We start from the raw sequence: 57,671 nt of genomic DNA, 5'->3' as shown, positions 1-57,671 counted from the left end.
CGGGGAAACAAGAATTATTAGACATGCTTATGGTGAAGGAAGGGAGTATATTTCTTTGGCACTTAAATCCCAAGAGCTATGGGGTGAGTTGGAAAGAAATTCGGGGAAACAATTATTTCTTCCAACGGGGGTCCTGAATGCTGGTAGCGAAAATTCCACTTTCATTAAGCAAGTGATAGCGGGTTCAAACGAATATGGGTTACCTATGAAAATCTTGGATTCACATGAAATTCATGATAGATGGCCTGGAATAACTCTGCCGGAAGACTACATTGGATGCTATGAATCGACTTCGGGCGTATTGAAAAGTGAAGAGTGCTTAAGAGCGTATCAACAACTTGCGAAATATCATGGTGCCGACATCAGGGTAAACAGTGAAGTTAAGAAGATAGTTGTTCATGGGGATGGGGTCACGATTAAAACGGATGAACAGACATTCCACTCAGAATCTTTAGTGGTTGCAGTTGGGGCGTGGGCACCGAAAATCTTGGCGATGTTAGATTTGAATTTACCGCTGGAACCAATCAGAAAAACATTTGCATGGTTTCATGCAAATGAAAGATTATATAATCATAATGAGTTTCCGGCTTTTTCTTTTGATACTTCAGTTGGTACATACTATGGCTTTCCTAGTATAAATGGTTCTGGAATGAAAGTAGGGAGACATGATGGGGGAACCCGTATAAATCCTGATGGCTTTATTGAAGGTTTTGGTGAATTGAATGAAGATGAGGGAGATTTGGTGAAGTTTTTGCGGAAATATATGCCTGCTGATCAAAAATTGAAATATGGGAAAACTTGCATCTACACCATGACCCCTGATGAGCATTTTATAGTGGATAAACATCCTTATTATCCACACATTGCCATAGCAGCAGGTTTCTCAGGACATGGTTTTAAATTCAGCAGTGTCATGGGGGAAATTTTGAGCGACTTGATTATCTCCGGTACGAGCAAGGAAGATATTTCATTGTTTTCTATTAATCGATTTAAAAATTCATTGTCATAATATACTCCTAATTTTAGTGCTGTAATCATGGCCGTTGCTTCCTTTCAAAGGAAACAACGGCTTTTTATTATTATTAATTATATCCAACTATAATGTTAGGTTATCTAACAAGGTATTGTCGGAATAATTAAAATATGCTAGAATGAGAATATTCCGAAATACGAAACTGTAATTCCGAATTTCGGAACTGATGCATTTGAGTGATTGAAAGAGTAATTACATAATTTTTTTTACTGAAATTTCCGTTAGTAAAGGAGAGGGTAGTATGAACACGGTTGATTTGAATTGTGATTTAGGAGAAAGTTTTGGAGCCTACCGGATTGGTAATGATCAAGAAATTTTGGACTATGTAACATCTGTCAATATAGCTTGTGGATTCCACGCTGGTGATCCGACAGTCATGAGAAAAACGGTCCAGCTTGCTTTAGGGAAAGATGTCAAAATCGGAGCCCACCCAGGTTTACAGGATTTAATAGGATTTGGCAGACGCAATATAAATATTTCACCACAGGAGGCTTATGATATTGTCGTCTATCAAATTGGTGCATTGAATGGCTTTCTGCAATCCGAAGGCGGAAGTATGCAGCATGTGAAACCGCATGGGGCTTTATACAATATGGCCGCAAAGAACAAAGAGTTATCCGTGGCAATTGCCGAAGCGGTATATAAAGTGAATCCTGAGCTTATCCTATTTGGTTTGTCGGGCAGTGAATTGATACGTGCCGGACAGGCTATCGGATTGCAAACAGGGAGTGAAGTATTTGCCGACCGTACCTACCAACATGATGGTTCATTGACTTCCCGATTGGAAAAGGACGCATTGATCGAAAACGATGATGATGCCGTTGCCCAGGTCATTCGCATGGTGAAGGAAGGTAAGGTCCTGTCTCAGCAAGGCTCGGATGTGGCTTTAAAAGCAGATACCATTTGTATTCACGGGGACGGGGCACATGCTTTATCCTTTGCTCGGCATGTTAAGGAATCTTTGAAATTATCTGAAATAACAGTCAAGTCCTTTTCTTGAAGAAAATAAACAATCAGGAGGCAGATTCCATTGGAGCCAATCAAAAATACAACAGCACAGAAAATGAATCCGACTAAGCCAAAAACGAACCGCACTTTATTGTTAGGTGCGGCATTCCTAATGGCAACATCGGCAATAGGGCCTGGTTTTTTAATGCAAACAACCGTTTATACCCAAAGTCTTGCGGCAAGTTTCGGATTCGTTATTCTTATTTCGGTCATTCTTGATATATTTGCCCAAACAAATGTATGGCGCATTATTGCTGTATCCGAAAAACGCGGTCAGGAAATTGCAAACATGGTCCTTCCTGGGCTGGGTTATGTACTGGCAGCTCTGATCGTTATGGGGGGGCTGGCTTTTAATATTGGAAATATAGCAGGAGCTGGATTAGGTCTTAATGCAATGACGGGAATATCCCCAACAGCCGGTGCGGCAATAAGCGCAGTCATCGCCGTACTGATTTTTGTAGTGAAAGAAGCAGGGAAAGCCATGGACCGTTTTACGCAAATTGCCGGATTTTTCATGATTTGTTTGATGATTTATGTCGCTTGGACAACCTCTCCTCCAGTCGGGGAAGCAGTAGTGAGGACCTTTGCACCTGATAAAATCGATATTATCGCAATCGTTACATTAGTGGGTGGATCTGTAGGAGGCTACATTACTTTTGCGGGAGGCCATCGTCTATTGGATGCAGGCGTGAAGGGCGTTGACTCATTACCTCAGGTCACGAAGAGCTCTGTAATGGGGATATTGATCACGACAGTCATGCGTGTTGCGTTATTTTTAGCAGTACTTGGTGTTGTATCGAAAGGTTTACAAATTAATCCGGATAACCCTGCAGCATCCGTTTTTCAGCTCGCTGCCGGTGATATAGGATATAAAATCTTTGGTGTCGTCATGTGGGCTGCAGCGATCACGTCAGTTGTTGGAGCGGCATATACTTCGGTTTCATTTATCAGAACTTTCAGCGAAAAGATAAATAATAAGGCAAACTGGATAATCATTGGCTTTATAGCCGTATCGACCATTTGCTTTCTATTAATTGGTCAACCGGTTAAAGTACTGCTTGTAGTTGGGGCAATTAATGGACTCATCTTACCAATTGCTCTTGGAACATTGCTAATTGCCGCATATAAGAAAAACATCGTGGGTGATTATAAGCATCCTTTATGGTTAACGATTTCCGGTGTATTCGTGGTTGTCATCATGGCGTTAATGGGCGTATATACATTAATGAAACAACTGCCGGCACTTTTTTAATGATTAATGAATGAAAATCCAATAAATAAAGGTGGAAGTGGCGTGCCAGTTTGTCACTTTCTGCCACTTCGTAATAGGAGATGAATACTAATGATCGACCTTTCTCAAGCTACCCCGGCTGAGTTGCGTTCAATGATTCGAAACAACGAATTGATAAAACCGACAGCTGGCATGGCTAACGGTTATGCACAAGCGAACTTAGCCATCTTAAAAAAAGAGCATGCTTTTGATTTTTTATTATTCTGTCAGCGTAACCCTAAATCCTGTCCATTGCTGGACGTTACGGAAATTGGTTCACCCATTCCTGCATTTGCAGCAAATTCTGGGGATATACGCACCGATATTCCTAAATATAGGGTATATAAATATGGAGAATTAGTGGAAGAAGTAACGGATATATCAAACTACTGGGAAGACGATATGGTTGGATTTTTAATCGGGTGCAGCTTTACTTTCGAGCACGCCCTTTTGAATAATGATATATCGATTCGTCATATTGAAGAGGGATGTAATGTACCAATGTATAAAACCAATATCCCGTGTATCGAAGCAGGGATTTTTCATGGGAAAATGGTGGCTAGTATGAGGCCGATTCCACAAAAGGATGTGGTGAGGGCAGCTCAAGTGACATCGCGGTTTCCTGCAGTTCATGGGGCTCCAATCCATATTGGTGACCCTGAGGCGATCGGTGTTTCCAGCATTCAGCATCCGGATTTTGGTGATCCAGTAACGATTCGTGAAGGGGAAGTCCCGGTCTTTTGGGCATGTGGTGTAACTCCTCAATCCATTGCTATGGAGACTAAACCGGAGATCATGATCACGCATGCACCTGGACATATGTTCATAACGGACATTCGTGATGAAAAATTAGGAGTTTTATAACGAACAGAAAGAGATGATTCCTATGCCGGAAAAGCTTTTGAAAAAAACTGCATGTACACTTTCTCCATTGGGCGATTCCGCAATCGTGATAACATTCGGGAATGGAATGGAATACAGCGTTCACAAAAAAATAAAATTGTTTAAGGATTTGCTGGAGGATGAACCTTTTGCAGGGTTTATAGAATGTGTACCGGCCTATACTAATTTGACGGTTTTTTATGATCCATTGGTTATTTATAAGGAGCGAAAACAAAGCAATGATACTGAAACCATATCTCCCTATGAAGTGGTCCGTTCCATCTTGGAAATGAAATTACAGGATTTAAAAGAAGATAGGAAACTCTCACATCGAACAGTTTCCATTCCTGTGTGCTATGGGAAGGAATATGGACCGGATTTGGAATATGTTGCCCGTTATAATGATTTGACTACTGATGAAGTCATTCATATTCATTCAACTGGGGAGTATTTGGCCTATATGATTGGGTTCGCACCAGGTTTCCCGTTTCTTGGCGGACTGTCAGAGAAGATCGCGACACCTAGGCGTTCCTCTCCCCGTATGACCATTCCAGTAGGGGCAGTAGGAATCGCCGGTATGCAAACGGGTGTATATCCTATATCAACACCTGGTGGATGGCAATTGATCGGACAGACGCCAACCAAAATGTTTTTACCGAATGTAAATCCTCCAAGTCTATTACAAGCAGGAGACATCGTGAAGTTCCATCCGATTTCGGATCAAGAATATAAAGAAATGATCCTTAAGGAGGAGATACAGTGAGCCTGCGCGTAATCAAACCGGGATTATTGACTAGTATACAGGACCTTGGAAGAAAAGGATTCCAGCAACATGGGGTGATTGTAAGCGGGGCGATGGATGCACATTCGTTACGAATTGCAAATATGCTGGTTGGCAATGAAGAAGGAGAAGCGGCCTTGGAAATTACATTAATGGGGCCGACCATTAAATTCGAGAAAAATTGCCTGATTTCGATAACGGGTGGAAACTTATCACCAACAATCGATAATCATGCTGTACCGATGTGGAGGCCCATTCTTGTGAAAAGTGGATCGGTGCTTCGGTTTGAAGGGTGTAAATCAGGTTGCAGGGCTTACTTAACAGTAGCGGGTGGCTTCGCTATTCCCGAAGTTATGGCCAGTAAAAGCACATATCTAAGGGCTGAGATTGGCGGCTATATGGGGAGGGCATTAAAGGCTGACGATGTCTTGGAGTTTAATGAACCTTCGAAAAATCTTGGTGATAGGGCGTTCAAAGGTCCATTTTCCTTCCCAAAGTGGTTTGTCAATGAGCAGGAGTTCATGCCAGGAGGAAAACCTCTAATCCGTTTCATCGATGGAAGCCAATATGAGTATTTCACAGATTCAAGTAAAGATAGTTTTGTAGCGGGTTTATTTAAAGTTTCCAATCAATCCGACCGCATGGGATATAGATTTTCAGGCCCTACACTGAAATTAAAGGATAATGGGGAGTTATTATCTGAAGCGGTCACAAATGGGTCCGTTCAGGTTCCTCCTGATGGAAACCCGATCATTCTCCTTGCGGATAGCCAAACAACGGGGGGATATCCTAAGATAGCTCAGGTGATTACGGCGGATTTACCAAGTATCGCTCAGGTTAAACCAGGGGAATCCATTCAGTTCTCACGGGTGAACTTAAAGGAGGCTGAACGGCAATTCCTTCAAAAAGAATGGCAATTGAAGGAATTGCAAGTTTCGATATCCTTGGCCCTGAACAAATGGCTGGATATATAGTTTCTTCTGCAAAGAACGCAAACGATGAGAAAGTACTCTTAAGAGTGCTTTCTTTTTTTTATAGACCCCGTCTTACAATTCGGAAGTGGGGTGAAGTCATCTTTCACCAAGTCATAAATGAAAGTGAAGTCAAATAGAAGCCTCAATTTTACGAACCAACTGGTTCGCCGGAACCAGTTGATCTAAAGCAATCATTTCAAGTTCATCTCGCTGAATCGAATTATGTTTCGAAAACATCCTCATCATCTCAAGTTTTAATAGATCAATCTTAAAACAAAAAAGACTGTAGGCAAAAGGAGTCCTATATAAATTTTTAAACATTGTTGGAACGAAAGGTGCGGGACTCCTGCGGGAATAGCTCCCTGACCGCCCGCGGAAAGCGAGTGCCCTACGTTCCAATCAACGTCCAAATTTGTACAAGCCAAAAAAAAGCTGCAGACAAACTCGATTTTCATCGAGTTTGTCTGCAGTCTGGGCCGTTCTGACATCAGAAAGGCTTTTTTTTTTCAAAAGTTAAGGGGATTTTTCCAATAGGATGGGGAAGTTCCCCGATATCGAACGATCAGGCAAGATCTTACAATAAGGGTATGGTAATTGTTTGTAATGAGGAGGAATAATAATGCAGGCAAAAGTCGCCGTAAATCAAAAAACAGGCAAATCAATTAATGATGCTTTTGCATCACATTTTGCCAAGTCTATGTTTCTAGCAGTTTGCGGACTTGTATTCTTATCGTTTATAGGTACGAGAATGTTTACACACGTGGATTTAAACCTTTATGGCTATATGGTGGGGACGTTTATTTTTATTGGGGGTTTCTTTTACAGATTTATCGCATGGGGAGAAAGGCCGCCAACAAAGGTTTTTATAAAAAAAGGAATCAAAATTCTCTTAAGAAGATCAACGCCCAAAACAACAGTTGAACATTTAGCAACATACAATTTCATTTGGAACAGGGGAATTTACCGATGGACTCAGCACGTTTTAATGGGCTGGGGATGCATACTTTCCTGCTTCGTGACCTTTCCTCTAGTATTTGGATGGATGTACTTCACAATGGACGACAACGGTTACTACAACATCATCGCAATGGGGATCCAGGTAATGACAGTGCCAGCTGATGGGCTTATTGCGACGTTATCCTATAACGCACTGAACATTACGGCAGTGATGGTCATTTCCGGTGTATGCATGGCCCTTTATCGCCGTTTGAAAAATATGCAGGCAAGGGCAGAACAACAATTCATGTATGACTTCCTTCCATTATTCATGCTGTTATTGGTCAGTGTTACAGGACTGGGACTAACCTTCATGAACATTTTTATGCATGGTGCAGGACAGCCAGCCATGTCCCTTATACACCAATGGTCAGTCATCATTACATTGATTTATCTTCCGTTCGGAAAACTTGCGCACATACCTTTCCGCCCAATGAGTGTATTCGCAAGAAACTACAGAGAGCATTATGCGGAACAATCCATGAAAGGATGCAAAGTATGCGGTAATGAGTTTGTTTCAACAGAACAATCAAAAGATGTCATAGAGGTTCTCGGCAGGAATGATATAGAATTCCAAGCGAAAGAAGGCCACCATCTCGCTGAAATGTGCCTACCTTGTCGAAGAAAATACAGGATTGCCCAATTTTCCGGGTTCCCCATCCACGAAGTAAAAGTTAAGGAGGCAAACCAGGATGCAAAAGGATAAGTTTTTTAAAACAGAAAGTAATGTGATACACCCGAATGAAACATTGGTCAAAACCCATTGTGCTTATTGCGGAATGCAATGCGGAATGAATTTAAGGGTAAATGTAGCGACGAATAAAATCATTGGGGTTGAACCCCGTTATGATTGGCCCGTAACCGTTGGGAAAATGTGTCCAAAAGGGGTTACAGCTTACCAGCAGACGAATCATGATGATCGTATTTTAAAACCGCTTATTCGTGATGATGCTTCACTAAAGGGAACAAAGGAAGGCTTCCGTGAAGCAAGCTGGAATGAAGCGTATGATTTAATCGCAAATAAGTTCAGGGAACTTCAAGCTAAATATGGAAAAGATTCATTATCCGTTTTCAGCGGGGTTTCAATGACAAATGAAAAATGCTATTTAACAGGGAAATTTGCACGTGTGGCTCTTGGAACTCGCTACATTGATTATAATGGGCGATTTTGCATGTCAAGTGCAGCCGGGGGGTTCCTTCGTTCTTTTGGAGTTGATAGAGGTTCAACATTACCTTGGACTGATATTCATGAAACAGATTGCTTATTTATAGCAGGAAGCAATACAGCAGAATGCCATCCAACTTCTATGTTCCGTGTTTGGAACGTACAAGAAAGAGGAGGATACATTATCGTGGCAGATCCCCGTGAAACTCCTATTGCAAGAAGAGCAGATGTTCATCTTGACTTGAAACCGGGAACGGATCTTGCCCTTGCCAATGGAATCTTAAATCTATTAATTCAAAATGGTTATGCTGAAGAAGATTTCATTAATAATCATACGAACGGGTTTGAAGAAACAAAAGAGCTTGTAAAAGAATTTACACCGGAATATACGAGTGAGCTTACAGGTGTGGCACCGAAAAAAATCATTCGTGCAGCAGAAATTTATGGGAAATCACCAAATGCAGTTGTCATGTTTGCCCGTGGAATCGAACAGCAGCATAAGGGTGTTGACAATGTATCTGGATATACAAACTTGGCGCTTGTAACAGGTAAAATCGGACGGCCCAAGTCTGGTGTAGCAACATTCACTGGTCAAGGAAACGGACAAGGGGGACGGGAGCATGGCCAGAAAGCAGATTTATTGCCAGGATACCGTAAAATTACAAACCCTGAACATGTAGCAGAAGTTTGTAAAGTATGGAAAATCACTCCGGAAGAAATGCCCCTGCCAGGTGTTTCTGCATATGAAATGTTTGAATTGATGGAACAAAAAACGATTCGCGGATTGTATCTGCTATGTTCTAATCCTGCAGTATCTGCGCCGAATCTGAATTTCGTCAGAAGTGCGATGAAAAATCTTGATTTTATGTTGTGTTCGGATTTTTATCTTTCTGAATCAGCAGAGTTTGCGGATGTGATCCTGCCATCTGTAACGTGGTCAGAAGATGAAGGAACAGTAACAAACCTTGAAGGAAGAATTATTAAGATAAATAAGGCACAAGAACCAATCGGTGAATCTAAGCCCGATTGGCAAATACAAGTAGAACTTGCAGAACGTCTTGGAAGAGGAAAATACTTTTCCCATTTGAAAACAGCAAAAGATATAGCTGATGAATTCAGACTGGCTAGTAAAGGAGGATATGCCGATTATTATGGTGCTACATGGGATAAAATCGACAAACAGGACGGAGTATTTTGGCCTTGTAAGGATGAAAATGATATGGGAACGCCGCATATGTTCCTGGATAAGAAATTCTATCACGCAGACGGCAAAGCGAAAATTTGTGCGCTTCCTTACCGACCCCCTGCTGAGGAGCCAGATGAAAAATATCCACTTCGTTTAACAACCGGGCGTGTCGTTTACCACTACTTATCTGGAAACCAGACGAGAAGAATCCAGTTCCTGCGTGATATGTGCCCGGAGCCATACGTCGAAGTACATCCGGAAACAGCAAAAAAATACAATATGGACCATGAGGAAAAGGTCCGCCTGTACACCCGGAGAGGCGAGGCAATCTATAAAGTGAAAATTACAGAAGCAATTCGTGAGGACACTGTATTTGTTCCATACCACTTTGGGCACGAACAATCTATCAACCTATTAACTATTGCAGCGCTTGACCCAATGTCCCGTATGCCGGAGTTTAAGGTCTGTGCGGCTCAATTGGAAAAAGTCGAAATAAAGAAGGTGCAATAAATGAAAAAGAGGCTCTATTTAGAACTTGAAAACTGCATAGGATGCCGGTCATGCCTTGCTGCTTGTACACAATGCGGAGGGCATGAAGAGCGGAACAGGAACTACGTTTATGATGTAAACCCTCTGGTCAATCGGCAGACGATGCCTCTTATGTGCCTCCATTGTGTGAATCCGGCCTGTGCAAGAAGCTGTCCTGCCCAGGCAATCCAAATACATGAGACAGGGGCCGTCTTATCAGCTCTAGTTGAAAAATGTATTGGCTGCCAAAACTGTACGATTGCTTGTCCATATGGCATACCAAAATTTGACACTGAGCAAAACTTAATGTACAAATGCGATTTATGTATTGACCGGACAAAAAACGGTATCCCACCAATGTGTGCAAGTGTTTGTCCATCCAATACACTTCAGTGGCTCACCGATGAGGAAATTGGAAATAGAAAAAAACAATTTAATCTAGATAATGGAAAATGGGTGACTAGCCTGCCTTATCTTGAAAGTGAAACGAACGTTAAGGTAAATTTGCCTGGTATTTTACAAGGAATTGAAAAGCTATTTTAGGAGGGATTTATATGCCGTCGGATAAAAATAATAAAATCCCCTTTAATGAAGATAATTACACCCATAATATTGAACGGGATAATGAAAGAAAGCTCGACAGACGAGGGTTCATGAAAACACTAGTGGGAGCTGCAGGAGTATTCGCGATTTCCTCCCTTCCTTGGGGAGCGATTGCGGCTAAAGAATTGATGGGTCTTGGGGAAAAGGAGTATCCTCACAAAAAAATAACCGATGTAAGCGGAATTGCAATTGGTGACGCAGTGGAGTTTAAATTTCCAGGGGATCATGATGATGCCATTTTGATCAGATTGTCTGAAACGAAATACGTAGCATACCAAAATGCATGCACACATCTTCGTTGCCCGGTATTTTGGGTGAAAGAAGAAGGTGAAATGATCTGTCCCTGCCATCACGGGAAATTTGATGTTGAAACAGGTGCTCCAACTGCCGGACCGCCAAGGAGGCCCCTGCCTGAAATTCAAGTGAAAGTTGAAAATGGCGCAGTATACGCTGTAAGGGTGAAGCGTTATGAAGTTTAAGTACATCGGTGTCGCGTTGCTTTGTGCTTTCTTGATGATGAATATTGTATTTACCCAATTTATGGTTCACCAATTTTATTATGAAAATTATATAAATGTACTAATATTTGGTGGCTTGAACATTGTTATGTTTCCCTTAGCGTTTTTTACATATAAAAAAACCAAATACGAAAAGGCGTGAATCGAATGAACAGCGAAACTTACATTGATTTTTGTTTTGTGAAAGTAGCATCCGTAAACTTTGCTTCTGAAATCAATAAGCTGCTTTCAGACCTTTTTAATGGCTCCCGCCTTAACTGGTATTTGGATGAAAAGTCATTGAACGGGATAGATATTGTTGTTGCAGAAGTAAAGGGAATGAGTGGATGGGAATCTGAAGAAGAAACAATTGAATTTATCGAGAATCATGCAGATGATAGATTCTGGAAATACTTACAAGGTTATCAAATAAATGTATACAGTGCGAAGAGAGGGTGCAATACATGTGGAACACATTAATTTGGAAGGTTTACAATCATTAGTCTCGGAAAAAGCCAGAGTGGCAATCTTGGTTGATGATGGGCAGGATAAAGCGCCTTTTGTTACTAAAACGATAGATAAGGTGGAGATTTGTCCTGACATGACCCATCTACGCATTTATTTTGATCATCTGAATTTTTTCGCTGTTCCCTTGACATGCAATATGGCTCGAAACAAAAATGAGTGGTCAGCCTTTGACACAAACACGGGTTTACAATATGTAATTAGAAGAGAGAGTGATCAGAATGATTAAGAAAATACAGCTTCCATTACAGACTTTAAACTTAGTAGTAGGATTTATGGTATGGGTATTAATTTCTTCACTGATGCCCTTTATTAAAGAAGATATTGCTATACCGGAAAGTCAGCTTGCCCTGGTGACAGCCGTTCCGGTTATTTTGGGATCTGTACTTCGTATCCCCCTTGGCTTTTACGCCAATCAGTTCGGAGCCAGGAAAATTTTCCTGATTAGCTTTATGTTACTATTGTTTCCTGTTTATTATATCAGCATTGCCGATTCCCTTGTCGATTTGTTGATTGGAGGACTTTTCCTTGGTATTGGAGGAGCCGTATTCTCTGTTGGAGTAACCTCTTTACCTAAGTATTATCCAAAGGAACGTCATGGCTTTATAAACGGAATTTACGGTGCTGGAAACCTTGGTACGGCAGTATCGGCTTTTGCAGCACCCGTTGTAGCTGAGAATTTTGGCTGGTCAACAACTGTACAGCTTTACCTTGTGATTTTGGCGGTCTTTATTGCAGGTAACTTTCTGTTAGGGGATAAAAAAGAGCTGAAAGTAAAAACACCGCTTTTAGAGCAAGTGAAGAGTGTCTACAAAAATGAAAAACTATGGCTGCTAAGTTTATTTTACTTTATAACATTCGGTTCTTTTGTTGCATTTACTATCTATCTGCCAAATTTTCTTGTAGCTAACTTTGGATTGGATAAGGTTGATGCCGGTTTAAGGACAGCGGGCTTTATTGTTCTTGCTACCCTTATGAGACCAATTGGCGGATGGCTTGCAGATCGTTTTCATTCTCTCATTCTGCTCATGTTCGTTTTTGGAGTGTATACAGTTTCAGCGATGATCCTATCCTTTGCTCCATCAATTGGCTGGTACACTATTGGCTGCTTGAGTATTGCCCTATGTGCTGGAATGGGTAATGGTGTTATTTTTAAACTGGTGCCGATGTATTTCCAAAAGCAGGCTGGTATTGTGAATGGTATCGTTTCCGCTATGGGCGGTTTGGGAGGGTTTTTTCCGCCATTAATTTTATCCTTGTTATTCAATATCACAGGACATTATGCAATCGGGTTCATGGCGTTGTCAGAAGTTGCCCTTGCAAGTTTGATTTTAGTTGTTTGGATGTATTTCCAAGGCAAAATGGGGCTTGCCAAAGAAGTGATCGATCATACAATAGAAGGGATTCTAATTACCGATACCACCGGTAAGATCATTTCAGTAAACCCGTCGTTTTGCAGTATTACGGGTTATCAGGAAAATGAAGTAATTGGTAAGAACCCTAGTATACTTAAATCGGGTAAACAGTCTCGAACTTTTTATGAGGATTTGTGGAAATCCATTGAGATAAATGGATTTTGGCAGGGTGAAATCTGGAATAGCCGAAAGGATGGGCAGCAATATCTGCAATGGCTGACCATAAGTTCGATAAAGAATGATGCGGGGGATGTCGTTCAATATGCAGGTATGTTTAGTGACATTTCAAGTCATAGAGTGAAGAAAGCATAAAATGAACTGCGTACATGAAATTATTGGATTTGAAGGCTGAATTGGAGTTTTCAAGAACTACAAGTTCAAATGCTAGGTTTCAGGTGGGAAAGAAGGTATACGTCAGTGTTCTCACCACTCTGCCGAAAGTGTAATTGTGGGAGCATGTCGTATTTTGAATGGCCAATAATCAGCGACAATTGAAAAAGGAGGGTGGGAATGAATACTCAGCCACTAAAAAACAACATCAGTTCTTATATCATACAAACACATGAAGAAGAGATTAAAAGAATTGCGATGGAGCTTCATGAAGGTGTGGGGCAGTCCCTTTCCAGTCTCTTTTCCGGAATGCAGCTCATTGAAACGGCAATCGAACAGCCTGCCATGAAAATCTATGCAGGTGATATGAAACAGCTATTGGAGAAGGCAATTCAGGAAATCAGGCTTTTGGCTGTAGAATTGCATCCTCCTACCCTTACGACTTTTGGGCTTATTTCAGCTATTAAAAGCTACATAAAAATATACACATCAACCTATGGAATTGAGGTTGAGATGGAGAATCTGGGAATTGAATCGCAAATCTCTGATAGAGATAGCATTACACTTTTCAGGGTCTGCCAAGAAGCATTGGTGAATATAGCAAGGTATGCTGATACAACAAAAGCAAGTATAATATTCAAATGGGAAAAAAGCATGTTATTGATTATAATAAAAGATTCAGGGAAAGGGTTTGAGGTTGAAGCCGCCATGAATAAGCTGAGCGGGCTTGCTGCCATGTGTGAAAGAATGCATTTGATTGGCGGGAACTGTACCATTTTTTCAAAAATAGATGATGGGACTTCTATAGAGATTTCTCTGCCATTATATTAAAATGCTAAACAAGGGGTTTGCGAATTGTGCAATCCCCCTTGTTGTTTCATATAACGATACAAACACGAACAAAGTTAGGGGGAGCTGCTTTGATAAAAATTTTGCTTTGCGATGATCACGCCGTTGTAAGAATGGGCTTAAAGATGCTATTAAACAATCATGCTGATATGGAAGTCATAGGGGAAGCTTCAGATGGGAACGAAGGAATTCAGCGAGCATTAGAGCTTCAACCTAATGTGGTAGTCATGGATTTAAGCATGCCTCATGGAAAAGATGGCTTATCGGCTACTTCCGAACTGAAAAAACTAATGCCTGAGGTAGCCATATTAATACTAACCATGCATGATGATGATGAATATTTGTTCAGAACCATTCAAGCCGGGGCTTCAGGCTGTATTTTAAAAAGTGCACCCCATGAAGAACTATTGGTAGCCATCCGATCTTTATCAAACGGAAATGCTTACCTTCATCCATCTGCAACAAAAAGGGTAATGGAAGAATATTTAGGCAGTGTGAAGCAGGGAACCGCTGATTCTATCAATCTGTTGTCTGACCGTGAAAAAGAGGTGCTTACATTGATTGCGAAAGGGTTTTCCAATAAAGAAATTGCCGGACAGCTTGTCATAAGCGTGAAAACGGTTGAAAGCCATAAAGGAAACCTAATGGAAAAGCTCAAGATGAAAACAAGGCATGAACTTGTTGCATTCGCTTTAAAAAAGGGGTTATTAGGGTATGGAATTTAACTTGGACAGTAAATCGAAAGAGGATCAACCATTTAAAAAAGCGTGTGAACATGTATTAGAAGAAATGAACGGTGATTTTGTAGGCCTTGCCTTACAAAACAGAAAAGGTCCTGACATATGCTGGCATTATGCCGCCGGAAACAGAAATGATAAGTACAAAAGGATAACTGTTCGATATGGAAAAGGAATAGCAGGTAGGGTCATATCAACGGGGGCGCCGATGAAAATTGAAGGTTTCCCCAATAATATCCATGGCAAAGCTTTAGATTATCCCATCATGCTTGCGGAAAATCTCAGTTGCGCCTTCGCAGTTCCGATTCAATTTAAAGGTGTTCCCAAAGGGGTATTATTAGTAGGTAAACGAACAGCTCAGCCTATTTCTGAAAGCGACCAGCATAAGATCCTTGATGCAGCGAAAAAACTGGAAAAGGAATTGAACAGCTCAATTTAATGGCAACAAGGAGGATTATGTATGGACTTGAATAAACATTTGGAAATGGAAAAAGGGGTTACACCTGGATCTAGCGATGCGACAATCCTTGTCAATGAATCTGGAGTCATCTCTTTTGCGAATCAACAGGTATATGAAAACTTTGGTTATGAACATCATGAATTGAACGGGATAAAGCTTCTAAAACTTATACCAGGGGCAAACCTGCAACACAGTGGGGAAGGGGAGATTATCCACCAGTTGGGGATCCACCGGGATGGTCATGCTTTTTCGCTTTTTTTCAGGGTGAACTCCTTTCAGCTTGCGAAAGAGCTTTATTACTTAATTGTAGTCCATAAAGTGAAAGACCAATCACGGATTAACCAGCAGCAATCCTATCCGATCAATGAACTGGTTGATTTAATTTACGCACTTGATGAATCAACGATTGTTGCATTTACGGATGAAAAGGGCAAGATAATAAACTTTAATAAGAAATTTTGTGAGGTATCCAAATATTCAGCAACTGAGCTTATCGGGAAGGACCACCGAATTATCAATTCAGGTTATCATTCAAAGGAATTTATGCAAGAGCTTTGGAGAACAATTTCATCAGGAAGTGTTTGGCGGGGTGATATCAAGAACAAAGCGAAGGATGGAACTTATTATTGGGTCGATACCACAATTGTCCCTTTCTTAAATGAAAAAGGGAACCCTTATAAATACCTGGCAATTCGGAAGGAAATTACCGAATATAAACGAGTTTTAGAGGAATTGGGGAAATTCGTAAATAAAATGGCCGATTTCCAATTTGCTTTGGATGCTTCCTCGATTGTAGCAATAACAGATCAAAGCGGGACGATCAAATATGTCAATGATCAATTTTGCAGGATTTCAAAGTTTTCAAAAGAAGAGCTGATCGGACAGGATCATCGAATTATTAACTCGGGATTTCATTCGAAAGAGTTTTTCAACAATCTTTGGAAAACAATATCATCAGGGGAAGTATGGAAAGGCGAGATTAAAAATAAGGCCAAGGATAATACTTATTATTGGGTGGATACGACAATCGTTCCATTTCTTGATGAGTTCCAGAAACCTTACCAATATTTAGCGATTCGTTATGAAGTGACCCAGCGTAAGCTTGCGGAAGAAGAGATTCAGAAAATGACCGGGAAAATCATTGATGTGCAGGAAGAAGAAAGAAAACGCATTTCCCGAGAGCTTCATGATGATATCGGACAAAACTTATACAGCCACCTCATAACGATTAACAGACTGCAGACAGAAATGGATCATCCCTTGTTAGATCAGATGCAAGATGAAGCGACCGAAATTATCGAATCACTCCGGCATCTATCCTGGGAATTAAGGCCATCAGTACTTGATGATCTTGGACTGTTTCCTGCCATACGCTCTTTAGTGGCGCAATTTTTAGAGCATCATCATATCAAGGTCCATTTTGAATGCTATTTGAATTGCCGTTTGAATGCAAACAAAGAAATTACCATTTACCGTATTATTCAAGAGGCATTAACAAATATTAGGAAGTATGCTGAAACCGAAGAAGCTACAGTGATGATCCAGGAAATAGAGGAAGAAGTTCGTGTAGAAATAGAAGATAAAGGAAAGGGCTTTGATATAGAAAAAGTTACCCGTGGAGTAGGCTTATTCAGTATGGAGGAGAGAGCCAGAGTTTACGGCGGAAACCTTATCCTTCTTTCTCGTGAAGGGAAAGGGACAAAAGTAATTTTGAGTATGCCTTTGTAGTGAATGGGTTTTAGTAATGATCAAGTAACTTAATCCGCTAAACGCATCAGCATTTCCCATTATTACTCGTTCCATGGGCATGCGGGATGATAAAATGATTCGATCAAATTGTAAATAATGCCGGAAAATCAAATGAGAATAAACTCAGAGCATTCACGGAAAAACAATGAATACGGTTATTTTCATTACATCCTTTCTTCCATGTTTTATAATAGAATGATAGTTAAGGAAAACATGTATCATGAAAGGAGACAATGTATGCAGGCACATAACAAAACGGTCGTGAAATCCATGCAAATCCTGACCCTTTTCATAAATCATCCAAAACTGACCTTTAATGAAATGATGGAACTTTCCAATTTGCCGAAAACGTCGTTACACCGTATGGTGGGATCATTGGAAGAAATGGGGTTTTTAACAAAGGACGAAGATGGCCACTATTCACTTGGACTGATATTCCTGCAGTTTGGTCAACTGGTAGGGGAGCGTTTGGATATCAGGTCAATCGCCTATCCGATCATGAAAGAACTTCGGGATGATGTTGAAGAAGCAGTGAATTTAATTGTGAGGGATAAGGATGAAGCGATGTATATTGAAAAGGTGGACACCCTGCATCCTGTTCGACTTTATACATCCATTGGAAGGCGTTCGCCATTGTATGCTGGGGATTCTCGAATCATCTTAGCGTATTTGCCAGAAAAAGAGCGTGAAAATTATTTGGGAAGCATTCAATTAAAACCAATCGCCATTGGAACGATAACGGATAAAACTGAACTCCGTCACGCTTTGGATGAAGCGAGAATGAATGGTTACACGATAACTTCATCAGAACTTGAGGATTATACAAAAGCAGTGAGTGCACCGATACTCAATGGTAAAGGTGAAATAGTAGCTGGTATTAGTGTCGCTGGGATTGAAGCAAGATTTCAGGAAGATCGCTTGCCTGAATTGATTGACAAGGTAACGAAAGCTGCCAAAGCCATTTCCGTGAAGCTTGGTTCTCAAACATATAAATGAAAATAGAAAAATCATGTCATTTTCGGAATATATTTTTCTGAAATAAGATAACTTACATAAGATAGTCGATTCCTACATACTAACATATTGGAAGTAAAGCCACCGCTTATGGTGGTTTTTTGTCATGCTGGCATGCTCAGCTGAACCAATACGAAAAGGTGAACCATTCGGGGTTCACCTTTTCCAATATCGTAAGACTATATCGCAAGACTGTTGGTTAGCCGTTACATACGCACAAAGTGTGATTGATTTATATTTCTCGGCACCCCGATGTCAGCCATTGTAAGTAAACCTGGTTTACGGAGCGCATCAATTTGCTTAGCGGTATTGATAATCATTGCAGCAGTTGCGGTATCTCCAAAGATGCCGTTTGGAACAATCAACCTTTGGGTTTCGTTCCCCTCAATAACGATTTCATCTTCCTGTTTAATACCTGCAGACATCGTTAAATCCAAGGAAATTTCCTTTCCGTCCACTGTCTTGCCAGTGGAAATTTGATGAAGCCCATTAACATCCCCTGGTTTTAAGGTAGTTAGCGGAACGGTCATATTTTCGCTCGCAATCGTTGGTTCAATGGTATTGGTTACACTTGAAAGTTTCCAATTCAGACCATAGGCGATCAACCTGACAGACTCCTCAAGACCTACATGCCCAATTTTATTCCGTTCAGCTAAAAATTCAAACTCTTCTCTGGTCATCCCGATTCCGACCTTTTTTTGCAAGGGGAGGCGCCTTTTCGAAACATCTACTTTACGATTGACCTTAATTTGGTTAACCGTGGTCAATACTGATGTAAATGAAATGGCCATAGTATCCATGATGAAACCTGGATTGATTCCGGTCCCAATGACACTAAGCCCTTTAGCTTTAGCATAATCATCTATTTCCTTTGCAAGTATGGGGTAGCGATGCCAAGGGAAGGAAAGTTGTTCACAGGTGGAAACCACTGAAAAGCCGTGATCTAGCAGCTCTTTGATTTGAGGCCATACTTGTTGTGCGTCGGAACCGGTTGCATGTAGGGCGATAGGGTGGTCAGCTTCTGTATTTACATCCCGTATATGAGAGACTACACACTTGTTCGTTTCCTTTTCATGGATTAGTAATCCAATATCCTTTCCTACCTTATCGGGAGCAATATCGACAACCCCGATAATCGATTGCGGATTCTTTTGATAAGCACTGCGTAGAATTTCAATTCCGATGGGGCCCAGCCCGAATACTGCGAATTCAGAATAGTACATATCCATTCATCTCTCATCCTTTCAAATAACTTATAACAAAATGCTAACATTGTGTGATAAATAATAAAAATAGTTAATTTTTATAAATTTATAATGAATCGTTATAAAAGGAAAAACGATAATGAATGAGGTGAATTAGTGAATCATACTTCAATTTTGGGGTTACATATCGCGGAAATTGTGAAATGACGGACTAAAGCGGCAGCATAAGTTGGGATGTTGGACAGGTATGTAGAAACCGCCATACTGTTCCCGGTTAAAACATTTTATTTGAACGGACACGAGACTTTAGCAGACTTTTAGTTCGCAGCATCTTTTGGACATTATTTATCTAAGGTTCGAGAACTAACAGAAACGTAATCCGGTTTTAGATATAAGGTTAAGGTATTGTTTCTGTTTGTTTTAATCGAAGAAACACCTTAATTAGTTTTGAATATAAAACGACTTTTTCTGTTGGAAAAATATTAATCTGAATATTATTGACTATTGTGAAAATTAAATATAACATTATGACATTAAATATCGGTAACATTGTTTTATATATAAAACAATTGTTGCTGCTATCTTTTGAAAGGGGGAATTGGTGAAGTTGATTGTTTGAAAGACATTTTCTTTATCGAAATCATGAAAGCGCATTCAAAAGATCCTACTAAAAGGGGGAAATAACATGTTACAAGGTCAAAAAAGATGGTTGTACATTGCGATTCCTATTTTTTTCTTCTGGTTTTTCGGACAGATTGATAAAGTAGGTATCTCTGTTATCCAAACCGATCCGGGATTTTTAAGTGATCTTGGTTTAACTGGCCCGGATAAAAATGCGAAAATTGGCTTGATCTCCTTTATATTCATGATTTCATACTCCTGTTCCAACATTTTTTGGGGAGTTATCATCGACAAGTTAGGGGCACGGAAAACAGCAGTTTTAGGTTTACTGGTATGGACAGCGACAATGGTAATGGGCGGGCTGTCCACTTCATACGAAATGTTTTTAATCAGTAGGGTAATCCTCGGAATTGGGGAGGGTATGATGATCCCGATATCGGGAAAATTCATTTCGAATTGGTTTAATAAACGAGAGCTTGGCAGGGCACAGTCATTCTGGATCACTGGAAACTACCTTGGCCCGGCGGTGGGTACCGTTATGCTCATACTAATTATTTCAACGTTTCATTGGCAGGCAGCGTTCTTTGCTCTCGCCGCATTTAACTTGTTTATAAATATTCCAATGTTCCTGTTTTTGGCACGTAATACGCCAGAAGAGCATCCGCGCATGAGTAAAGAAGAAGTCTCCTATATTCGCCAAAAAGACGAAGCGGATGATGTGCAGTCGAAGCAATTCTTTGCAAAGGATTATCGTTATTGGATTGTCTGGTTTGGCAATTTGATGTCGTCCTTTCTTTTCTTTGGAATCAGTATTTGGCTGCCTACATATCTCGTTGAGGCCAAAGGGTTTGAAAGGGAAGCAATGACTGGTATTACTTCATTATCGTGGCTATTCGCGCTTGGATTTGTCCTGGCTGGCGGTTTTCTGGCGGACAAAACGAAGCGTCCGAGTTTGCTTGCGACGATTCTTTTCATACTAACAGCTGTATTTTTGACAATTGCCGTCATTGCACCAAATCCTATTTTCGCTGGCGTTTCCATGGGGCTCGCAATGGGAACTCAAGGAGGAATGTTTCACCTGACCAATTTCTTCATCATCAAATTTTCAACACCTGAAACAGCTGGCCGCGCAGCCGGTTTAATGGGATTCACGAATATTATGGGTGGGTTTTCAAGCTACATTATGGGGTGGAGCCGCGATTTGTCCGGCGGTGATTTTGGTCCCTCCATTGCCATGCTGATTGTAGCAGCCATTCTTGGGTTTGTGGCGTACTTATTTATGATTAAACAAGAAGTTGCCGAATATCACCTAAGTAATGCGACAGGAAACAAAGTAACACTATAAGCGCTAAAAAGTTAATATGTTTTTTAGTAGGGTTTCTCGGTAAGATGGGCGCTAGAATCTTACTGAGAAACCACAAAAAAAATCATACTTATTGACGAGTGCCGCAGTAGTAAGGGTAACCGCAGAATGTATTCCCGAAGATAGTTTCATTTTTTTTCATTGACAATAAAGCGATTACATTTTAGAATTATTTATATAAAAAACATTGTTTCGTGTATAAAACATAATGTTATGAAAAAATGTGCTAGCTTGCAAGACGTAAACTTGAAGGAACCGATCTTTGTATAACCGTTCATCACGTTTGAAAGATAATAGAAGGGGTTGAGACAATGGGAATGGCCTTAAAAGATAAAGTCGTATGGATTACAGGGGGAGCTTCTGGAATTGGAGAGGCTGTCACTCGCCGTTTTATACAAGAAGGAGCAAAAGTGAGCATTATCGGCCGCTCTAAAGACACGTTAGCGAAAATGAAGGAAGAATTTGGTGAAAATATCCTTACATATCAGGGAGATATAAGTAAATACGAGGACAATGAGCAAGCGGTCCAAGCTACTGTTGAGCAATTCGGAAAGTTGGATGTTTTCGTGGCGAATGCCGGCGTGTTCGATGGATTTGCCAAATTTGCCGATGTGACTCCTGAGGCGCTTTCCGAAGCATATGATTTCCTTCTCGATATTAACGTAAAAGGCTCTTTTTTCGGGGCGAAAGCCGCTCTGGAAGAACTGAAAAAAACAAATGGCAATATTATTTTTACCGTGTCCGGTGCAAGTTTTTATCCAGATGGCGGCGGTGTTTGGTATACAGCGAGCAAACACGCCCAAATTGGATTGATGCGCCAGCTTGCGTTCGAACTATCTCCTTCCATCCGGGTAAATGCGGTAGCCCCAGGGGGGACATTGACAGCACTTACTGTAATCCCGCCGCTGCGTCCATTTGTGAATATCGTCGATAATGATACGAAAGCAAGCAGCATAAAAAAACGGAATATCCTTCAACTTGCCCAGATGCCGGAAGATCACGTTGCGGCGTATGTACTGTTAGCTTCCGACGAATCACGCGCAATCACCGGTGAGGTCATTTCCAGCGATGGCGGATTGTCAGTGCGAGGCCTTGGCTAAGCTGGCACAGTTTTTTAATACTGTTTTAGCTAAATTAGAAGGGAACGGAAGTGGAATTTCCTGCTTAACTTCAGGATAGGAAGCACTTTCATAATTGGAACGAAAGCTAGTACCATGCGAAATATAAATATAGTAAATCATTCGCTTTTTTTAGAAAGATATTTAAAGTACAGGTGTTTTAAGAATCAGAGATTCACCTTAAAAGGGGATTGATATTATGCCATACGTAAAAGTAGAAGATTTAAGCATTCATTATGAAATAGAAGGTCATGGAGAACCTTTAGTATTATTACACGGCATGAGTAATAATTCACAGTCATGGAAGGAGCAAATCCAGGAATTAAAGGAGCATTATACAGTAATTGCATGGGATGCACCGGGTTATGGGAAAAGTTCAGATCCAGCAAAAGAATTTAAGTATTTTAAAGAGTTTGCACATATTCTGAACGGCATGCTAGATCAGCTAAAGCTGGAAAAAATCCATCTGCTTGGCCATTCAATGGGAGCGGCAATCGCGATAGAGTTCTGTAGCCTGTACCCTAATAAGGTTAATAAACTTATATTGGCCGATTCGACAAGAGGGGCAGCTGCTCTAACCCCAGAGGAGAACGAGACGAAATTGAAAAATCGATTATTTTCAATTGAAAACCTTTCTACTGAGGAGATCGCGGAAAAGAGGATACAAGCATTGCTATCTCCCCATGCTTCAGAAAAAGTCTATAAGCGAGTAAAAGAGATTATGACACAGATAAGACCGGCAGGATATCGTTCGGTGGCAAATTCACTTTATCATCTAAATCAAATGAGTTTGTTATCTCATATAAATGTCCCTGTTCTTGTAATTTGTGGTGAGTTGGATACTGTAACTCCTATAAAGGAGTCGGAAGCAATTCATGAAGAGTTAATGAACTCCCGGCTCGTGATAATTCCAGAAGGCGGGCATTTGTGTTATCAGGAAAATCCTGAAAAGTTTAATTCGAGCATTTTGGCATTTTTGAACGATATTGAGTAGGAAAAGGCTTCTACAAATACCATAGTAAAAAACCAGGGCTTAGATTAGAGAGAGGAATGGATACAAAAAATGGCTAATTATACAATCGTGGATAAAGATACTTGTATTGCTTGCGGAGCTTGTGGTGCTTCAGCTCCGGATATTTATGATTACGATGAAGAGGGTATTGCGTTCGTTATATTGGATAATAATGTTGGGGAAGCGATTATACCTGAAGAACTTGAGGAAGATATGATAGATGCTTCAGAAGGATGTCCAACAGATTCTATAAAAGTGGCTCAATTATCCTTTGATGGTAACCCTAATAAATTTGAATAATAATTTTAGGTGCGATTGTGACAGATAACAGAATTATAGATTTTTAAACTGTGACATATCCAGATTGTCTTTTAAAGGGTGGATATTCAACAAATTTTATCCATCATTTTTGGAACAAAGAATTAAGTAAGAATTACTTGTAGTCAGTACATGCCTTACTACCAATAAATCATATTCAGTATGAGCAACAATCCTGGAAGCATAAGGAGTGATTACATTGACAGAAGAAAAAACGGTCTATGACATAACAATTATTGGCGGCGGCCCAGTTGGTTTGTTTACGGCGTTTTATGGAGGAATGAGGCAAGCAAAGGTGAAAATCCTTGAAAGCCTTCCTCAATTGGGAGGACAGCTATCAGCTCTTTATCCCGAAAAATTCATTTATGATATAGCTGGATTTCCAAAAGTAAGGGCCCAGGAATTGATAGAGAATTTAAAAGAACAAATGAAAGTATTCGAACCAACAATTTGTCTTGAAGAAGCAGTTGAACAGGTGGAAAAGCTAGCAGACGGAACATTTAAAATCACTACAAACCTCGATACTCATTTCTCCAAATCAGTGATCATTACTGCTGGAAATGGAGCTTTTCAGCCTCGTAAACTGGAATTGGAAGATTCAACACAGTTCGAAAATAAGAATTTGCATTATTTCGTGAATGATATGAACCGCTTTAAAGGTAGAAAAGTGGCGATACTTGGCGGTGGAGATTCTGCTGTTGATTGGGCCCTTATGTTAGAGCCGATTGCTGAAAAGGTAACATTGATACACAGAAGAGATAAATTCCGTGCACATGAACATAGTGTAGAAAAATTAGTGAATTCCTCTGTTGAGGTCAAAACACCTTATATTCCCTCCGAATTGGTTGGAGCAGATCAAATTACGCAAATTGTTCTAGAACACACTAAGACGCAACAAAAAGAAGTGATTGATATAGATGATTTAATTATTAATTACGGATTTGTCTCTTCCCTTGGTGCGATTAAAGAATGGGGACTAAACATAAGCAAAAATGCAATTGTCGTTAATTCCAAACAAGAAACGAATATTCCAGGCATTTATGCAGCAGGGGATATTTGTACGTATGATGGAAAGGTTAAATTAATTGCATCCGGGTTTGGTGAAGGTCCTACGGCAGTCAATAATGCCAAAGCCTATATTGATCCGAAGGCGAAAGTTCAGCCGTTGCATAGTACTTCCTTATTTGGCTGACCTCTATCTAGCTTCAAGGCTCTCTGAAGAAATGAATTAGTATGTACATAGGCGAGGCTCAAAAATAAAAAGTGATTGATAGGTTTCTCGATTGTCTTGATAAATGGAGATGATACTTAAAGTAGATATATATCGAGGATTTACAGGTTTTGTTGCCTAATGAACTAACAGGTTGATAGTTCAAAAAAGGATACAGGCTATGCTGACTGTAAAAAATAAAAGTCGAATTCCTTCAAAATTAGGAATTCGACTTTTTTAAGTATCGCCCCTTTAGCGATTCTTCACAATATTAAGGCGAGACGTGAAAATTTTTTGATAACTGGTATCCAGTCTAAACTCATTCAAATGTCCCTTTTATCAACGGAATACCCTTATCTACCATAACTTGTCCTTTTGCCATTACAGTGACAATTGCCAAAGTATCCTTTTGCAATAGCACAATATCAGCATCATTGCCGGTTTGGATACTGCCCTTGGTTGATAGTTTCAGCACTTGTGCGGGATTCGTGGTGATGACCTTCAGTGCCGTTTCAAGTGGGATTCCTTCTTCTAAAACAGAATCACGCACTTCGTGATATAGCGAAGATACTTTTCCTACTTGAAGGCCTGCATACTCCCCATGGTTGTTGAAAAACGGAAGACTTGCCTGACCGTCTGAAGAGAAGGTGATTTGTTCTACTGGAATCCCTTCTTCAAGCATTATGCGCAAGGCAATGCTGCACTTTACTTCGCCATCATCCAGAAACTGAGGAATGGTGCTTGTTGTAAAGTCTACGAACCCGCCCCGTTTAGCGTAATTGATTCCCGCCTTGAATAATTCTTCATTTCGGTTGATATGTGTCGGATGGAGCTGCCGAATCGGAATATTGGTTTTATCAGCGATTGCATGTAACAACGAGAGCTCACCATCACCGTCTCCTACATGAACTTCTAATATACCTGCTTTTCCTGACAGAATACCCCCGTTACGTGCGGCTGCAACGATTTTGGTCAATTCCTCAAAAGTGGGTTCTGATGATCTATGGTCGGAGATGGCAATTTCCCCGACACCGATGATTTTGTCAATAAAAATAAGATCATCTTCAATTTTTCCTGTCAATGTTTTTACTGGCACTTGGTAGGAGCCTGTATGAATGAAACAGGAAATACCCTCTTCTTCAAGTGCCCGGGCCTTGGCAAGCAGGCTTTCCATTCTACGCGTAGTTCCGTCCGTACCAAGCAATCCGACAAGCGTTGTAATACCCGAAGTCGTAATGTCCGTAAGCATCAGCTCAGGGGTGCGGGTTTTGAATCCGCCCTCACCGCCTCCGCCAATAATATGAACATGTGAATCTATGAAACCTGGAACAATTAAAAGATTGGTCGCATCAATGATATGAATAGGAGCAAAGTTGTCAGGAATCTCGATTCTGTCATCTATGAATGCAATTTTTTCATCTGTAATCAAAACGTCTTTCCGTCCTAAGTAATTGGGTGAGTATATCTCGCCATTTTTGATTAAAGTAAGCAATGCGTTTCTCCTCCTGTAATGAATTAGTGATTTTTATCAAAATGGACCATATCCGATGAAGTGGGCCGTTATGACAGCTATTAATCCAATGAAATATTGAATAAGTACCAGCGGCAGAATCCACCTCGCCCATTTTGTCCAAGGTATGCCGGCGATTGCCAAGCCCGCCATTAAGGTGGTAGCGGTTGGGAAAATCATATTTCCGATTCCGTCCGCAAAAGAGAAAGTCAACACTGCAGTTTGGCGTGTAATATCCAATAAGTCTGCGAGCGGAATCATAATTGGCATGGTCAACATTGCATGACCGGTGCCGGATGCTAGAATAAAATGAATAAGAGTTTGGAAGCTGTACATGCCGGCAACACTTAAATAGGCCGGAATATGCTGGATAGCTTCAGATACTTGATGCAGCATAGGGTCGACGATATGCCCGTCATTCAATACAACAAGAATGGCGCGTGATACGCCAATAATCAAGGCACCGCCTAGCAAGGCTGCAGATCCATTGGTAAAGGAGTTGACAATTTGATCCGCTGACAATTTTCCGAAGATTCCAATTACGATTGTTAAAACAATGAATAAGGCTGTAATTTCTGTAATGTACCATTGGAACTTGATGACACCAAATGCCAAGACGATATAGTTAATCAAAAAAGAGATTAAGATGAATTTATGTCTTGCAGTTAATTTCGCACTTGATTGGAGCAGTTTTTTTGCTTCTTCTTTTGTATATTTTCCGTAGATTCCTATAGAAGGATTTTTCTTGACCTTCATAGCGTAACGATAGATATAAAGAACGGAAACAAGGTAGACGATAATAAATAAGATAAGGCGTAACCCTATTCCTGAGAACATCGGCAATTCAGCAATTCCTTGTGCAAGTCCGACAGTGAAGGGATTCATGATGGCAGTCGTGAACCCTGACAATGCCCCTACAATGACGATGGCAGTACCTGTAATTGTATCGAACCCCAGGGCCAACGCCAGCGGAATGATAAGAGGAAGGTAAGCAAGTGTTTCTTCTGCCATTCCCATTAAGGAGCCGCCTACAGCAAAAAACAGCATCACGACAGGAATTAATAGCTTTTCACGTGTCGCCAACTTCCGAGCCATTGTGGCGATGAGCACATCAACCGTCCCTGTAGCTCTTAAAACACCGAAAAACCCTCCAATAATCAATAAGAAAAAGATAATATTGCCGGCTTCAACCATCCCTGTGTGAATAGCTTTTATCATATCGAACAATTCCACCGGTGCAGATTCTATCCATTTGAAAGAATTGGCGTCAACAGTTGTCCGTCCATCTGCTTCAATCCGTGTATATTCCCCGGCAGGCAAAATGTAAGTAAATAGAGTTGCTATTGCGAGAATGCAGAGCAGCAATACAAAAACATTGATTTTTCTCTCTTTTTCTCCCGCTGTTTCAAGCGAAACAGCCTTCTCTTCTACTTGGCTCATAAATGTCTCTCCTTTGTATTTAAAATAAGTACATGGAACTAATACGCTAACAAAATATTGCCAGCCTATCGACTATCAACTGTTTTTCAAGTATTCTGCTGTTTCCCTCCTTTTCAAATCCATAGGCACGACAACTCAATCACGACAACTCAATATATAAGCAAATTCTGTGCCAATATGAAGTAATTGATTTTTATGAGAACTTATTGGTTGGATTGAAGTTAAAGGTCATTATTGGTTCTTTTTGGTGATATAATAAAACCAATTAAAGACAGGTAGGTGTTTTTATGTCAAAATTCTCACTTACACTTATAGCGGGAAGCTCAAAAACAAAGGAAGCCTTGCAGGAGCAACTGGAACAACTGCTTGGAGACTACGTTCATGTCAACAGCCATGCTACCGATGAGGGAATACCTCATTCTCTGGGAGATGGAATTATCTTGTATTCATCAGATGCAGCTTATGATAAGAAAATGGGAATGTATGGCGTAAATGCCCAGAAAATAATTGTGGGAAAGAGAACTGTTAATCATGAATACATTGACAAGCTATTAAGAATACCAGAGGGTTCGACAGTGCTTTTGGTGAATGATGATGACGATGCAACTATAAACCTTATTGAATCCTTATATCAGCTTGGTGTCGATCATGTTCAATTTATCCCTTTCAGGAAGGGGATTTTATTTTATGAGAATGTCCAAATAGCTGTATCACCAGGAGAAACTCATCTGTGCCCCTCTTACATAAAAGAAGTAATCGATATAGGCGTGCGTCTTTTTGATATAACAACAATTCTTGAAGTTGTAGAATGCTGTGGTTTACACAAGGATATATCCTCTAAGATTTCTGAAAGGTATATTAGTAATATAATTGAATTACAACGTAAGCTGTTACATGCAGAGTGGGATGCCAAGCAGATGAGTGATCATATCCAAAATGTGTTGTGTACTGTCGATGACGGAATATTGGTCGTTAACGAGGAAGGGCTGATAACGGTATTCAATAACCAGCTTGCGGCATTGTTCCATGTTGATGCAAAAGATGTGGTTAATCAGTATCTAGAGCATGTAATGAATCGCCGTGATATTATCGATTTCATCATGGAAAGTAATGATGAAAGCAAGTTCTTCAACATAGACGGCGTGGATGTCGTAATTTTCCGGTTGCAAATGATGAAAGAAAATACAATTGTCGCAACCTTCAAAAGCGTACATCAAGCCTTTGAAATAGAAAAGACTGCACAAAGAGAAATGCGCAATCAAGGATTTTATTCAAAATACTGCTTTGACGATATTATCGGCGAGAATGAAGTAATGAAAGAGCGTAAGCAGATTGCCAAGAAGCTTGCCTTGTCGGAGCATCCGATTTTGATTCAGGGAGAGACAGGTACAGGAAAAGAGCTGTTTGCTCATGCGATTCATGAGCATTCATTGCGAAAGAACGGGCCATTTCTAGCGGTTAACTGTAGCGCTTTAACAGAAACTTTACTTGAAAGTGAATTGTTCGGCTACGAGGAAGGGGCATTTACAGGAGCGCAAAGGGGAGGAAAGAAAGGACTGTTTGAAATGGCGGATAAAGGGACGATCTTTTTGGATGAAATTGGTGACATAAGTCTCACAGTTCAATCCCATCTGCTTCGAGTTCTTCAGGAGGGAGAAATCCGCAGAATTGGCGGCAAGAGAATCATTCCCGTTAATGTCAGGGTGATTACCGCGACGAATAAAAATCTTCATGATAAGATGCGGGACGGTTCATTCAGAACTGACTTGTTTTACCGCCTGAATGTGCTCAATCTTTACATACCGTCACTCAAAGAGAGAAGAGCGGATATTCCACTTTTGATAAAGCACCTCATCACAAAAAGCGGGAAGTGGGTAAAAGTAGAGGAAGACGTACTGGAATATTTCATGCAATATGAATGGCCCGGCAACATACGGGAACTTAAAAGTACAATCGATTACATGTTGACGGTTTGTGAGGGGAATGTCGTGACGAAAAGTGACCTTCCGTTCATGCACGGGAATAAGGAAGACAGTGTGACGGCAGATTATCCCGTCTGTGAAAGTGTGCTGGAAAATCAGGAGCGCGCTTTCATCTTGGAAGTAATTAAGCAATACAACGATAAAGGAAAAGCGGCAAGCAGAGAACTGATTTCTAATCAAAGTAAAGAATCGGACTTTGTCTTGTCCCCTCAGCAGATTCGTCGCCGTTTGGATATTTTAGAAATCGAAGGGTTTGTCGTCAAAGGCAGAGGAAGGGCCGGCACTAAGATTACCGCTGAAGGAATAGAGTATTTATATTTTCTTAAGTCAAAGCATGCTGTGCATGGGAGTTTGCTAATTTAGTTATATCGCCAATAGGAAGTTTAAAAGGTGTAATCATTCAATATTAAAAGCCCCATTTCTCAGTTTCATAAAAGAGAAATGGGGCTTTTTTTCACCGATAGTATAATTCATTTCACTATAATTGCCCCTTTTTCACTACGAGTCGTTTCGCAGCATTTTTCCAACCAAGAATCTCATATATCGTTAAAATCATCATCATTCTCTAACGTTTTCAAAATATGCTTGGTCAGAATGGATGCATCCGTGCTTTTCCAAACTGCGGATATGGAACTGGATAATTCCGAGTTATCGATGTTCAAGGCTTTAACTTGGCTTTTTCCCAACAAACTTACCATATCTTCCGGCATGAGTGCTACGCCGAGGTTATTGGATATTAGATTGGCGATTGTCAGTAATTCAGAGCCTTTACATAATTCTTTAGGTGAAAATCCAGCAGTCAGGCAAGCTTTTTCCAAAAGGAATTGAAGGGAGTGTGCTTGAACGGCATCATAATGGATAAAAGGTTCGTCTTTTGCTTCGTATAAATGTATCGCATCCTTTTGGGCCAGTGGATGATCAATGGAGACGACTAATTGTAAAGGGAACCTCATGAATTCAATCATGCTTAATCCTTCATTGGCGATGATATTACTGTGAATGGGCGTTCTGATGAAACCAATATGGTAATTTTGTTGGTTTACGAGTTTTACAGCCCTTGAGGATGTCGTTTCATGCACGTAAAATTCTGTATCCGGGTATTCCCCCACTATCTTTTTCAGTAACTTCGGGATATATATACTAGCTGCAGAGGGGACTGTAGCAATCTTCAATTTAGGCTTGGGGATAGCTTTATGTTCTACTATGTAATTTACTGTTTTCTCAATATCTTCAAAGGAAGGAGCAAATTTTTTATAGATGTACTCTCCTTCTTCCGTCAATGTAATTTTTCTTGTGGTTCGATTCAATAGTTTAAAGCCTAATTGTTTTTCGAGGGATAAAATCTGTTGGCTAAGTCCGGGCTGGGATATATGCAGGGTTTTGGAAGCCTCGCTGAAACTAAGATGGTTAGAAACCTCTATGAAATAGCGGAGGGATAGGAAATTCAAACAATCACCCACTTCAGTTGGATTTTAAAATACAAAGCTAAAATGGCTGGAAAAGAAAGGTTGGACAGTTGATTCCCTCTTAAAAAAAGCTGGATATAACGATTAAAGGCTAGGAAGATTCTTTTATAACATCTGCTTATAAGTTTATAACAATAATATATTTCTAAAATGGAAGAGTCAATATTATCCTTAAAGAAAGGAAGAATAGGTAATAAAAGGTAAAATATTACTATTGGATAGCAGATTTTCCTTGTTTTTAATAGGTGTTTTTACACATTTAAGCTTGGTGATTTGATTTCTATAAAACTATTTAATGTATTACTAGTGCTTATGGATGATGTGTCTGATTTTGTAAAAAAAGGGAAAGTGAGGCAGTCGGTAGAATAATAACATTATCATCCTTTGCAGATGATGAAAACACATGAGGGGGGAGTTTTATGAAAAAATTTCATAAGTGCTTTTTATTGGTCATGATTTTGACGGTATCCGGTATTATCAGTGCCTGCGGAGACAGCAAAACAGGTGTCTCGGGCAGCGGAAACCAAAATTTGAGTTTGTTGACTGGTGGTACGGGAGGTACATACTATCCGCTCGGAGGACAAATCGGAAAAATCATTTCCGATAAAACAAAAGCGAACATAACACCTCAGACATCTGGCGCCTCCGCCGAAAACATGGAAACGTTAAGGGCTGGAGAGGCTGAAATCGCTTTTTCACAAACGGATATCGCCGCATATGCACTTGAAGGAACAGAGATGTTCGACGGGAAACCCATTGATAATATAATGGCGATCAGCTCTCTATATCCTGAAACTGTTCAAATTGTAACGACTGCAAAAAGCGGAATTAAATCAATCGAGGATTTAAAGGGTAAAAAGGTATCAGTAGGTGCTCCGGGTTCCGGTGCATACATCAATGCCATGCAGATCCTGGAGATTCATGGTTTGTCTGAGAAAGATATTAAAGGACAAAACCTGTCTTTCGATGAGTCGGCCGAAGGAATTCAAGCAGGAAATATTGACGCAGCTTTCATTACTGCCGGAACACCAACAGGTGCAGTTGAGGCGCTGTCCGTACAAAATGATATCATGGTCCTGCCTATTGCAGAGGACAAAATTCAAGCATTGGTTAAAAAGTATCCATACTATGCTGAAGATACAATTCCAAGCGGTACGTACAAAATCAAATCCGAGGTAAAAACAGTTGCAGTTAAAGCGATGTTAGTGGTTACAAAGGATCTTGATGAAGATTTAGTTTATGAAATGACTAAAGCTGTTTATGACAACACAGATCAAATCACACATGCAAAAGGCAAGTTCCTTACAGCAGAAACTGCCCTAGAAGGATTAGGGGAAATGGAAGTGCATCCTGGAGCAGCAAAATACTTTAAAGAAAAAGGTGTTTCCAAGTAATGCATTGGGTCGGTAGCTCGCTTTATGTGGCCTATCGGCTTCGTTTTTTTCTAAATGGGATATCTGGTTTTGAAAGGGGTACCTATGAAATTCAAGAGATTCATGGCATTTGGTATACCTCTGCTCATCGCTTTTTTATTCTTTTTTCCTTACAAGCATGTAATTGCCTTTTCCTTTGAGGACCAAGGGGAATTAATCGCATACTTTCCTTTGAAAAAAGAAAAAGAATTCAAGATTGAGTATACACACTCCATCCACCTCACGGATGTTTTGGAATCATATCGTTTATCGGATAAGCAAATCCAACAAACTGAACTTTCTTATCATGATTTTGCAGTCGGTATGCCTTCTAATGCGGAGGGGGAGGAAGTCTTTGAAGAAAAAGACGGTACCTATTTCATAAAAAATATGAAACGCAATTTCACCCATATCGATTTACGGGTAGGACAAGTTAAAGCTAACCATCGTTTAATATATGATGAAAAAACATACACATTGGCAGACTTCATTAAACCAGGGACATGGGTCAGGATTTCATCGGAAAGAATTTCATTGTGGGAACAGTTGAAGGGAGTGAAGATTAGTGGCTGATAATGAAAAAATCAAATATTTAACCGAAGCGGAACAGCAGGAGTTGTTGGGAAAATATGATCCGGAAGCCGGGACTAGGAAATTAACTGGTGTCTTGGGCCACATTGCGTTTTTTGGACTCCTGGCTTTTTCGCTATTCCAATTATATACTGCCATTTTTGGTGTTTTTACAGCACAAATCCAACGGACGATACATTTAGGGTTTGCACTCTCCTTAGTGTTTTTACTATTTCCCGCAAACCGGAAGAAGCGTGAAAAAGGAAAGTTTCAAATTGCCTGGTACGATATCATATTAGCGATCCTTAGTATCGGGGTAGGTGCATATTGGCCCTTATTTTTCGAAGATATCGTCATGAATGTAGGACGTTTGGGCGCATTGGATTTTGCCGTTGGTTTAATGGCCATTCTCCTGGTTTTGGAGGCAACCAGGCGTGCAGTGGGTCTTCCCATTATGGTCATTGCTTTGATATTCATTTTCTATGGGATTTTTGGACAATATATGCCAGGATTCCTCGCGCATCGCGGTTTGACTCTCGAACGGATGGTGCAAACGATGTTCTTCTCGACAGAGGGCATTTTAGGCACTCCGTTAGCGGTGTCATCGACATTCATCTTCCTATTTTTACTGTTTGGATCCTTTCTAGTCCGAACAGGTGTCGGTCAATACTTCAATGATCTTTCAACCGCCATTGCCGGCAGAAGGATAGGGGGACCTGCAAAGGTTGCGATTTTTTCCAGTGCTCTTCAAGGGACGATTAGCGGAAGTTCCGTAGCTAATGTTGTCACTTCGGGAGCATTCACGATACCGATGATGAAAAATCTTGGATATAAGAAGGAATTCGCTGGGGCAGTGGAGGCAGCCGCTTCGACAGGCGGTCAATTGATGCCTCCGGTAATGGGTGCAGCGGCATTCTTAATGGTTGAGTTCATTGGGAATGGGATAACGTATTGGGATATAGCAAAGGCGGCTGCGATTCCAGCTATCCTTTACTTTTCAGGAATTTGGATCATGACCCATTTTGAAGCGAAACGACTTGGGCTGCGTGGGTTAACGAAAGAAGAGATGCCAAGTAAAAAGGAAGTGTTCGGCAAATTTTATTTACTAATACCGATCCTTGCCATTATTTTATTGCTCATGCTGAATATCACGGTTACACATGCAGCCCTGTATTCCATTGCAATCTCGGTTCTTGTAGGTTTCATAAACAAGGATGTCCGCATGAAATTCATCGATATCATTTATGCATTGGTGGATGGAGCCCGAACGGCACTTGCGGTTGCAGCTGCAACCGCAGCAGCAGGCATTATTGTAGGAATCGTTACGAAAACCGGATTAGGGCTGAAGCTGGCTAATGGTTTGATCGATTTGTCTGGTGGATATTTGATTCCAACACTGATGCTAACTATGGTAGCGGCACTTATATTAGGAATGGGTTCACCTACGACCGCCAATTATGTCATCACATCGACGATTGCAGCACCTGCGATCATTTTGCTTGGTGTTCCTGATTTATCTGCACATTTATTCGTTTTCTATTTTGGCATTATAGCAGATATTACTCCTCCAGTTGCTTTAGCGGCATTTGCAGCGGCAGGGGTGGCAGGCGGTGAACCGATAAAAACGGGAATTGAGTCATCAAAACTTGCTATCGCTGCATTTATCATTCCATATATTTTTGTTCTTTCCCCACAAATGCTGATGATCGATACAACTTGGATGGAGGTTGCCTGGGTTGTACTTACAGCAATGTCAGGCATGATTGCAATTGGGGCGGGTGTTATAGGTTACTGGATGAGGGGGATGCACTGGTTAGAAAGAGTCCTCGCTATAATCGTTGGTTTACTATTAATCTATCCTGAAACGATATCGGACATCATTGGTGTATCCGCTTTTATCGTATTACTGGCTTTACAATACCTTTGGAAAAGTGACAATCACGACAGCACCAAAATCTTGGAAAATAACCAAAGCATAGAGAAAAATTGAGTCTAAGAACATCGATCCTAAAAGTAAATGATAGAGCTGAACCATTCGGGGGGGTGATTTTTTGAAGTGAAACATCATTGAGAACACAACGCCCAATCGGAATGTGCAGACTGCTTTTCTATCGAGAACAACCAGCATATTCCTACTAGGTTCATCAGCTCGTATTTTCAGTTGCATTATGGTAAGACCCTAAATGGTTTTAATTTGAAAGGAGACTAATTCATGAAATTTTTAAAAAGTTTTATTTTAGTTACTTTCAGTTTCTTTTGCATGATCACACCAGCTTTTGCAAGTGTCCCTGGAGTGGATACTTCAATGAAAAAAGGAGCAACAAAAGGAATCGTATCAGTTTCCCACCCTTTAGCGGCTGAAGCGGGCATAAAGATATTAAAACAAGGTGGAAATGCAGTCGATGCAGCAGCAGCCATTCAATTATCGTTAAATGTAGTTGAACCGATGATGTCTGGAATCGGCGGCGGTGGTTTTATCATGATTTATAATAAGAAAGAAAATAAAATTACGATGATCGATAGCCGCGAAATGGCACCGCAAAATGTTACGCCTGAACTATTTTTAGATGAAAAGGGAAAACCCGTACCTTTCAGTAAACGGCACACAAGCGGTAAAGCTGTTGGTGTTCCTGGAACCCTTAAGGGGATGGAAGCAGCCCTAGAAAAATACGGAACATTGAAATTATCACAAGTTATGGACCCGGCCATTAAACAAGCTGAAAAAGGCGTTAAGGTCAATTGGATAACAGCGCAATATATCGATGAAAATGTAAAAAAATTAGAAAATAACGAAGAAGCTGCAAAAGTATTTGTGCCTAACGGAAAGCCATTGGAAGAGGGAGACACCCTCGTTCAGCCTAATCTGGCAAAGACTCTTAAGTTAATAAAAAAACAAGGTTCAAATGTTTTTTATAAAGGTGAAATCGGGGAAGCCCTCACGAAAGAAGTTCAAAAACGTGAAGGGACGATGACAACTGAAGATTTGGAAAACTATGTGGTGAAAGAGAGGGAGCCAATTAAATCGGAATATAGGGGATTTGAAGTGGTCGGGGCGGCTTCGCCAAGTTCAGGCAGCTTGACTGTCCAACAGATTCTTGAGCTTATGGAAGGATACGATGTGCAAAAGATGGGGTCGAACTCTCCTGAGTATCTTCATCATCTAACCGAAGCCATGCATCTGGCTTTTGCCGATCGAGCTGCCTATATGGCAGATGAAGATTTTTATGATGTACCCACTAAAGGACTATTAGATGAAGAATATATAAAAGAAAGAAGAAAGCTCATCAATCCAAATAAATCAACAGCCGATGTCAAAGAAGGCGATCCATGGAAGTACGAAGGCCAAGAACCGGTTTCAATGGAGAAGGTAAAAGAAGAGAAAACACCGATCGGACAAACGACTCACTTTTCTGTAATGGATAAGTGGGGAAATATGGTTTCTTATACGACTACGATCGAGCAAGTATTCGGTTCAGGTATCATGGTACCTGATTATGGATTCATGCTTAATAATGAAATGACGGATTTTGATGCTACACCGGGTGGCGTTAACCAGGTGGAACCAGGAAAAAGACCAAGAAGCAGTATGTCACCGACCTTCATATTAAAAGATGGCAATCCTTTCATGGCCATTGGGTCACCAGGTGGAGCCACGATTATAGCATCGGTATCTGAAACGATCATGAATGTGATCGATCATCAAATGACAATTCAAGATGCGATACTTACGCCGCGTGTTTACTCTGCTGGCTATCCGACAGTTAGATGGGAACCGGGAATCGATCAAAATACTAGGTTAGAGTTAATGGCAAAAGGGCATGTTTATGAAGAAAAACCGCAGCATATCGGAAATGTGCAAGCTGTTATTTATGATTATGAAAGGGGAAGAATGTATGGGGGGGCCGACAATACAAGAGAAGGAACAGTTCTCGGTGTGGATGGGGTTTCCTATAAATCGAAACAGCCAAGAGAAATGAAAGAAGAAAAAAAGGGGCCGTTTACCTTAAAAGTGAATGGAGCCGTTTATCCTTACACAGCAAAACAAATGAAACTGATTGATGGAAAACCATATATCCAATCAGACAAATTGCTTCTAGGTTTGGGTGCAATTGAAACAGTGGATTTAGAAATATTTAAACCAGATAAAAAATCCTACTTACCGGTGCTAAAAGTCGCAAAATCATTAGGATATAAAGCAAAATGGAACGAAAAAGACAAAGTTGCACTATTGGAAAAAGATCCGGCGGATATTGAAGATTCAGACGATGATGGTAGTGTCACCAATTAATTTCTTTTCTTGAGGGAGCCCAGCCTGCTCCAAGAATAAAATCGAATTCTGTATGACTCAAAAAATGGAAAACCCCTGGATTCTCTATGAAAAGAGAATTCAGGGGTTATTTATAGTTCATAGCGTTTCTTTTATCAAATCTGATCATTTCAAAAGTGGATGGCCGCTTAAATTGGATTTTGTCTGTTCAATTGCCAATTTTGCTAAATTCTTTATCGTTACATCGTCCATCGGAGGATTGTGTAAACCAGCTCTTACATCCCTATAGTGCCTTTGTAGAGGATTATTGCGTTGAAGGCTTTTTGCACCGACTATTCGCATGGCTTTATCGACAATTGTAATGGCTGCGTTTGTAACAATATGTTTTGCAGCCCCCAGCTCATTTGTGAAATGAATTCTTCGTGATTCATCATCATAAGCCTCGGCAACGCTATATAAGAAATGCCTGGCTTTCATTAATTCCAAATCAATTTCTCCTAACAGTTGTTGGACATTAGCCAGCTGGCTGATAGGTGCATTTATACTGTTTGGAGTATAGCTATTGGCAAAGTGTATGGCGTAATCCCTTGCAGCTTGCGCAATGCCAAGGTAACAGGCTGGAATATGAAGGATCCATGCATTGAATCTGTTTCCACTTGGCATTTCAGGTAACTCAACAAGTTTTGAATCATCCACTTCAACATCTTTAAGGACCAAATCATGACTTCCTGTCCCCCTCATTGAAATTACGTCCCATGTTTCATCTATGTAGAGCCCATCCAAATCTTTATGCAGGAGAAAAAATCCAACCTTTTGCCTTTCCTCGATCCATGCTGAGACTAGGAAATAAGTTAAAACAGGGGACATGGTTGTATAGGTTTTACGTCCGGAAATAACCCAATAATCTCCCTTTTTGACTGCCTTCGTTCCGGGGCGTCCCCCGCGAGTCGGACTGCCAGTTTGCGCTTCACTAACGGAACGGTTCACTAAAGCGCCATTTAGAACTTCCCCAGCAATAAAATCTAAGTTCGTTTTTGTCCAACTTTCCTGTTCAAAAAGATCTCCTATCACTCCAAGGTTCCAACCAATGGATAGCGCAGTCGCTGAATCAAAACTAGCCAATGTTTCTTGAAGGAGAATCATGTCATAAACTTTTAACCCTCCGCCACCATAGGATTTGGGAAGAGTTGAACTTGTATATCCCATACGAATTAAATCTTGTATATGTTCTTTCGGAAAAAAGGCCAATTCATCAATTTGAGCAGAATTATTTTTGAATTTTGATTCTACTTCATATAATTTTTTCAGCCACGCTTTTTGACTCTCCGTCTTAATGAATAGGTTAATCACACGGTTCCCTCCTTCTATTACCTTCTGTTTTTATTTCAATTCCTATTAATCTTATTGGTTTAAATGATAATTAAGGTGTGTTTAGTTGTCAAGGAAATTAAGGGCTTGCAGATAAATGATGCCTCCGGAAAGACTCTTGTATTTTCATATAACTACAACTCTTTTAATAAAACAGGTGTGTGCAGTTGCTTGAAAATTTTAAATATACACATTGACTTTACAAAAGTATCCATCTATTATGTTTATAACCAAATAACTTACTTAACCTACCTAAATAGTTGGTATTGAGTGGTGAAGGTGATGTATGTATTTCCTTTGAATTTCAGGAAATACAAATGCAAGTAAAAAAACATCGTAAAACGAAAGGGGATTCACTATGAAAAATAAAAAATTTCGCCATGTTTTAACTATCGGTTTAGCGTTTGTAACCATATTAGCGGGGTGCGGATCAGGTACATCAACGAGTAATGAAGCCGATGCAAATTCAGGTAGCACTTCAGGTGTCCGAAAGGTAAAAGTAGCATATGACCAAGCGTCAAAACCTATGTCTTGGCTGGATGAGAAGGGAAATCCAACTGGATATGATGTGGAAGTTATGAAATTGGTTGATGAATTACTACCGGCATACGAATTCGAATATATTGGCACATCAAGCGATGACTTGTTAGTAGGCATTGAACAAGGTAAATATCAAGTGGGGGTTAAAAATGCTTTCTGGACAGAGGAAAGGACTGAGAAGTTCATCTTTCCTAAAGAATTCCTTGGATTAAGCAGTGCGGGCCTTGTTTTAAAGAAAGAAAATTCAAAGATCAAAAATCTCAAGGACTTTGCTTCAGAGGGCTTCTCCTTAGCACCAATCGCAGCAAATAACGCTCAATACACGATCGTTGATGAGTATAATCAGGCCAATCCGGACAATAAGGTGAAATTGAAAGCCGGAGATGCCTTCACTGTAGATGTAATTCAATGGGTAAATGAAGGCCGTGTCGACGGTGGAATAGCGATCGAGGGAGCTTTTAAGAAGCAAGTGGCCGACGATGGCCCCTATCATAATTTAGTGGATGATCTAGTTTACAATGAATTTGCAGTCATTAAAACCTGGCCATTATTCAACAAAAAAGAACAAAAATTCGCAGATGCTTATGATGAAGCGATTAAAAAAATTAAAGACGAAAAGAAGACGAATGAGTTAAGCGAAAAGTTTTATGGCCGGGATTTATTCGAAGTTTTGGGAACTGTAGAGAGATAACGAAGTCCTTAGCAAAACAAGAATTAAAATGTCAATCAATAGGCTATGACTTGTCATTTTCTTAATATGGGTTTTCTTGGATAACTCTGGTATTTTAAGAGATGGCAAGTTTCTAGGTACTGGCCTTCAATAGAATGATTGGATTTGAAAATTCGAATCTTCAATGAAAGCAGATGGAGGTGAAACATGGAAAAATACTTTGATTTAGCTTACATAGTAGAGTCGGTACCAATGTTAGTTCCCTTTCTAAAAGTAACATTAATCGTTACGGGTCTATCGGTCTTGTTCGGGACAATCATAGGTTTCATCTTAGCAGTCATGAAACTTGGAAATAGTAAAATCGCCAGGAAAATTGCCTATGGATATACAACGGTATTGAGATGTACGCCCTCTATAGTTCTGCTTTTTTTGACTTATTATGGTATACCTGCAATTGCAGGGAAATTTGGCATAAATCTTAATGATATTGATAAAGCAGTATTTGTAGTCATAACCTTTTCGCTTCAATTTGCGGCTGCGATGTCAGAAGTGATCAGAACATCGCTTGAATCTATTGATAGAGGGCAATTTGAAGCGGCAGTAAGCGTTGGATTAAGCAATACGCAAGCTTACCGGAGAATTATTTTACCCCAGGCTTTCGTAGTCGCCTTACCAAACTTCGGTAACAGCTTACTTGAATTAATGAAAGAAGGGTCTTTAGCATATACAATCGGCTTGATAGATATCATGGGGAAGGCAGAGCTTATAATCGCCGGGAACTATAACACACATGCATTAGAAATTTATCTTGCATTGGCGGTTATTTACTGGACATTGTCGATTGCCATTGAACAACTGTTCTTAAGATTGGAAAAGGCATTCAGTAAAGGAAAACAAGTGATAACAACTGCATAGAGGGGTGACAGAATGTCAGAAGGTCTGGATTATAGGTTTTTAGTGGAAACCTTTTTTGTAGCGTTATCGGGGGTGCCGACCGCATTATTCATTACAATTGTTGCTTTGATTATTGCCTTGCCATTAGGGTTTTTACTTGCTTTATCAAGAATTAATCAAATCCCGGTATTGAATCGCTTAACACAGATATACGTTTCATTTGTCAGAGGAACGCCCGTCATTATCCAAATTTTCATTATATATAGCAGTGTGCCATTAATGCTGACTTCTATATTTGAAAAGTATGCTGTCGAAATGAATGTATACGATGTAAATCCGATATGGTACGCATTCATTGTTTTCTCGTTGAATACGACAGCTATTCTCACAGAGGTGTTTCGTTCGGCAATTAGCACAGTGAGCAAGGGGCAACTTGAAGCTTCATATGCTGTCGGATTAACAACTGTGCAAGCATTTAGAAGAATTATCATTCCACAGACATTGGTAGTGGCATTACCGAATATATGTACAGCAACAGTCAATCTGATTAAAGCGACATCATTAGGTTATGCTTTGTCATTGCAGGAAATCACTTTAAAAGCCAAGGTAGCTGCCAATGTTGGCTACAATTATGTTGAAGCATATATTGATATCTTTCTTGTTTACCTAATTTTATGTAGTTTGGTGGAATACTTGTTTAAAAGGTATGAAAAACGAGTAAGCAGGTTTAAAGCCGTGAGTATCTGAAATGAGGAGGTGTGGCCTAAATGCTAGAGATTAAAAATATTCATAAATCATTCGGTGAGAATGAGATTTTAAAAGGTGTGGATTTAAATATAGACAAGGGGGATGTGGTGGTAATTCTGGGTCCAAGTGGTTCAGGTAAGACAACTTTACTCCGCTGCATTAACTTTCTTGAAAAAGCAGATCAAGGACATGCCGTTTTTGGTGATATTGATGTAAGTCTTAAAACGGCATCTAAAAAAGTGATTCATGGAATAAGGCAGAAGATAGCCTTTGTTTTTCAAAATTATAATCTTTTCACTAATAAAACGGCATTGGAAAATGTGACGGAAGGACTGGTTATTGGAAGGAAGATTGCGAAAGCAGAAGCATATGAGATTGGTAAAAAAGCATTGGATAAAGTAGGCTTGTCGGAAAAATATGGTGCTTACCCTAGTGAACTCTCAGGCGGGCAGCAGCAAAGGGTGGGCATTGCGAGAGCGGTTGCTTTAAACCCTGACATAATTTTATTTGACGAACCAACTTCGGCATTGGACCCGGAATTGGTCGGTGAAGTACTGACGGTGATGAAGCAAATTGCCAAAGAAGGAACTACGATGTTAGTTGTCACGCATGAAATGTCTTTTGCAAAGGATGTTGCAAACAGAGTGATTTTTATGGATGCAGGTGTCATAGTGGAAGAGGGATCGCCTAAAGAAATTTTTGTGAATCCAAAAGAAGAAAGAACGAAGAGGTTCTTAAAAAGAGTCTTGCCGGAGGATTATCTTTTTTATATTTAGGTTATGGTCACTTTCTCTTTTGATATGTGATTGAAACAAACGAATGAAAATAACGTTTGTTAGAGGGATTCAGAATGACGTTAAGTGAATTGATAGTAAAAATTCAAAAATTGAATTAAGCAAAAATACATCGGTTGAAAGAGTTCTTTATCCATTTACTTGCATCATCATTTTCTGCAAGTGAACAAGCATTTCAAGAAGTGACCGAACGCAAAAATAAAGATGGCTAAACTTGTGTAGATTTTGACTCTTTATACATATACCTCTACAGCTCATTAACAAGCAGAATAGAATAAGGAAAGAAATATACTTTTGTGGAAATTGAAAACTGTAAAGGAGAATAAAAACTTGCAATCAACAATGGAGTAAAGTAAAGAAAAAGTTAGAGAGTTTTATCTGTGACTCTCTAAAAAATAGAGTTCAGTTTACTGTTACGAATTATCGAAAGGCTCACGACCGATTAGGACGAGCTGTTATTACTGTTGATAAAAAGGAAATCCTAAATATGTGTACGATAACATCTGATAGAGAAATGTTCAGAAAAGAAAATGAAATAAGAAATGCCAAAAGTATTGAATACGATGTCTATAATGGAAATCAGAACTATTAGATAGGGATACAAGCACATGAAATGATTAAAGCAGAGGGGATTTTTGCACAGTATGACTTTTTAATGCGGTGGAAGAATATTTTAATTTACCAATAGAAATTTCCTTAAAATCAGATGATATGATTATAAAGATTTTTTCTGAGATAGATAGAAGAGTTGGGATGCGTACGTTACAGGGTCTTAAAAAATCTATCCTAAATGAAAAGGAAATTATCCAGTATTTTTATAACTTGCGATGTGAAGCAGAGGGAATAAGAACTTCCTAAAAAGCGCTATAATGAATTTTTATTGAACAAGTATTTTACTTGGCGTGGAAGTGTCAGCTTTAGGACGTTATTAATTAGTGAGGAAAAACAATATGGATGGATAATGAAAACACATGAACCTCCTGCAAATATGAGCGGGAAACCTAGCTCATTGGCAGGAAGTCTAAAGTGTTTTCTTTATATAAAGTGAATCACAATGAGCTAGGGTGTCTTTTCCATTAAATTAGAGAATCAGCATTTAGGCATCGTTCCTAACATCCCACTTAAAAAAGCTATGTATCTCCTCTACTAACTTACATACTGCAGGAGACAGATATCGATCTTTCAAATAGGCCAGGTAAACAGTCCTTTCCAAAAAATTCGAATCAATCGCACGAATTGCAGTATTGGGGGATACAGCGGATTTTATATAGCACTCCGGTAAAATTGTAACCCCAAGCCCTTCTTCCACCAAACTGCAAGCCGTTTCAAGCCTTTCTATTTCGTATAGGATATTTGGAATTGCATTTTCACCCTTAAATGCTCTTAAGATATCATCTCTTGTTTGAAATCCAGTTGTACTGATGATCAATTCTTTCTTTGCAATGTCTTGGAAAGTGATGGACTCTTTTTCATTTAACTCGTCATCTTTATGGATCAAAAGCATGAATTTTTCATTATAAAGGGGAGTGGACAGAATTTCATCGTTTTTGATGGGCTGGTTCGTGATGGTGAAATGAACATTATACCGATTTAACGAATCGAAAACTTTCTCTTCCCCTAATATTTCCCTTACTATTATATGAATATTAGGATAATTGATTTTAAAATTCCTGATTATCTTCGGAAACCAAAATTTGAATGATTCTATGGAACCTATAGATACTGTTCCGCTTCCAACATCCTTCATTTCCTTAAGCTCCACTTGCAAATTATCGAATCTTCTTAACAGGTCAACAGATCTCGTATAAAAAAGACCCCCTGCTTCCGTAAGCTCAAGACCCCTTGTATTACGTTCCAAAAGCTGTAAACTAACTTCATTTTCTAATTTCATTATGGCATTACTTAGGGAAGGTTGTGATATATGCAGCATTTTTGCCGCTTTTGAGAAATTCTTTTCCTGGACGGTGGTAGTGAAATACCGAAGTTGACGAAGATCCATTTATGCTCCTTTCTATAGCTTTAAACTATAGATATATTGAATTTTTGTATTGGTAATTATATATTATCTCATCTATAATTTTTAAAAAAGATATTTCGGAATTTTTTAAATAAAGGAGAAATTATGTATACTAATCCGACTTCAAAATATTGGAATGGAAGAATTGATTCCCAATCTGACATGGACAGCTTCAGATACCACCAAAGAGTACGGTTGGCTCCGATATCGGAATTAGCCATCTCTTCCAATGCATCAAAGACCTTTGGGTTGATTGGCTTCAAATGTGATGAAGGCGTCAGAAGGAATAAAGGCAGGATTGGTGCTGCAGAGGGTCCTGATCATATTAGGCAATACTTGGCGAAATTACCCTGTCATTTACCGTCCCAAACCGAGCTGGTGGATGCTGGCGATGTAATATGTGAAAGTACGGAAATGGAGGCCGCCCAATTCGAACTGGGATCGGCTGTTGACCGGATATTGGAGACTAAAGCGATTCCTATCATACTTGGGGGAGGGCACGAAACCCTGTATGGCCATTATCTTGGGATTAGGAAATCCGTTGGACCAAAAGCTAGATTGGGGATCATTAATATTGACGCGCACTTTGATATGAGGCCCTATGAAAAAGAAAGTTCATCAGGAACGATGTTTAAGCAGATTTTGGAAGAAGACCAAAGTTGTGGATATTTATGTGTCGGAATTCAAAAGCAGGGGAATACAAAGGCACTGTTTGAAACCGCTGAGAGGAGTAAGGTAGACTACATATTGGAAGAAGATTTGTCATTGAACGAAATGGATGAAACAAAGCGGCGGATAAATGAATTCGTTAATAAAAATGACTACATTATGCTTACATTATGTACGGACGTCATTGATTCAGCATACGCACCTGGGGTGAGTGCTCCATCGCCGTTTGGACTGAATCCGAAATTGGTACGTGCGATTATTAGGCATATCGTATCGAATGAAAAAATCCTCTCCTTTGACATTTCGGAAGTGAATCCTTCGTTGGACGAAAATAATAAAACCGTAACATTGGCAGCACATTTAATAAATGAAGTTTTGCTGCATTTTAAATAATGAATGGATATGGAAGAGGGGCAATTCCAATTTGGTCCTTCCAGCTTTCCTCAATGTTATCTCCATGCTCAATTATAAGTATTGAAACTAAGTCCTTTGGCTGCACCCAGGCTGTCCGTGAATCATTCATGGACAGTCTTTTTTACGCCTCCTTTACACGCGTTAATGGTCGGGGCCATTGCTTGACTCCCCGTTATAGGATTAACCATGGCTCTACCAAAGTTCACTACTGATACTTGTGGGTTTTTGGTTTATAATAACAACCATCTAGGGGGGATTTTTTATGAATGAATATAAAGTGACGGTCAGGAATGGCAGTACCTTGATCTTGTCGGAAATCATTAAAGCTGAAGATGAAAGAGAAGTCCTTGGAACTCTTTTGATTTCCAGCGAATTATTTAATCAACCATTTACCGACATCAGGATTTTAGAACGCTGATTTGTGCCTGTCCGTTCGATTTGTTACACTGTAATAAATTCTAATACGGTAGGCGATAGTATGTGTGGACGTTTTACCCTTTTCACTGACATTGAAGAAATAAAAGATCGGTTTGATATTCAAGGATCGTTTGATGGGGAATACCAATTCAGCTACAATATTGCTCCCTCCCAATCCGTTCTCTCCGTCATTAATGACGGGGCAAGGAATCGACTTGGATATCTTCGGTGGGGACTCATTCCTTTCTGGGCAAAAGACGAAAAAGTGGGCTACAAAATGATCAATGCCAGAGCGGAAACCATTGCTGAGAAAGCAAGCTTCAGGAATGCGTATAAGAAGAAGAGATGCTTGATAATCGCTGACTCTTTTTATGAATGGAAGAAGACACCGGAAAGAAAAATACCGATGCGAATAAAACTGAAGAATCATGCTCCATTTGGAATGGCGGGTATCTGGGAATCCTGGAAATCTCCTGAAGGCATCAGCGTCTATTCATGCTCCGTTATAACAACCGTTCCTAATGAGCTAATGACCAGCATTCATGATCGTATGCCTGTCATCCTTAAACCAGAAGATGAAAAAGAATGGTTGAGTCCAACAAATAATGATCCTGCATATCTGCAGCAGTATTTAAAGTCATTCGATTCGGAACAGATGGAAGCCTTTGAGGTATCGACTGATGTGAATTCGACCAAAAATAATTCATCTAACCTAATACAACAAATTTGCTGAGAGGTCATAAGACCTCTTTTTTATATGAATTCCGTCCCGATAAATGAAAAAAACTGATTAACCGCACATGTCAAGATTTCTTTATAAATAGTAAAGAGTGCATGTAAAATACTTTAAAATTAACCCTTGCGAAAATAGACAAAATGCTGTACTGTTATATTTGCTTTTCAAAAAGACTTTCGATGTCACTTTCACAAACTCAGATGGTTTCAGCAAGTTTCCAGTGTGGTACTTTTCTGGAAGGCATCGTAATATTTGATAAATTATATAATGTAATCTTCTTATCAAGAGAGACGGAGGGACTGGCCCGAAGATGTCTCGGCAGCGGACTTAAATGGAGTGCTGTGCCAAATCCAGCAGGCTGATTTTTGCCTGAAAGATAAGGAGGGTGTTTTTTATAAATTAAAAGACCTCTTCTTGTTGTTAAATAGAAGGGGTCTTTTTTATGCCAGTTTTTTTGCTATATCTCCAAGACTAGATAATCAGGTAGGTTCAAATTGGAGTTATTTGCGAAAGCTGTTAATAGAATAAGAGCTGTGACACATGTCACGGGAAAAATAAAAAGAGGTGTACATCATGAGTGCAAACAATAAAGGGAATCCATGGGCATTGATCCCATTTGTCGTATTTTTAATTTTATTTATAGGGTCCGGAATCATCACTAAAGATTTTTATTCATTTCCGGTGATTGTTGCAATTTCAATTGCTTCGGCAGCTGCATTGGCAATGAATCCGAAAGAGACATTCAATCATAAGGTTGATATCTTCTGTAAAGGTGCCGGGGACGCCAATATTATGTTAATGGTTATCATTTTCCTTTTAGCTGGCGCTTTTGCCGAAGTTGCCAATGGCATGGGAGCAGTTGAATCGACAGTGAATCTTGCCTTAGCTGTTTTTCCGCAAAATCTATTAATGGTAGGGATATTCATTATTGCTTGTTTTATTTCTTTATCCATGGGGACAAGCATGGGAACGATTGTTGCATTGGCACCTATAGGGGTCGGGATTAGTGAGCAAACAGATATTTCGCTTGCCCTATCAATGGCGGCCGTTATTGGTGGTGCGATGTTTGGGGATAACCTTTCCTTCATTTCAGATACGACAATCGCTGCAGTTCGAACTCAGGGAACGAAAATGAAGGATAAGTTTAAAGTGAATTTTTTCATCGTTTTACCTGCGGCCATCATCACATGTGCAATCCTTGGAATTTTAACAATGGGTGAACAAGCTGACATCTCCCAACATTCTTATAATTGGGTGAAGATTCTTCCATATCTTTGCGTATTGATCACTGCATTGGCAGGAGTCAATGTGTTCCTGGTCCTTTCCATCGGAATCGTATTTGCCGGAATTATCGGCTTGGCTGATGGAAGTTATAAACCGTTGGGTGTCATTCAAAAAGTTGGAGAAGGAATGGCGGGAATGTATGAAATCTCCTTCCTTGCCATTTTAATTGCAGGTATGGTAGCTGTTATCAAACATAATGGTGGCATCGATTATCTACTCCATCTAGTGACCCGAAATAGCAAATCAAAAAAAGGGGCGGAATTCAGCATTGCAGGGCTTGTTGGTTTGACAAACCTTTCAACGGCAAATAACACGATTTCGATTATCATTGCCGGGCCACTTGCCAAAAATATCGCTGAAAAGTATGGGATTGATCCGCGTAAATCAGCGAGCTTGCTTGACATATTTGCATGTTGTATCCAAGGGTTGATACCATATGGAGCACAACTGCTTGTTGCAGCAGGGGTAGCAAAGATTTCTCCGATAAGCATCTTGCAGTATTCATATTACCCAATACTAATTGGATTTTGTGGCGTCATTGCCATCTTGATTGGTTTTCCACGGTTTCAGCCGGGAAATGATGGATCGAAGAACTAAAAGTTAAAACAAAGTTGATTGGAGCGGGTGTGCGAGACTCCTGCGGGAAAAGCGAGTCCAGGGGAGACCCCGCAGGCGCAAAGGCTCCCGGACCGCCCGCGGAAAGCGAGTGCCTGGAGGGGAAATCAACGTTCAAATTGTACAAACCCCTAAAATTTCATCGAGTTTGTCTGCAGTCTGAACACCCTGAATCATTGGATACAGGGTGTTTTTTGTATGGTAAATACATAAACATAATCAAGTTTTCTCCCATTCATATAGTATCAATCATTCTTCAATTTTTCTGCTTAATTCCGGTCCAAATTAATGATGGTTGTGTGTGCGACACCTGTCATGAATAGAGGACAACACCAACTAAACCGGAAAGGATAATTACATAGGCTGGGTGCCAGCGTAATTTCATTAGGGCAAATAACGATAATCCAAAAACGAGTAATAAGCTTATCGCATGCCAAGAAAAGTTCAGCGCTATCATATTATTGGAAAGTGCAAAGCTGATTGCTGCAAAGAGGATTAAACCAGTGACAATGGGTCTTAGTCCATAGAACATGGATTGAATAACTGGGTAATGATTCAATTTGCTGAAGAAGGTGGCTATAACGGTTACGAATATAATAGCAGGAAGTAAGATTCCGAAAGCAGATGAAATGGCCCCTGCAAATCCAGCAGTAGAATAGCCAACAAGAATGGCACTATTGGCAGTGACAGGGCCTGGGGACATACCGGAAATCGCGATGATATCAGTAAATTGCTGCGTCGTCATCCATCCATGCTGTGAGACTTCCGATTCTATTACGGGAATCATGGCGTATCCGCCTCCAAACGATACAAAGCCGATAATAAAGAAGGTGCTAAACAACTCCCACAATTCCATCATTCCATCACACACTTTCTTGAAAATTAGTTAGACCCTTTTTTGATATACCTATATGCCAGCACCCATGAAAGGTTCGAAATCATTTTCTTCATTTCCTATATCTTTTCTGTCCAACTTGACATCGTAACCTAATTTTCTCTTAATGGAGATGGTCACAATACCAGCAAAAGCTCCTGCTAATATAACCATCACAGGGTGCAGAAAGAAAAGGACTGGAATTCCTACTATTAAAATGCAGAAAGTTGTTTTGTCTACAATAGCCGTTTTTCCTATCTTGATAGCCGCATAGGCGATGATGGCTACTATGGAAGCTCTGATCGATATGAATGCGGATTCTACCTTCGGATTATCCTGAATGAAAAAATACAAAATGCCTAGGAGCAGAACAATTAAAAAGGTAGGTAATGAAACACCAATCATGGCTGCCATTGCCCCCTTCATTCCGGCAATCCGATGGCCGATAAAGGTGGCGGAGTTAATGGCGACAGCTCCCGGTACGGACTGAGATAAAGCAAAAACATCCGTAACTTCTTCGCTTTTCATCCATTTTCTTTTTTCGACCACTTCTTTTTCGATTAAGGGGATCATCGCAAACCCGCCTCCGAATGTGACAGGTGCTATTTTAAAAAAGGTCCAAAATAATTGGAATAGAGTTTTCCATTGTCCTTTCATTGACATCAGTCACTTCCTTTGAATGCATTGTTAAATCTTATTATTAACATATCAAAGAAAAAGGGATGGGTAAATTGCAACAAAATCATCGGGTATAACAAAACGTTATACCCAGAAGATTTATCCGTTTTATGAAGAATGCCGCCAATAATTGAATAGCCTCAGAATGTATCACACTATTTTCATTTCACCATTTCCCTAATGATGCTATCATTTTAATAAACTATCTAAAAACATGGAGGTCGATTTCATGAAATTGGAAAATCTGAAAATGTTTTGTTTAGTGGTGGATGAAGGAAGTTTAAGCCAGGCGGCGAGGTTAAGTTTCCTATCTCAGCCCGCTGTAACACGGCAGATCCATCAACTGGAAAATTATTATAACACTTTGTTATTCGACCGTGAGGAAGGAAGGCTGAGAGTTACAGAAGCAGGAAAGCTGTTATACCCTTTTGCAAAAGCCATAGTAAATGACTTCAACCATTCAAAAGAAGTGATTCAGCAATCGACGGGGAAGTACAATGCAAATCTAATAGTTGGGGCTTCCTTGACTATCGGCGAGTATTTGTTGCCGAGCTTGCTTGGGAGATTTAAAAAACAGCAGCCAGAAATAAAAGTGACATTGACGATAAAAAATACCCCCCGGGTTCTGGAGGATCTTTCAAACGATGTCATTGATTTGGCCTTGGTGGAAGGACTTGTGGAAAACACCGATTTTATTGTAGACAAGTTCGCCGAAGACGAATTGATATTGGTATGTCCATCCGACCACCCATGGAAAGACAGAAAAGAAATTCAGCTAGAGGAATTGGGAAATGAAAGGATGATTTGGCGTGAATCCATTTCCGGAACACGGCTTATCGTAGAAAACATGCTAAGGGAGCATGGGGTTTTAGAAAAAATAGAAAGCTACATGGAGATTGGCAGTACACAAGCGATAAAAAGTGCGGTTGAAGCAGGACTTGGAATCAGCATTTTGCCAAGGTTGACAGTGGCCAGGGAATTGGAGCAAGGCTTTTTGCGGGAAGTGGATATTTCCAGAATAGATATGGCAAGAAATTTATGGCTAGTCAGGAAAAACAAGCGATTCAACAAAATAGGGGTGTCTAAATTTGTTGATTTTCTTCGATAAGGAATGAAAAGCTACCTTCGTTTACCATTACAATTTGGCAGCGTTTTCAGATTTGTGGGAAACGGTGTGGCCCCGGACACCCTGCCTTGCAAAAGTCATAGCAAATTGAATATACGGCATTGCGTATTCATTAAAGCTCTTCCCTATCGGGAGGGGCATTTTGTATTTGGTTCTTCAGCCTTCGGTTAGACAAACAAAGGGATTGTTATTTTTATATAGGCCATGTTAAATAAGTAAAGAAGCTCGCTGAAGCATTAACTGAAAGCGGTAAACAGGAACTTGTATATTTCTTGCAGTCTCGAACGAAACCGATGTCGGCTCCTATTCGTGCAATTGATGAAATCCAGGAACAAAAGCATAAAGCTGGTCTTGTCTGCCCACATTGCGACAGCCATTTTGTTGTGCGATTTGGTAAATTCGTTATCAAAACACGTGCTGGACAGGTGACAGCAGCGTTACCGCTGTAAAGCCTGCCATCAAACCTTTAACGACCTCACAAACACGCAATCTTCAACGTACCAGAAGACCTCATCTTTGGGTTCGGTTCATCGAATGAATGATGGAGGGCTATTCGTTGAGAAAATGTGCCGAGCAATTGGGTAATGAGGTGACGCATGTAACCTTGTTTTACTGGCAGCATAAAATTCTTTGGTTATCGAATAAGAAAAATATGTTGGTCAAATCGTGCCTATTTACTGTGACCGACACGAATACCAAACTTCGGCTCTCTGCTTAATCTTGTTAAGCTAACGGGCAGTTTTGTTGAACAAGTTGTAAATTTAACATTTTAAAGTAAGAGCATTTCTTTGTAATGAGAAGTGCTTTTTATTTTTGTCAAAATTAAAAGGATATTTAAATAACAATAATAATATAAATAAAAACAATATAAATTTACTGTAATACGATAAATAATATGCTAAAATCATGTTGTCATTAAATAAGTGAGGTGTTTTAAATGAATGTTAAACGAGGTTCAACCACTTTCTTAAAGGTAATTATTTTTCTGGCTGGAATTGCAGTGCTTGCTTTGTGTATCTGGTTGCCTGAGATAGCCGTTAGGGATGCAAGGGTACATCCAGATACGGCTTACTTCCTAATCCCCTTTTTAGTATGTGCATACGGATTCTGTATTGCGTTTTCTGTTGCGTTGTATCAAGCATATAAACTATTAACCTACATCGAAAAGAACAATGCTTTCTCTGAATTATCCCTTAAATCTTTGAAGATTATAAAGAAATGTGCTTTTACAGTCATTTTCCTCATTTTGTTAGGAATAGTAAGCTTAAGGGTGCTTGCTAAAGTTACAGGTAGTGATGATGCAGCGGGTCCTACATCATTATGTCTAATGGGTATTTTAGCAACAAGTATCATCGCAGCCATTGTGGACGCCCTTCAAAAGCCATTAAAAAATGCCCCAGATATAAAGTCAAAAAATGAATGATTAACGGATATGTAAGACTTTTGATTGTCAGCCAGGTGATTTTTGGAGTACAAAAGCGACGAAGATACTCAATAAAAACAGACACAACTAATTTATTTAACTACGGGGACGATAGCTCAATGAACCGCCTTTTCACCAAGGCGGTTTTTTTATGGTCAAATATCAACATTAGAATTTAACGTAGCCTTTATATAAATAAAATTGAAGTTACCATTAGAAATAGGAAATATACTTAAAGCCAAATTAATTATAAAATAAATTCATATTATCCTAAAATTTCTAAAAAAAGAGAAAGTTTACTGCTGCAACATTCGGAATAGATACATGATATCTACTTAGAAAGGGGTATGAAATGTCCAAAGTATCTTTTATTAAAGGAATTGTAACCGTTCCCATTGTTTTTGTTTTACTGGCAGGGTCTTCTGTTACAAAGGCTGCGTCAGATGAGCCGATGCCGGCGACAGATGCAACAATTTCAGCAAATAAGGCTTTTTATGAACAGTTGAATTTTAAAGATAAGGAAGATTTCAAGAATGCACACAAAGGATTCATTGCGCCTTTGAATATGAATCCAATTAAAAATTCAAAAGGTGACGTAGTTTGGGATAGTAATCGATATTCATTCATAAAAGAAGATCAGCCGGCAAGTCTTACTGTAAATCCAAGCTTGTGGCGGCAGGCTCAATTACAAAATATAACAGGCTTATTTAAAGTGGTAGATGGCGTTTATCAAGTTCGGGGCCAGGATTTATCAGTGCTTACCATTGTGGAAGGAAAAACAGGATTAATAGTTTTAGATACACTTTCTACAATTGAAACGGCAAAAGCAGCCATGGAGCTTTATTTTGAATATCGGCCCAAAAATCCAGTAAGTGCAATTGTTATTAGTCACAGTCATGCGGATCACTTTGGTGGTATGAAAGGCATTGCTCAATACGCTGAAAATCCAGCTAAGGTGCCGATTATTGTCCCGGCAGGTTTTAACGATGAAGCGTTAAGTGAAAACATTCTTTTAGGCAATATAATGTCTCGCCGTGCAGGTTATATGTTTGGAAATCTCTTACCCGCAAGTGAAAGGGGATTTGTTACTTCTGGTATTGGCCCAGGATTAAGTAACGGAACTTTTAGCTATTTACCTCCAACAATGGAAGTGAAGGATGATATTCAAACGGTGGAAATAGACGGAATTACATTTAAATTTTTATTGACGCCGGATTCGGAAGCTCCATCTGAAATGCATTATTATATCAATGATTACAAAACTTTAGTGGTAGCGGAAAACACCGGACACACGTTACATAATATTTATACATTAAGGGGAGCTAAAACCAGAGATACCCTAAAATGGGTGAAAGCACTTGATGAAACAGTTGATCTGTTTGGAAACGAAGATATAGATGCTATGGTTACGGCCCATACATGGCCCATATGGGGAAGGGACGATGTTCTGGAGCAGTTGGAAAGTCAGCGTGATTTGTACAAATATATTCATGACCAAACCATACGATTAGCTAATTTAGGACTTACACCCGATGAAATCGCGGAAGAGTTAAAGCTTCCTGAAAAGTTGGATAAAGTCTGGGCCAATCGGGGGTATTACGGAACATTGAAACACAACGTAAAAGCGGTGTACAACTTTTATTTAGGATATTTCAACGGTAATCCATCCGACTTGGATCCATTACCACAAGAGGAATCGGGCGCTAAATATGTACAGTATATGGGTGGGGAAAAGAAGGTCATTAAACAGGCAAAACTTGATTATAAAAGAGGGGAATATCGCTGGGTGGCTCAAGTCTTAAAGCATGTCGTCATGGCCAACCCGAAAAATACAGAAGCAAAAAATTTATTGGCTAAAGCTTATGAGCAATTAGGATACACAGCTGAATCTTCTGTGTGGCGTAATTTCTATCTTACCGGCGCAGACGAGTTAAGGAATGGTGTGTCAGACTCAAAGGGAAGTGGCGGAATGATGAATCTCGATACGCTGCTCAATATGCCAATGGATGATTTCCTGAAATTCTTGTCCATTAAATTAAACGGAATGAAAGCGGAAAATAAAAATATGACTTTCAATTTGACATTTACAGATTCGAAAACCAATTACACGATCGATCTGAATAATTCTGTATTGAACTTCAAAAAAGGGAAAATGGCGTCCAACCCTGATGCAGCATTAACATTAGATAGAATAACTTTCTATCAGATTGCTCTGGGACGTGAAGATTTATCCAAAATGGAAGCAGCCGGTAAAGTTGCCATTTCCGGTGATAAAAAACAGTTTGAAGATTTCCTGACTTTGCTGGATCAATTCCAACCTAAGGTTAATATCGTAACTCCGTGATAATCAAACACTTCATATTCTGAAACAAGGATGGATCGGTTACCCACGAGTCTACTTAGTAGTCTCGTGGGTTTGAATGTATTAATTAATCCTGAAGGCATCCTGTTTCGTTTTTAATTTTTTATAAAACGCTCCTAATAGTTACAGAACAAGTTTTGTAATTCGAAAGGAATTGTAAGCGCTTCCTGTGTGGCTGAGGTTTTGTGAAAATATAAAAAATGGAGTGATGGGGAATGCAGTTATATGCAAGTAAGAAACGAAAAATAATGATTAGCGGCCTTTTATTTGTTGGAATGATTTTAAGTTTTTTTGATCGCGTTGCCATAAATGTCGGGATTATCCCTATTGCAGATGAGTTTCATCTCAATACGTCCCAGACAGGTATTTTAATTAGTATATTTTTTGTTAGCTACTCACTCATGCAACCGCTTGGTGGATGGATGACCGATAAGTATGGCGCCAGGGTCATGGTTACTGTTTCTTTGTTTAGTTGGTCCTTGTTCACTGTAATGACTGGGTTTGCTTGGTCATTCATGTCTTTATTATTCATCCGTTTTCTGTTCGGGTTAGGTGAAGGGCCTTTCTATCCTGCCAGTATGTCCACTATAAGAGATAACTTCCCGGAAGAAGAACGGGGCAGGGCAAATTCGTTTTTCCTGTCTGCCCAAAATATTGGCGGGATATTAGGTACTGCACTTGCAGCTTCCATGGTGGTGGCATTCGGTTGGCGGGGCATGTTTACCATTTCCGGAATTCTAGGGATATTAGCTTCTTTCGGAATTTGGTTCATTCTAAAGCCTCAAGGAAATCAAGAGGTTAAAAAAGACAAACCGAAACAAAAAAAGGTTGCTCTGAAACTGTTATTTAAAATCGAAAATATTTGGAAACTCATAACATTCAAGTTTATATCAAATATTATCAACTATGGTCTGATCACTTGGATGCCTATATATTTGGTTAAAGAAAAAGGGGTGGATTTAATAGCCGCAGGAGGTTTATTGGCAATCCCTTATATTTTTGGTTTCTTGATGTTTAATGTAAGCGGGTGGCTTCTGGATAAGCATATGGCTAACCGGGAGAAGTATCTTGCCGCTGCAGGCGCTTTATTATCGGCAATTTTTCTCTTTCTAATGTCTAACGCCACGTCTATAGCACTTATCATCACTTATCTCACTCTCAACTCCGTAGCACTGTCTTTCTTTGGAACGGTTCTTTATACGATCATCATAAAATACTCACCAAAGGAACTAACGGGCTCTGCCTCCGGACTCGTAACTTTTGCCGGTCAAATTGCAGGTGCGGTTTCTCCTTTAGCCCTCGGTTTGATTATCAGTTTGTTTAATGACTCCTATAATGCCGCTTTCCTGTTTTTGGTGATAATAGCGTTATTGGGAACGATTGTTGCCGTATCTATTAAAAATAATCAGGCAAAACCAGCTAAAGAATACGAAAAAACAACTACAATTATATAAAACTAGCTTCTGCTTTTGAGGCGACAGTTTGAAGTGTCCTGAATCCACTTCTCTAAAATTGAAAGGGCTTTCTGTTCGAGGTATGATATTAGTAATAGGCTAGAAGGAGAATGAATCATGAATATTGAACAATTGGAATATATCATCAAGGTAGCCGAGGTTAACTCGATTTCCACGGCTTCAGAAAGCCTCCATATCTCCCAATCTGGAATCAGTATGGCCATTACGAGTTTGGAGAAGGAATTAGGTATAAAAATCTTCAAGCGGTCAAGGTTAGGAACCATACCTACAGAAGACGGAAAGGAAATCATCCAGAAAGCTCTTGAAGTATTAAACAAATTGGAAGAAATAAGAGACAGTGCTCAAATACATTCAGATACGATGGAAAAAGAGTTACGCCTATCATCAACACAAGGTTTATTTCTAACGGTTTTGCCTAAATCCTTGGCCTTATTTAAGAAGAAGTATCCCGAGGTGAAAATTGTCATTGAAGAAAAAGGGGGACAGGAGATAACCGAAGAAGTACTGAATGGTAAGATAGACTTCGGGCTATTGAATATCCCAAAGGTTAAACCAAAAGAAATTGAGTTGGAATTCCAACCCTTGATGGAAGCTAAAGTGATTGTGATGGTCAGTAAGAACTCCCCTTTAGTGAACCGTAAAAGCATAACCCCAAAAGAGCTAATGGACCAAAATTTGGTCATTTACAATGGACCAAGAATGAAGTCGTTCATTAAAGGTTTTTTTGATCATTACGGTGAGATGAATATATTGTTTTTCACAAATAATACAGAGATCATCAAAAAAACCGTCGCTGAAGGATTAGCGATTGCCTTTTCTTATGATATTGGAGTTAACAGCGACCCCTATTTCCTAAGCGGGGAACTTGTGGCCATTCCTTTGGTGGAGCTGGAAAATAATACAATGGAATTCGGTTACGTTCGCTCTAAGAAGCAGTATTTTTCAAAAGCTGCCAGGGAGTTTATTAAATGTCTCGATTTCTATACTACTCTTAAATATTAGTTTCCTATGATGATAGGGAACTAATATTTTTTTATTTACATCAATATTTTTTATATTTATATCATATATC

Annotated in this window: 51 protein-coding genes, 2 pseudogenes and 1 riboswitch (1 of these 54 running past the window's edge); of the genes and pseudogenes, 44 read left to right on the top strand and 9 right to left on the bottom strand. The window is 39.8% G+C overall.

The window, feature by feature from the left end; all coding sequences use genetic code 11:
• The 6 genes from solA to ACWF5P_RS24900 all read left to right on the top strand — a co-directional run.
• Positions 1-1,009: the 3' portion of an N-methyl-L-tryptophan oxidase gene (solA, locus tag ACWF5P_RS24925; protein WP_452445416.1), read on the top strand. 131 nt of this gene lie to the left of the window's left edge; only the last 1,009 of its 1,140 coding nucleotides appear in the window; its start codon lies beyond the left edge, outside the window; its stop codon occupies positions 1,007-1,009.
• Positions 1,010-1,274: 265 nt separating this feature from the next.
• Positions 1,275-2,033, top strand: a complete 759-nt coding sequence (gene pxpA / locus ACWF5P_RS24920; protein WP_452445415.1) for a 5-oxoprolinase subunit PxpA — start codon at positions 1,275-1,277, stop codon at positions 2,031-2,033.
• 63 nt (positions 2,034-2,096) lie between these two features.
• Positions 2,097-3,293: an NRAMP family divalent metal transporter gene (locus tag ACWF5P_RS24915; RefSeq protein WP_452445420.1), complete on the top strand. Its 1,197-nt coding sequence runs from the start codon at positions 2,097-2,099 to the stop codon at positions 3,291-3,293.
• 90 nt (positions 3,294-3,383) lie between these two features.
• On the top strand, positions 3,384-4,175 hold the full coding sequence (locus ACWF5P_RS24910; RefSeq protein WP_402942334.1) for a putative hydro-lyase: 792 nt from the start codon (positions 3,384-3,386) through the stop codon (positions 4,173-4,175).
• A gap of 22 nt (positions 4,176-4,197) precedes the next feature.
• A complete protein-coding gene (pxpB, locus tag ACWF5P_RS24905; RefSeq protein ID WP_402942336.1) occupies positions 4,198-4,956 on the top strand; it encodes a 5-oxoprolinase subunit PxpB in 759 nt (252 codons plus the stop codon).
• Positions 4,953-5,948 carry a 5-oxoprolinase subunit C family protein gene (locus ACWF5P_RS24900; RefSeq protein ID WP_452445414.1) on the top strand — a complete coding sequence of 332 codons (996 nt, stop codon included), beginning with the start codon at positions 4,953-4,955 and terminating at the stop codon, positions 5,946-5,948. Before pxpB ends, ACWF5P_RS24900 begins: the two co-directional genes overlap by 4 nt.
• A gap of 89 nt (positions 5,949-6,037) precedes the next feature.
• Here ACWF5P_RS24900 and ACWF5P_RS24895 read toward each other — a convergent pair.
• Positions 6,038-6,185: pseudogene (locus ACWF5P_RS24895) on the bottom strand (IS5/IS1182 family transposase); the annotation flags it as partial.
• A gap of 382 nt (positions 6,186-6,567) precedes the next feature.
• Between ACWF5P_RS24895 and ACWF5P_RS24890 the strand changes: the two are divergent.
• The 12 genes from ACWF5P_RS24890 (at position 6,568) to ACWF5P_RS24835 (ending at position 17,984) form a co-directional block, all read left to right on the top strand.
• Complete coding sequence (locus tag ACWF5P_RS24890) at positions 6,568-7,650, top strand: hypothetical protein (protein ID WP_434169402.1); 1,083 nt, start codon at positions 6,568-6,570, stop codon at positions 7,648-7,650.
• The gene (locus tag ACWF5P_RS24885) at positions 7,637-9,805 is read left to right on the top strand and encodes a molybdopterin-dependent oxidoreductase (RefSeq protein ID WP_434169403.1); all 2,169 of its coding nucleotides are present in this window, start codon (positions 7,637-7,639) and stop codon (positions 9,803-9,805) included. The genes ACWF5P_RS24890 and ACWF5P_RS24885 overlap by 14 nt, the downstream gene beginning before the upstream one ends.
• Positions 9,806-10,366, top strand: a complete 561-nt coding sequence (locus tag ACWF5P_RS24880) for a 4Fe-4S dicluster domain-containing protein (protein ID WP_096338634.1) — start codon at positions 9,806-9,808, stop codon at positions 10,364-10,366.
• An 11-nt stretch (positions 10,367-10,377) separates the two neighbouring features.
• Entirely contained in the window at positions 10,378-10,905 is a 528-nt protein-coding gene (locus tag ACWF5P_RS24875; RefSeq protein WP_434169404.1) for a Rieske 2Fe-2S domain-containing protein, read from the top strand.
• Between the two features lie 186 nt (positions 10,906-11,091).
• Positions 11,092-11,403, top strand: coding sequence for a hypothetical protein (locus ACWF5P_RS24870; RefSeq protein WP_434169405.1), 312 nt, complete (start codon positions 11,092-11,094; stop codon positions 11,401-11,403).
• The gene (locus ACWF5P_RS24865; RefSeq protein ID WP_452445413.1) at positions 11,390-11,677 is read left to right on the top strand and encodes a hypothetical protein; all 288 of its coding nucleotides are present in this window, start codon (positions 11,390-11,392) and stop codon (positions 11,675-11,677) included. The genes ACWF5P_RS24870 and ACWF5P_RS24865 overlap by 14 nt, the downstream gene beginning before the upstream one ends.
• Positions 11,670-13,175, top strand: a complete 1,506-nt coding sequence (locus ACWF5P_RS24860; RefSeq protein WP_106026545.1) for a nitrate/nitrite transporter — start codon at positions 11,670-11,672, stop codon at positions 13,173-13,175. Before ACWF5P_RS24865 ends, ACWF5P_RS24860 begins: the two co-directional genes overlap by 8 nt.
• Positions 13,176-13,373: 198 nt before the next feature.
• Positions 13,374-14,024: a histidine kinase gene (locus tag ACWF5P_RS24855; RefSeq protein ID WP_434169407.1), complete on the top strand. Its 651-nt coding sequence runs from the start codon at positions 13,374-13,376 to the stop codon at positions 14,022-14,024.
• Between the two features lie 89 nt (positions 14,025-14,113).
• Positions 14,114-14,767 carry a response regulator transcription factor gene (locus ACWF5P_RS24850; RefSeq protein ID WP_452445412.1) on the top strand — a complete coding sequence of 218 codons (654 nt, stop codon included), beginning with the start codon at positions 14,114-14,116 and terminating at the stop codon, positions 14,765-14,767.
• Positions 14,757-15,218 carry a GAF domain-containing protein gene (locus ACWF5P_RS24845; RefSeq protein WP_434169409.1) on the top strand — a complete coding sequence of 154 codons (462 nt, stop codon included), beginning with the start codon at positions 14,757-14,759 and terminating at the stop codon, positions 15,216-15,218. Before ACWF5P_RS24850 ends, ACWF5P_RS24845 begins: the two co-directional genes overlap by 11 nt.
• Positions 15,219-15,239: 21 nt before the next feature.
• Positions 15,240-16,967 carry a PAS domain-containing protein gene (locus ACWF5P_RS24840; protein WP_434169410.1) on the top strand — a complete coding sequence of 576 codons (1,728 nt, stop codon included), beginning with the start codon at positions 15,240-15,242 and terminating at the stop codon, positions 16,965-16,967.
• A 258-nt stretch (positions 16,968-17,225) separates the two neighbouring features.
• On the top strand, positions 17,226-17,984 hold the full coding sequence (locus ACWF5P_RS24835) for an IclR family transcriptional regulator domain-containing protein (RefSeq protein WP_434169411.1): 759 nt from the start codon (positions 17,226-17,228) through the stop codon (positions 17,982-17,984).
• Between the two features lie 224 nt (positions 17,985-18,208).
• Here ACWF5P_RS24835 and ACWF5P_RS24830 read toward each other — a convergent pair whose 3' ends face one another.
• The gene (locus ACWF5P_RS24830) at positions 18,209-19,231 is read right to left on the bottom strand and encodes an NAD(P)H-dependent amine dehydrogenase family protein (RefSeq protein WP_434169412.1); all 1,023 of its coding nucleotides are present in this window, start codon (positions 19,229-19,231) and stop codon (positions 18,209-18,211) included.
• A gap of 661 nt (positions 19,232-19,892) precedes the next feature.
• On the opposite strand from ACWF5P_RS24830, the gene ACWF5P_RS24825 reads away from it, so the two are divergent.
• The 5 genes from ACWF5P_RS24825 (at position 19,893) to ACWF5P_RS24805 (ending at position 24,831) form a co-directional block, all read left to right on the top strand.
• Entirely contained in the window at positions 19,893-21,173 is a 1,281-nt protein-coding gene (locus tag ACWF5P_RS24825; protein WP_137018415.1) for an MFS transporter, read from the top strand.
• Between the two features lie 329 nt (positions 21,174-21,502).
• On the top strand, positions 21,503-22,291 hold the full coding sequence (locus ACWF5P_RS24820; RefSeq protein WP_452445411.1) for an SDR family NAD(P)-dependent oxidoreductase: 789 nt from the start codon (positions 21,503-21,505) through the stop codon (positions 22,289-22,291).
• Positions 22,292-22,508: 217 nt separating this feature from the next.
• Positions 22,509-23,303, top strand: coding sequence for an alpha/beta fold hydrolase (locus ACWF5P_RS24815; RefSeq protein ID WP_434169414.1), 795 nt, complete (start codon positions 22,509-22,511; stop codon positions 23,301-23,303).
• Positions 23,304-23,372: 69 nt separating this feature from the next.
• Positions 23,373-23,621: a 4Fe-4S domain-containing protein gene (locus ACWF5P_RS24810; RefSeq protein ID WP_434169415.1), complete on the top strand. Its 249-nt coding sequence runs from the start codon at positions 23,373-23,375 to the stop codon at positions 23,619-23,621.
• Positions 23,622-23,838: 217 nt separating this feature from the next.
• A complete protein-coding gene (locus ACWF5P_RS24805) occupies positions 23,839-24,831 on the top strand; it encodes an NAD(P)/FAD-dependent oxidoreductase (RefSeq protein WP_452445410.1) in 993 nt (330 codons plus the stop codon).
• A 337-nt stretch (positions 24,832-25,168) separates the two neighbouring features.
• Here ACWF5P_RS24805 and iadA read toward each other — a convergent pair whose 3' ends face one another.
• Entirely contained in the window at positions 25,169-26,341 is a 1,173-nt protein-coding gene (gene iadA, locus ACWF5P_RS24800) for a beta-aspartyl-peptidase (protein ID WP_101221844.1), read from the bottom strand.
• A 36-nt stretch (positions 26,342-26,377) separates the two neighbouring features.
• On the bottom strand, positions 26,378-27,799 hold the full coding sequence (locus tag ACWF5P_RS24795; protein WP_452445409.1) for a YfcC family protein: 1,422 nt from the start codon (positions 27,797-27,799) through the stop codon (positions 26,378-26,380).
• A 287-nt stretch (positions 27,800-28,086) separates the two neighbouring features.
• On the opposite strand from ACWF5P_RS24795, the gene ACWF5P_RS24790 reads away from it, so the two are divergent.
• Positions 28,087-30,144, top strand: a complete 2,058-nt coding sequence (locus ACWF5P_RS24790) for a sigma-54 interaction domain-containing protein (protein ID WP_452445408.1) — start codon at positions 28,087-28,089, stop codon at positions 30,142-30,144.
• A gap of 173 nt (positions 30,145-30,317) precedes the next feature.
• Here ACWF5P_RS24790 and ACWF5P_RS24785 read toward each other — a convergent pair whose 3' ends face one another.
• The gene (locus ACWF5P_RS24785; protein ID WP_452445407.1) at positions 30,318-31,229 is read right to left on the bottom strand and encodes a LysR family transcriptional regulator; all 912 of its coding nucleotides are present in this window, start codon (positions 31,227-31,229) and stop codon (positions 30,318-30,320) included.
• A gap of 437 nt (positions 31,230-31,666) precedes the next feature.
• Between ACWF5P_RS24785 and ACWF5P_RS24780 the strand changes: the two genes are divergently transcribed.
• From ACWF5P_RS24780 to ggt, 4 genes are all read left to right on the top strand, one after another.
• The gene (locus ACWF5P_RS24780; RefSeq protein ID WP_434169420.1) at positions 31,667-32,641 is read left to right on the top strand and encodes a TAXI family TRAP transporter solute-binding subunit; all 975 of its coding nucleotides are present in this window, start codon (positions 31,667-31,669) and stop codon (positions 32,639-32,641) included.
• An 84-nt stretch (positions 32,642-32,725) separates the two neighbouring features.
• The gene (locus ACWF5P_RS24775; protein WP_452445405.1) at positions 32,726-33,232 is read left to right on the top strand and encodes a DUF1850 domain-containing protein; all 507 of its coding nucleotides are present in this window, start codon (positions 32,726-32,728) and stop codon (positions 33,230-33,232) included.
• Complete coding sequence (locus ACWF5P_RS24770) at positions 33,225-35,219, top strand: TRAP transporter permease (protein ID WP_452445404.1); 1,995 nt, start codon at positions 33,225-33,227, stop codon at positions 35,217-35,219. Before ACWF5P_RS24775 ends, ACWF5P_RS24770 begins: the two co-directional genes overlap by 8 nt.
• 222 nt (positions 35,220-35,441) lie before the next feature.
• Positions 35,442-37,517, top strand: a complete 2,076-nt coding sequence (ggt, locus tag ACWF5P_RS24765) for a gamma-glutamyltransferase (protein WP_452445403.1) — start codon at positions 35,442-35,444, stop codon at positions 37,515-37,517.
• A gap of 144 nt (positions 37,518-37,661) precedes the next feature.
• Here ggt and ACWF5P_RS24760 read toward each other — a convergent pair whose 3' ends face one another.
• Positions 37,662-38,846 (bottom strand): acyl-CoA dehydrogenase family protein, encoded by a 1,185-nt coding sequence (locus ACWF5P_RS24760; protein ID WP_452445402.1) that lies wholly within the window; start codon positions 38,844-38,846, stop codon positions 37,662-37,664.
• 376 nt (positions 38,847-39,222) lie between these two features.
• Here ACWF5P_RS24760 and ACWF5P_RS24755 point away from each other — a divergent pair, with 376 nt between their 5' ends.
• The 6 genes from ACWF5P_RS24755 to ACWF5P_RS24730 all read left to right on the top strand — a co-directional run bounded on the left by ACWF5P_RS24755 (position 39,223) and on the right by ACWF5P_RS24730 (position 43,367).
• Positions 39,223-40,095: a transporter substrate-binding domain-containing protein gene (locus ACWF5P_RS24755; RefSeq protein WP_101221853.1), complete on the top strand. Its 873-nt coding sequence runs from the start codon at positions 39,223-39,225 to the stop codon at positions 40,093-40,095.
• Between the two features lie 186 nt (positions 40,096-40,281).
• On the top strand, positions 40,282-40,989 hold the full coding sequence (locus ACWF5P_RS24750) for an amino acid ABC transporter permease (protein ID WP_101221854.1): 708 nt from the start codon (positions 40,282-40,284) through the stop codon (positions 40,987-40,989).
• Between the two features lie 12 nt (positions 40,990-41,001).
• Positions 41,002-41,715, top strand: coding sequence for an ABC transporter permease subunit (locus ACWF5P_RS24745; RefSeq protein WP_434169426.1), 714 nt, complete (start codon positions 41,002-41,004; stop codon positions 41,713-41,715).
• 20 nt (positions 41,716-41,735) lie between these two features.
• Positions 41,736-42,491 carry an amino acid ABC transporter ATP-binding protein gene (locus tag ACWF5P_RS24740; protein ID WP_452445401.1) on the top strand — a complete coding sequence of 252 codons (756 nt, stop codon included), beginning with the start codon at positions 41,736-41,738 and terminating at the stop codon, positions 42,489-42,491.
• A 340-nt stretch (positions 42,492-42,831) separates the two neighbouring features.
• A complete protein-coding gene (locus ACWF5P_RS24735) occupies positions 42,832-43,101 on the top strand; it encodes an SF0329 family protein (protein WP_452445419.1) in 270 nt (89 codons plus the stop codon).
• Positions 43,102-43,220: 119 nt separating this feature from the next.
• Entirely contained in the window at positions 43,221-43,367 is a 147-nt protein-coding gene (locus ACWF5P_RS24730) for a hypothetical protein (protein ID WP_452445418.1), read from the top strand.
• A gap of 238 nt (positions 43,368-43,605) precedes the next feature.
• On the opposite strand, the gene ACWF5P_RS24725 is transcribed toward ACWF5P_RS24730, so the two are convergent.
• Positions 43,606-44,508, bottom strand: coding sequence for a LysR family transcriptional regulator (locus ACWF5P_RS24725; RefSeq protein WP_452445400.1), 903 nt, complete (start codon positions 44,506-44,508; stop codon positions 43,606-43,608).
• 123 nt (positions 44,509-44,631) lie between these two features.
• Between ACWF5P_RS24725 and hutG the strand changes: the two genes are divergently transcribed.
• The 4 genes from hutG (at position 44,632) to ACWF5P_RS24705 (ending at position 48,643) form a co-directional block, all read left to right on the top strand.
• Entirely contained in the window at positions 44,632-45,588 is a 957-nt protein-coding gene (gene hutG, locus ACWF5P_RS24720; protein ID WP_452445399.1) for a formimidoylglutamase, read from the top strand.
• 283 nt (positions 45,589-45,871) lie between these two features.
• A complete protein-coding gene (locus ACWF5P_RS24715) occupies positions 45,872-46,027 on the top strand; it encodes a hypothetical protein (protein ID WP_153246094.1) in 156 nt (51 codons plus the stop codon).
• Between the two features lie 60 nt (positions 46,028-46,087).
• Positions 46,088-46,759 (top strand): SOS response-associated peptidase, encoded by a 672-nt coding sequence (locus ACWF5P_RS24710; RefSeq protein WP_402942378.1) that lies wholly within the window; start codon positions 46,088-46,090, stop codon positions 46,757-46,759.
• Between the two features lie 278 nt (positions 46,760-47,037).
• Positions 47,038-47,145: riboswitch (SAM riboswitch) on the top strand.
• A 190-nt stretch (positions 47,146-47,335) separates the two neighbouring features.
• Positions 47,336-48,643: a Na+/H+ antiporter NhaC family protein gene (locus ACWF5P_RS24705; protein ID WP_452445398.1), complete on the top strand. Its 1,308-nt coding sequence runs from the start codon at positions 47,336-47,338 to the stop codon at positions 48,641-48,643.
• A 331-nt stretch (positions 48,644-48,974) separates the two neighbouring features.
• Here the strand turns inward: ACWF5P_RS24705 and ACWF5P_RS24700 are convergent, their stop codons facing one another.
• Together ACWF5P_RS24700 and ACWF5P_RS24695 are read right to left on the bottom strand one after the other, a co-directional pair.
• The gene (locus tag ACWF5P_RS24700; protein ID WP_452445397.1) at positions 48,975-49,520 is read right to left on the bottom strand and encodes a chromate transporter; all 546 of its coding nucleotides are present in this window, start codon (positions 49,518-49,520) and stop codon (positions 48,975-48,977) included.
• A 48-nt stretch (positions 49,521-49,568) separates the two neighbouring features.
• Positions 49,569-50,198, bottom strand: coding sequence for a chromate transporter (locus tag ACWF5P_RS24695; protein ID WP_452445396.1), 630 nt, complete (start codon positions 50,196-50,198; stop codon positions 49,569-49,571).
• Between the two features lie 244 nt (positions 50,199-50,442).
• On the opposite strand from ACWF5P_RS24695, the gene ACWF5P_RS24690 reads away from it, so the two are divergent.
• The 6 genes and pseudogenes from ACWF5P_RS24690 (at position 50,443) to ACWF5P_RS24665 (ending at position 57,601) form a co-directional block, all read left to right on the top strand.
• Positions 50,443-51,321: a LysR family transcriptional regulator gene (locus ACWF5P_RS24690; RefSeq protein ID WP_452445395.1), complete on the top strand. Its 879-nt coding sequence runs from the start codon at positions 50,443-50,445 to the stop codon at positions 51,319-51,321.
• Positions 51,322-51,554: 233 nt separating this feature from the next.
• A pseudogene (locus tag ACWF5P_RS24685) lies at positions 51,555-51,970 on the top strand (transposase); the annotation flags it as partial.
• A gap of 306 nt (positions 51,971-52,276) precedes the next feature.
• The gene (locus ACWF5P_RS24680; protein WP_098372987.1) at positions 52,277-52,762 is read left to right on the top strand and encodes a DUF2975 domain-containing protein; all 486 of its coding nucleotides are present in this window, start codon (positions 52,277-52,279) and stop codon (positions 52,760-52,762) included.
• Between the two features lie 352 nt (positions 52,763-53,114).
• On the top strand, positions 53,115-55,106 hold the full coding sequence (locus ACWF5P_RS24675; protein WP_434169433.1) for an alkyl sulfatase dimerization domain-containing protein: 1,992 nt from the start codon (positions 53,115-53,117) through the stop codon (positions 55,104-55,106).
• A 233-nt stretch (positions 55,107-55,339) separates the two neighbouring features.
• Entirely contained in the window at positions 55,340-56,578 is a 1,239-nt protein-coding gene (locus ACWF5P_RS24670) for an MFS transporter (RefSeq protein WP_434169434.1), read from the top strand.
• A gap of 117 nt (positions 56,579-56,695) precedes the next feature.
• On the top strand, positions 56,696-57,601 hold the full coding sequence (locus ACWF5P_RS24665) for a LysR family transcriptional regulator (protein ID WP_452445394.1): 906 nt from the start codon (positions 56,696-56,698) through the stop codon (positions 57,599-57,601).
• Positions 57,602-57,671: the final 70 nt, after the last annotated feature.

The sequence above is a fragment of the Peribacillus sp. NPDC055009 genome, from assembly GCF_053608705.1.
Note: the sequence above shows the minus strand (reverse complement) of the source record. Positions and strands in the feature narration are given on the sequence as shown.

Bases quoted from the DNA above. Each gene is read 5' to 3' on its own strand.
- pxpA (WP_452445415.1), top strand. From the start codon at position 1,275: ATGAACACGGTTGATTTGAATTGTGATTTAGGAGAAAGTTTTGGAGCC.
- ACWF5P_RS24915 (WP_452445420.1), top strand. From the start codon at position 2,097: ATGAATCCGACTAAGCCAAAAACGAACCGCACTTTATTGTTAGGTGCG.
- ACWF5P_RS24910 (WP_402942334.1), top strand. From the start codon at position 3,384: ATGATCGACCTTTCTCAAGCTACCCCGGCTGAGTTGCGTTCAATGATT.
- pxpB (WP_402942336.1), top strand. From the start codon at position 4,198: ATGCCGGAAAAGCTTTTGAAAAAAACTGCATGTACACTTTCTCCATTG.
- ACWF5P_RS24890 (WP_434169402.1), top strand. From the start codon at position 6,568: ATGCAGGCAAAAGTCGCCGTAAATCAAAAAACAGGCAAATCAATTAAT.
- ACWF5P_RS24885 (WP_434169403.1), top strand. From the start codon at position 7,637: ATGCAAAAGGATAAGTTTTTTAAAACAGAAAGTAATGTGATACACCCG.
- ACWF5P_RS24880 (WP_096338634.1), top strand. From the start codon at position 9,806: ATGAAAAAGAGGCTCTATTTAGAACTTGAAAACTGCATAGGATGCCGG.
- ACWF5P_RS24875 (WP_434169404.1), top strand. From the start codon at position 10,378: ATGCCGTCGGATAAAAATAATAAAATCCCCTTTAATGAAGATAATTAC.
- ACWF5P_RS24870 (WP_434169405.1), top strand. From the start codon at position 11,092: ATGAACAGCGAAACTTACATTGATTTTTGTTTTGTGAAAGTAGCATCC.
- ACWF5P_RS24860 (WP_106026545.1), top strand. From the start codon at position 11,670: ATGATTAAGAAAATACAGCTTCCATTACAGACTTTAAACTTAGTAGTA.
- ACWF5P_RS24855 (WP_434169407.1), top strand. From the start codon at position 13,374: ATGAATACTCAGCCACTAAAAAACAACATCAGTTCTTATATCATACAA.
- ACWF5P_RS24845 (WP_434169409.1), top strand. From the start codon at position 14,757: ATGGAATTTAACTTGGACAGTAAATCGAAAGAGGATCAACCATTTAAA.
- ACWF5P_RS24840 (WP_434169410.1), top strand. From the start codon at position 15,240: ATGGACTTGAATAAACATTTGGAAATGGAAAAAGGGGTTACACCTGGA.
- ACWF5P_RS24835 (WP_434169411.1), top strand. From the start codon at position 17,226: ATGCAGGCACATAACAAAACGGTCGTGAAATCCATGCAAATCCTGACC.
- ACWF5P_RS24830 (WP_434169412.1), bottom strand. From the start codon at position 19,231: ATGGATATGTACTATTCTGAATTCGCAGTATTCGGGCTGGGCCCCATC.
- ACWF5P_RS24825 (WP_137018415.1), top strand. From the start codon at position 19,893: ATGTTACAAGGTCAAAAAAGATGGTTGTACATTGCGATTCCTATTTTT.
- ACWF5P_RS24820 (WP_452445411.1), top strand. From the start codon at position 21,503: ATGGGAATGGCCTTAAAAGATAAAGTCGTATGGATTACAGGGGGAGCT.
- ACWF5P_RS24815 (WP_434169414.1), top strand. From the start codon at position 22,509: ATGCCATACGTAAAAGTAGAAGATTTAAGCATTCATTATGAAATAGAA.
- ACWF5P_RS24810 (WP_434169415.1), top strand. From the start codon at position 23,373: ATGGCTAATTATACAATCGTGGATAAAGATACTTGTATTGCTTGCGGA.
- ACWF5P_RS24795 (WP_452445409.1), bottom strand. From the start codon at position 27,799: ATGAGCCAAGTAGAAGAGAAGGCTGTTTCGCTTGAAACAGCGGGAGAA.
- ACWF5P_RS24790 (WP_452445408.1), top strand. From the start codon at position 28,087: ATGTCAAAATTCTCACTTACACTTATAGCGGGAAGCTCAAAAACAAAG.
- ACWF5P_RS24780 (WP_434169420.1), top strand. From the start codon at position 31,667: ATGAAAAAATTTCATAAGTGCTTTTTATTGGTCATGATTTTGACGGTA.
- ACWF5P_RS24775 (WP_452445405.1), top strand. From the start codon at position 32,726: ATGAAATTCAAGAGATTCATGGCATTTGGTATACCTCTGCTCATCGCT.
- ggt (WP_452445403.1), top strand. From the start codon at position 35,442: ATGAAATTTTTAAAAAGTTTTATTTTAGTTACTTTCAGTTTCTTTTGC.
- ACWF5P_RS24755 (WP_101221853.1), top strand. From the start codon at position 39,223: ATGAAAAATAAAAAATTTCGCCATGTTTTAACTATCGGTTTAGCGTTT.
- ACWF5P_RS24750 (WP_101221854.1), top strand. From the start codon at position 40,282: ATGGAAAAATACTTTGATTTAGCTTACATAGTAGAGTCGGTACCAATG.
- ACWF5P_RS24745 (WP_434169426.1), top strand. From the start codon at position 41,002: ATGTCAGAAGGTCTGGATTATAGGTTTTTAGTGGAAACCTTTTTTGTA.
- ACWF5P_RS24740 (WP_452445401.1), top strand. From the start codon at position 41,736: ATGCTAGAGATTAAAAATATTCATAAATCATTCGGTGAGAATGAGATT.
- ACWF5P_RS24730 (WP_452445418.1), top strand. From the start codon at position 43,221: ATGATTATAAAGATTTTTTCTGAGATAGATAGAAGAGTTGGGATGCGT.
- ACWF5P_RS24725 (WP_452445400.1), bottom strand. From the start codon at position 44,508: ATGGATCTTCGTCAACTTCGGTATTTCACTACCACCGTCCAGGAAAAG.
- hutG (WP_452445399.1), top strand. From the start codon at position 44,632: ATGTATACTAATCCGACTTCAAAATATTGGAATGGAAGAATTGATTCC.
- ACWF5P_RS24715 (WP_153246094.1), top strand. From the start codon at position 45,872: ATGAATGAATATAAAGTGACGGTCAGGAATGGCAGTACCTTGATCTTG.
- ACWF5P_RS24710 (WP_402942378.1), top strand. From the start codon at position 46,088: ATGTGTGGACGTTTTACCCTTTTCACTGACATTGAAGAAATAAAAGAT.
- ACWF5P_RS24705 (WP_452445398.1), top strand. From the start codon at position 47,336: ATGAGTGCAAACAATAAAGGGAATCCATGGGCATTGATCCCATTTGTC.
- ACWF5P_RS24700 (WP_452445397.1), bottom strand. From the start codon at position 49,520: ATGATGGAATTGTGGGAGTTGTTTAGCACCTTCTTTATTATCGGCTTT.
- ACWF5P_RS24695 (WP_452445396.1), bottom strand. From the start codon at position 50,198: ATGTCAATGAAAGGACAATGGAAAACTCTATTCCAATTATTTTGGACC.
- ACWF5P_RS24690 (WP_452445395.1), top strand. From the start codon at position 50,443: ATGAAATTGGAAAATCTGAAAATGTTTTGTTTAGTGGTGGATGAAGGA.
- ACWF5P_RS24680 (WP_098372987.1), top strand. From the start codon at position 52,277: ATGAATGTTAAACGAGGTTCAACCACTTTCTTAAAGGTAATTATTTTT.
- ACWF5P_RS24675 (WP_434169433.1), top strand. From the start codon at position 53,115: ATGTCCAAAGTATCTTTTATTAAAGGAATTGTAACCGTTCCCATTGTT.
- ACWF5P_RS24670 (WP_434169434.1), top strand. From the start codon at position 55,340: ATGCAGTTATATGCAAGTAAGAAACGAAAAATAATGATTAGCGGCCTT.
- ACWF5P_RS24665 (WP_452445394.1), top strand. From the start codon at position 56,696: ATGAATATTGAACAATTGGAATATATCATCAAGGTAGCCGAGGTTAAC.